Source organism: Bradyrhizobium sp. RD5-C2, from assembly GCF_019972155.1.
GTDB lineage: Bacteria > Pseudomonadota > Alphaproteobacteria > Rhizobiales > Xanthobacteraceae > Bradyrhizobium.
In genome coordinates, this window is the sequence record NZ_BOVL01000021.1 from 168,470 (window position 1) to 225,898 (window position 57,429).

Below are 57,429 nucleotides of genomic sequence, written 5' to 3' on the forward strand. Positions count from 1 at the left end.
GGATCATTGCCTCGAAAATAACAACACCGGCCGGAGCTTAGCCACCCGGCCGGTGTCTTGTCGCTTACTTTCCGAGCTTGCCGAGTGCTTCGGTCAGCTCCGGAACCGCCTGGTAGAGGTCGGCGACCAGGCCGTAGTCGGCGACCTGGAAGATCGGTGCGTCCTCATCCTTGTTGATGGCGACGATCACCTTGGAGTCCTTCATGCCGGCCAGATGCTGGATCGCGCCGGAGATGCCGACCGCGACATAAAGTTCCGGGGCCACCACCTTGCCGGTCTGGCCGACCTGCCAGTCGTTCGGCGCATAGCCGGCATCGACCGCGGCGCGCGAGGCGCCGACGCCGGCGCCGAGCTTGTCGGCGAGCGGCTCGATGAACTTGGCGAAGTTCTCGCGGCTCTGCATGGCGCGGCCACCCGAGACGATGATCTTGGCCGAGGTCAGTTCCGGACGGTCGCTCTTGGCGACTTCCTCGCCGACGAACGTGGACAGGCCCGGATCGGCGGCGGACGCGGCGTTCTCGATCGCGGCGCTGCCGCCTTCGCCGGCTGCGGCGAAGGTCGAGGTGCGGACCGTGATCACCTTCTTGGCGTCCTTCGACTTCACGGTCTGGATCGCGTTGCCGGCATAGATCGGCCGCTCATAGGTGTCGGGCGCGACGACCTTGATGATCTCGGAGACCTGCATGACGTCGAGCAGCGCGGCGACACGCGGCATCACGTTCTTGAAGCGCGAGGTCGCGGGCGCGACGAAGGCGTCATAGTTCGGCGCCAGCGCGACGATCAGCGCGGCCAGCGGCTCGGCGAGGTCGTGCTCATAGGCAGGGCCTTCGGCCACCAGCACCTTCGCAACGCCGGCAAGCTTGGCGGCCGCTTCCGCCGCCGCCTTGGTGCCCTGGCCGCCACCGGCAACCAGCACATGAACGTCGCCGCCGAGCTGGCTCGCCGCGGTCAACGCCTTGTTGGTCGAGTCCTTCAGGGTCTCGTGGTCGTGTTCGGCAATCAACAGCGTCGTCATCAGAGAACCCCGGCTTCGGTCTTGAGCTTGTTCACGAGTTCGGCGACGTCCTTGACCTTGACGCCCGCCTTGCGGCCCGCTGGTTCCGCGGTCTTCAGCACTTCCAGACGCGGCGTCACGTCGACGCCGTAGTCAGCGACGCTCTTGTCGTCGATCGGCTTCTTCTTCGCCTTCATGATGTTGGGCAGCGACGCATAGCGCGGCTCGTTGAGGCGGAGGTCGGTAGTGACGATCGCCGGGCCCTTGAGCTTGATGGTCTGCAGGCCGCCGTCGACTTCGCGCGTGACCTTGAAGTCAGAACCATCGACTTCGAGCTTCGAGGCAAAGGTCGCCTGCGACCAACCGAGCAGCGCGGCCAGCATCTGGCCGGTCTGGTTCGAGTCGTCGTCGATCGCCTGCTTGCCGAGAATGACGAGGCCGGGCTGCTCAGCGTCGACCACCGCCTTCAGGATCTTGGCAACCGCGAGCGGTTCGACATTGCCTTCGGCCTTGACCAGGATGCCGCGGTCGGCGCCCATCGCAAGCCCGGTGCGAATGGTCTCGGAAGCCTGCGCCGGTCCGATCGACACCACCACCACTTCGGTCGCCTTGCCGGCTTCCTTCAGCCGCAGCGCTTCCTCGACGGCGATTTCGTCGAACGGGTTCATCGACATCTTGACGTTGGCGAGCTCTACGCCCGTCCCGTCGCTCTTGACGCGGACCTTGACGTTGTAGTCGACGACCCGCTTTACCGGCACAAGAACCTTCATCGATCCTCTTTCGCTTTGATTTTATGGGTTTCGGTTGGCTGGCGCGGAACCTAAAGGTCCCGTACCCCCCGGTCAACGCGGCAAAGCCAAAAAACCGTCCCCCGGTTTTGAACCAGTTTAGCGGTTCTGGCCCGGCACCCACAACACGTCACCGGCCCCTTTATTGTTCTGGAAGCGGCTGGCAACGAACAGGAAATCGGACAGCCGGTTCATATACTGGATGCCAGCGGCATTGACCGTCTCGTCCGGCCGCGCGGCGAGTTCCACCATCATCCGTTCCGCGCGGCGACATATCGTCCGGGCGAGATGCAGATATGCAGAAGCCGGCGTCCCGCCGGGCAGCACGAACGAGGTCAGCGGCGCAAGCTGGTCGTTCAGGCTGTCGATGTCGCGCTCGAGCCGCTCGACCTGGCTCGCCAGCATGCGCAGACGCTCAGCCTTGCCCTCGCGCTCGGGCACCGCAAGGTCGGCGCCGAGATCGAACAAATCGTTCTGGATCCGGCCGAGCATCGCATCGACCTCGGGACCTTCGGCCAGATGCAGCCGCACCACGCCGATCGCGGCATTGGTTTCGTCGACGGTGCCGTAGGCGGCAACCCGCAGATCGTATTTCGGCCGCCGTTCGCCGGAGCCGAGCGCGGTGGTGCCGTCATCGCCAGTGCGCGTGTAGATCCGATTGAGAACGACCATGGCCGTGATCTCCTAAGGTTTGCGCATCGCGCACGTCGCTCGAAACCGCCCTACCGCCCCATCGCCCAGACCGCGAGCATCGCGATGACGATGGCGACGAACTGCAGCAGCACGCGCAGCCGCATCAGCTTCTGCGATGTGTTCGGCGAGCCGCCCTTCATCATGTTGACGAGGCCGAGCAGGAGCACCAGCGCGACGGCGCCGACGGCGATGGGAAGAATGATCGTGCTGAGGACAGATGTCATCTGCGGTACATAACACCGCAGGACGCGGACTTCCACACAGGCGGCGCATGCAACCAACTGGCTTTTCACCGCGTAATATCAGATGCTGGGCCCGTCCTCGGACCGAGCGGTTATCGACAATGCCGGGTGGAATGTGAAGCAGCTTCGTTACGTCTACGACGTCGTGATGGATGCCTTTTACACGTTCCTTGCTGATGACGGCTGGGCGATCGCGAGCCACATCGCGCTGTCGACCCTGATGGCGCTGTTTCCGTTCCTGATCGTGCTGACGTCGGTGGCCGGCTTCTTCGGCTCCAAGGAACTTGCCGACCAGGCCGTCGGACTGTTGCTGCAGGTCTGGCCGCAGCAGGTCGCCGAGGCGCTGTCCGGCCAGATCCACGACGTGCTGACCAACACCCGCGGCGACATCCTGACCATCGGCGCGGTGCTCGCGGTGTACTTCGCCTCCAACGGCGTCGAGGCGCTGCGGGTGGCGCTGAACCGCGCCTATGCCGTGATCGAGCCGCGGCGCTGGTACTGGCTGCGGCTGGAATCGATCGGCTACACGCTGGTCGCGGCGTTCACCTCGCTTGCGATGGCGTTCCTGATCGTGCTCGGCCCGCTGATCATCGAGGCGGCGCGGCGCTATATCCCGTTCTTCGTCGAATCGAATGAGAGCCTGCTCAACACCGCCCGTTACGGCATCACGGTGCTGGCCCTGGTCGTCGCGCTCTTCATCCTGCATGCGTGGCTGCCCGCGGGCCGCCGCGGCTTCACGCAGATCCTGCCCGGCATCATCTTCACCATAGTGGCCTCGCTGATCTCGGGCATCGGCTTCGGCATGTATCTGGCGCGCTTCGCCAACAACTACGTCACGATGTATGCGGGGCTCGCCTCGGTGGTGATCGCGCTGGTGTTCCTGTATTTCATCGCCGCGATCTTCGTGTTCGGCGGCGAGCTGAACGCGGCGATCATCAAGTCCCGGCTGCCGCGCGGCGTGCCGCTTCAAGCAGCGCAGTCGCGAGTGCGCGCGGAGAAACAGGTTTGACCAGGAAGGCATCGGCGCCGGCGGCGCGCGCCGCGGCCTCGTCCTCGGCGCGACCGGAGATCCCGACGATCACGATGCGGCCGTGCGGCGGCGGCAGCGCGCGGATGCGCTTGATCGCCTCGACACCGCCGATGCCGGGCAGCACCATGTCCATCAGCACGGCGTCGAAGGCCCCCTGTCCGAGCCGGTCGGGCGCGCCCTCGCCCTGGCCGATGAATTCGGTATGGTGACCGAGCTCGGTCAGGATCGTGTTGAGCACGACGCGACCGAACGGATTGTCCTCGACGCTGAGCAGCCGCAGCCCCTGCGATGACGGCGTCGCTGCGCCTTCGCTCGAGGACGCGCCGACCGGTCCTGCGGCTGAAGCCAGCATAACGTTGAGCGTGAAGACGGTGCCGCCGCCCTTGCGCTGGGCCACGACGACGTCGCCGCCCATGGCGCGCGCGAGCTGCTCGACCGAAGACAGGCCGAGCCCGGCGCCGCCGAACCGCGCGGCGATCGAGACATTAACCTGCGAGAATGGCCGAAACAGGCGCTTGACCTCCGATAGCGTCAGGCCGATGCCGCTGTCGGAGATCGCAAAGGCAACGCCGATCCTGCCGTCCGCCTTTCCCTTGACCGATCCCTTGCCCGACCCCTTGGCCGCGCGCGCCGGCGCGACGTGCAGCTCGATGCTGCCCTGCTCGGTGAACTTGACGGCGTTGTCGATCAGGTTCTCCAGCGCCGCCCGCAGCCGGACGGGATCGCCGACCGCAAATGCCGGCAACTTGGCGGAGATCTCGACCGAGGCCCGCAATCCCTTGGCTGCGGCGCGGCCGGCCAGCGAATCCCCGGCGTGGCGCGCCAGCGTGCGGAGGTCGAAGAAGTCCTGCCGGATCTCGAGCCCCGGCCCCTCGCTCCGGGCAGCATCGACGAACAGGGTCGCAAGGTTAGCCAGATGCTCGGCGCCGGCCTTGATGGTGTCGACCCAGCGCCGCTCGCGCTCGTCGAGACCCGACGTCGCGAGCAGGTTGCTGATTGCGAGGATTCCGGTCAGCGGGGTCCGGACCTCATGGGCAAAGGCGGCAAGCGCAGTCTCGACCATGCCGGGACCGGCCTTCGGCGCAGTTCGCTTACGGCCCGGCTTCGCGACCGTCTTGGTGACCGTCTTGGCGATGCGGGTCTTCGACGGCTCGCCCTTGGCTCGCCGCTTGCTGCGCCCTCCGCGCGATACTTTCGCCATGATCTCCGTGACCCCGCCCCGCGGGCAGCATGGCATGCCAGGAGCGGCAGAGTCACGGCGCCCTTTGGGTGAAGCCAAGGCAAGTCACGATGATGGTAACCAGTCCATCCACCCGCGGTACCTCACCCGCTTGCGGGCAGGGCTGTCGCACATGGCACTTGGCTGACAGACTTACGCGATAGCCTGCCGTCGCAGGGACGCGCCGCCAAAATATCGAAAACAACCCCATGCAAAGTAGCCGGCGTACCGGCGTTCGACACCGCAACTTGACACGTCGGGCAAATCAGCGGCAAAATTCCATTATTCCGAAATCATGTGCAGCACGCTAGAGTAAGCCGACCAGTCGGCGGATATCGGCCGGGCTGGCGCCCTCTGCCCGCAGCTCGCGCAGCCCGGTCGCCCGGGTCGATTTCGACAGTTTTTGGCCGGCAGCGTCCCGGATCAGCGTGTGGTGCCGGTAGGCCGGCACGGGCAGTCCAAGCAGCTCCTGCAACAGCCGATGCACGCTAGTCGACCAGAACAGGTCAACGCCCCTGACCACATCGGTGACGCCTTGCAGGGTGTCGTCGATCACGACCGAGAGATGGTAACTGGTTGGGGTCTCCTTGCGCGCCAGGATCACGTCGCCCCAGGCCTCCGGCCGGGCCGCCACGTTCCCGGTCTTGGCGGCCGGACCCTCGCCGTCCTCCTGCCAGCGCAGGCCGCCGGTGCGCGCGCATGCTGCCGCCATGTCGAGCCGCAGCGCGAACGGCCCGCCCTGCCCGATCAGCCGGTCGCGCTGCTCGGCCGAGAGCGATTTCGCGGTTCCCGGATAGAGCGGCGCGCCATCCGGATCGCGCGGCCACGCGCTGGCGGACTCGCGGTCCGCGACCAGCCGCGCGATCTCGGCGCGGCTTTCGAAGCTCGGATAGACCAGCCGCTCGGCCGACAAGCGCTCGATCGCCGCGCGATAGGCGGCAAAATGCTCCGACTGCCGCCGCACCGGGGTCTCCCAGGCGATGCCGAGCCAGGCCAGATCTTCATAGATTGCCTGCTCGAACTCGACCCGGCAGCGCGTCGCGTCGATGTCCTCGATCCGCAGCAGGAAGCGTCCGCCCGAATCGCGCGCCAGGTCGTAGTTGAGCAGCGCCGAATAGGCATGGCCGAGATGCAGGTAGCCGTTCGGACTCGGGGCAAAACGGAAAACGGGTGGCATGGTGTTCGATCGCGCGTCATTGCCGGGCCGGACCCGGCGATCCTTGGTGGGCATGATCTTCGCGCAAACGCCTGGCGTTTGTCGCGAAGCAAAACCGGTTTCCACTTTTCCGGACCATGCGGCTGGACAAGACTCTGTTACGATAGGAGATGGATGCGCGGGTCAAGCCCGCGCATGACAAGCCGAATGCAGATCCCGCAATGCTGATCCATCTCGAAACCCAGGCCGACCTCGATGAGGCCATCCAGAAGCTGGTCGACCAGGATCGACGGCTGCGCCCGATCCTCGAACTGACCGGCATGCCGGCCATCCGGCAGCGCGAGCCGGGGTTTGCGGGACTTGCCGCGATCGTCTGCGGCCAGCAGTTGTCGACCGCGAGTGCTGCTGCGATCTGGGGCCGTGTCAGCCAGGCGTTCGACCCGTTCCACCATGATACGATTCGCAAGGCGCGCGCCGACCGGCTCGGCCGGCTCGGGCTCTCGGCGGCCAAGATCAAGACGCTGAAGCACATCGCGCGCGAGCTCGCCGAGGAGCGGCTGAACCTCGACGTGCTCGCCAACGAAGAGGCCGATGCCGCGCACAACACGCTGACCGCGCTGCCCGGGATCGGCCCGTGGACCGCCGACGTCTATCTCTTGTTCTGCCTCGGCCATGGCGATGCCTGGCCGGCGGGAGACCTCGCCGTGCAGGAAGCGGTCAAGGTCGGACTCGGGCTGAAGGAGCGGCCGACGCCGAAGCAGATGGCACCGCTCGCCGAGCCGTGGCGTCCGTTGCGCGGCGCCGCCGCGCATCTGTGGTGGGCCTATTATCGCGTGCTCAGGAATCGCGAAGGCGTGATCGCCGGCGCGAAGTAGGTCGTGGAGAAAACATTCCAACTGCGTGAACGCGTGATATAGCATCCGTAGACGAATACTTATTCACTTTGCCGGCCTCGCCCATTTTGCCCAGCACATCCTTCCAGCAAGGAGGACAGACCTGGTATCGCTTCGCATCCCACTGACGCTTCTCCTGATAACCCTCGGGGCTATCGCCGCGGCGTGGTGGTGGCTGGGCATCCCGGTCAGCCTGGTGCGCGCTCCGATCGATCCGAGCGATAAAGTCCAGTGCATCTCCTACGCTCCGTTCCGCAACAATCAGACATCACTTGCTCCCGCGACGCAGGTCACGCCGGAACAGATCGCAGAAGACCTCGCGCAACTCGCGAAGATATCCGACTGCATCCGCACCTATGCGACCGATCTCGGTCTCGACCAGATCCCCGGGCTCGCAGCCAAGGCCGGGCTGAAGGTCATTCAGGGCATTTTCCTCGATCGAGACCGAAAGAAGAATGCAACGCAGGTCGAAACGGCGATCCGCCTCGCCAAGCAATATCCCGACACGATCATCGCGCTCGTGGTCGGCAACGAAGTTCTGCTGCGCAAGGAAATGGCGGCGTCCGACCTCGCCGCCATGATCCGCTCGATCAAGGCACAGGTCAGCGTTCCCGTCACCTATGCCGACGTCTGGGAGTTCTGGCTGAGCAACCGCGAACTTGCTGACGTCGTCGACTTCATCACGATTCACATCCTGCCATATTGGGAGAATATCCCAATCCCCGCGGAACGTGCCGCCGCTCACGCTGACGAGATGCGCCGGCAGATCGCGGCGGTTTTTCCGGGCAAGGAAATCTTTATCGGAGAAGTAGGTTGGCCGAGCGAGGGGCGCATGCGCGAGTCCGCGCTGCCGTCGCGCGTCAATCAGGCACGCGTGGTCTCGGAGGTGCTCGACCTTGCCCGGCGCGAGCATTTCCGCGTCAATTTGTTCGAAGCGTACGATGAGGGATGGAAGCGCGAGATCGAAGGTACGGTCGGTGGCTCCTGGGGCCTGTTCGATTCCGAAGAACGCACGCTGAAATATCCGGCTGGAGTGCCGATCAGTAATTTTCCGTTATGGAAACTGCAAATGTGCAGCGGAATGGCGCTGGCGATCCTGGTGTTCGGCGCGGCATGGCTGACCTTGCGCCGCAAGCCGAGGGAGCCAAAGGAAGCAAGGCTCGTGTCATGGCTTGCGGTCACTCTCTCTGCGACCACAGCCGGAATCCTGTTCGGGGTCGCCGCGCAACGACTGGTCTATGAAAGCTACGGCACCGGAGGCTGGCTTGTGTGGGGGTCGCTTCTTGTGGCGGCAACGGCTTCGCCGGTGTTCGGCGCCAACGCCCTGATGTCGGGTCGCGCGCCGCCCAGCTTTGCCGAATTGCTGGGTCCGAAGGGCTACCACACTGAATCGGTACTGGTGACGATGCACGGATTGGCCTTGATGGTCACCGCCGTGATCGGCACAGCGACCGCACTCGGCCTTATCTTCGACCCGCGCTTCATCGATTTTCCGTTCGCGCCCCTCACGATGGCGGCGGTGCCTTTTGCAGCCTTGACGCTGCTCAATCCTCCCGGGAAGGGAAACCGCCCTCTCGCGGAATCGATGTTTGCCGGCATTTTCGTTGCAGCGGCAATCTACACTGGGCTCAACGAAGGGCCAGAGAACTGGCAGGCGCTGTGGACTTGCGCTGCCTTCATGTTGCTCGCGGCAACGTTATGGCGGGCCCGCGCCTGAAAATACGTACCAGGCCGTGTACCCATAAACCCAGCGACGTGATGCGACGAACGCTGTCGGATCAGGGAGCCTTCGTGCGTCCTATGCCCGGCCGCGTTCTCACCATTGATAGCGCACGACGCCCTTGCCGGCATAGCTGCGTGTGACGTTGGAGAATTCACCCTCGAACGTCCCCGCCACCGACCAGCCGTTGACCCACTTCATCTCGGCGGATGCGGTGGTCAGCGCGGAGTCGGAGGCCTGCGCTGCGCCGTTGACCACGAAGCTTGCGCCCGGCAGCGCCTGGAACGTGGGGCTGATCGTCCGGTTCGGGTCGTAGTCATGCGCCCAGGCGAGCCGGCCCCGCAACGTGAGGATGCCATCGAGCATGGCGAACGACTTGTCGCTGCGCAGGCCGAGTTCGCTGCGCGTATCGGTCACGCTTCGGGCCGCATTGGCCAGTGCAAAAGTCGCCGAGCCGGATACCACCTGCTCGGCATAGGCCGGGAGCTGGAAGGTCGTGAACTGCGCCGCCGCATACGGTGTCAGGCCGATGCCGCCGATCCAGGGCGCGACGAAGCGATAGCCGCCTTCGGCGCGGCCCGAATACGCGTTGGCATTGAACTCGGCGCGCAGGCGGTCGATGCCGGCGATCGTGACCGTGCGGTTGGTCGTGATGTCCTGCCAGCCATAGGCCAGCGCGCCGGTTATATAGGCCGGCCCCTGGGTGTGGCGGGCATAGACGCCTGCCTGGAACAGGTCGGAGCGTCCGCTTCCGAGCCCGTTGCCGATCGTAAACGCCGTGCCGCCGCCGGCCAGCGAAAAGCCTGCCAGCGTGTCCGGCGTGAATAGATAGTCGGCACCCGCGGCGGCTCCGGCAATGCTGCTCGTCGTGAAATTGGTGCCCGTGGCCGCGTTACCGTCCGTCGACTGCGTGCCGCCGAAGGCCGCGCCCCAAACGCTCCAGCGCCTTTGGGGGATGAGCGGCGGCGCCTTCGTGACCATCGCGAAGGCGTCGGTCTTCTCCTTCTTCTTCGCGGCGTAGGCGCTCGCCTCGTCGTCCTCTTCCGTAAAGCCGGTCGCGCTCGGCGATAGTCCCTGCCCGCCGTTCTGCTGCATGAACCGATCGGTGAGCAGGCTCATATACATGCTCATGGCCTGGAACGTCGTCTGTTGCGAGCCCGTGCCGACTTCGCCGGAGGCTTGCGTCAGTCCCGCGGGCGACAGCGTTCCATAGACCAGCGGGATGCTGCCATTGGCGTTGAAGAAGCTGCTCAGCGCATTGCCGACCGCCTGTTGATTGGTGTTGAGGCCGCCCGGGACCGCGAAATTCAGGTTCAGATTGAGGAAGACGTCGCTGGCGTCGTAGCTCAGGGCCGTGTTGAAGCCCGACGGCAGATTGGTGTTGACCACCGAGCCGAACGTGCCGGTGACGCCGCCCGTCGCGGTCAGAATGGTGTATTTCTTGGCGACGTAGATGCCATTGGCGAACATCGCAGCGACGGTCGCACCGCCAAGCGTTGCCGCGCCAGTAACGGTCGTGAAGGATGCGGTCGTCGGATTGAGGGACACGACGTACATCGCGCCCGATTGGAACGCGAGGTTGCCATTGATCGCCATCGATATACCCGGTGCGCCCGATCCCGGCGCGAATATGCCGCCCGAATTGACCTGGGTGTTGCCGACCGTCCCCGTGCCAAGCAGCATGCCGCCGCTGTTCACCGTCGTCAGGCTCGACGTGGCAATCGATCCGTCGATCTCGAGCTTGGCGCCATTGTTGATGGTGGTCGCGCCGGTGTATGTGTTGGTCCCGGTGAAAATCGCCGAGCCGCCCGAGCCAGAGTTGGCGATGGTGATGTTGCCGCCGGTGGTCGCGTCGGAGAACACGCCCGAGAATGTCACCGTATTGCCCGCGAGATTGATCGTGTTCGTCGTGGCGTTGCTGAGCGAGAATCCCTGGCTGTAGGTCGCGCCGGCCTGATCCATCAGCAACGTGCCACCATTGAAGATCGGGGCGAGGGTGACCCCCAGCGCGCTCGCGTTGTAGCTTGGGACCGCGGTGTCGATGGTGTGGAAGACGTCCATCGTCACGGTCACGTTGCCGGAGTTCAGCGCATGCAGTCCGTCGGTATTCACGCCGGTGGCCTGATAGGTGAAGGTATCTATTCCGGCGAAACCCGCGGTTGGCGTGTAGAGAAGCGAATTGCCGCTGGTGGTCAACGTACCATGCGACGGGTTGACGTTACCAAATCCCTTGATGATTTGATTGATGCAACCGGATACGGCCGACGCGGGTGGTCCCTGACCTGCATTCCCCTGCGCGCCGCAACCGGTGATACTTCCTGCGGGAACCGCGAGCAGGATGGCGTTATTCGGGGTGTCCAATACCGTGACGGCTCCGGGAATGACGTTCAGCGAGACATTGAGCGTGGCAGGACCGCTGGTGCCAAAAGTGGTCCCGCCGGCCGAACCCGGGCCGCCGGCGCCGTTGAACACGGTCGTCACACCGATCGAGAAATGATCCAGGCCGACGAATGTAGAAGTTGAGGGAGTGTAGATGTAATTGATGCCGCTGGCCGTCCGCGTGCCGACGAGGGTTCCGTTCGTGGTCGTTATGTTCAAATGAGTATCGTTGTTGACGTTGCCGCCGTAGCAATCCGGATCAGCGGTGAACACGCCGCTGCCACCATTGACGATCAGGAACGTGGTGCCCTCATTGGGCTGGCAGAACAGCGGATCGCCTGGGTTGTTGGTAACGGCGAGTGCTGCGCTGGTGCAAATTCCCAGGACGGCGACGGTCACAATTAAACGAGCAAGCCATCCCGCACCCTGGCCCCAGACCAAAAATTTCCGCATCCCGACGACGTAAAATGCCATGGGGTGCCCCCTCGAAAAACTGACCCAAAACATAAAGGCTTGTCGGTCCACATCAGAACCGGAGTCGACTCGATTAGCCCTTAGGTATTTTACCTAAGACGCCGTAGTATCCTACCGACATGACACCCAGCAATATCAGGCACCGTCCAGACACAACTTATCTACGGTTGTGGCGGATCAGCCACTGTTCGCTTGTTCTCTTATCCTGAGGGTTCAAGCGCGGTTCTTTATCCGCTTCAGTTGTTGCGACTGCGCCGCTTGCTCCTCAAATCGTGGGCTTTGAAGCCGGCTTCTCCGCACAATCAAAAGGACCAGAGCCCTTTTCCGTTCCGATGGAATCTGAACGGGGCTCTAGATTTTCGTCTTGACGCGTTTTCTTGACGCGAACCGGTATCCACTTCGCTCGAAAACGCGCTACCCACGCAGCCTGACGCGGTCCTCGCGCGCGCAATCGGTGACGAAGCCGATGACGGCGCGCACCGAGGGAAGCTCGACCAGGTCGGGATGGGCGAGCAGCCAGAGATCGGAGAGGCTCGACAGCTTCTGCGGCGCGACCCGAACCAGATCGGGATAGTCGGCCCCGACCAGGCAGGACAGCGCGCAAATCCCGAGCCCGGCCCGCGCCGCCGCAAGCATGTCGCCCTGCGAGGAGCAGCGCATCACCAGCGTGCCCTGCCGCGTGATGACGTCGCTCCACCGCGCCAGCCGCGCATTCGAGGCCTGGTCGGCGAACCCGATCACGCTGTGCCCCCGCCACTCGTCCGGCCGCTCCGGCAGCTTGCGCCCGGCGGCATAACCGCGTGACGCATAAAAGCCGGCGCCGAGCCGTCCGATCTTGCGTCCGATCAGGTTCTCGTCCCCGGCATCGACCGGCCGCAGCACCACGTCGGCCTCGCGCCGCCGCACGCTCGCCGGAAACGGATGGGTGATGATCTCGAGCTGGATGTTGGCGTGATCGCGCAGAAACGGCCCGAGGCGCGGCATCAGCCAATGCGCCGCCAACGTCGCGCCGATCGACAGCTTCACGACGCCGCGGGCCTGCTCGCCGGTGGCGGACGCGGCCGCCTCCGCGCGCAGCGCCGCAGCCGCCATCACCTCAGTGTGCTCGCGGAACTTGCGGCCATGCGATGTCAGCGACAGGCCATCATTGGAGCGGGCGAACAGGCGAGTCCCGAGCTGCTTCTCGAGTGCCGCGACGTTGCGCCCGATGGTGGGGTGGCTGATGCGCAACCGCCGCGCCGCGCCGGCGAAGCTGCGCGTCTCGGCGACCGCGACGAACGTCTTGCAAAGCTCCCAGTCCATGTTGCCGCCCGCGCCGTTGTTCATTTCTGGCCAATCAGCTGTTCAATATTGAACGTCATGACGCGGCCGTCCAGCCTTATATTGCCGCGCCAAGGGAGCCGCCGCTCCGGCCATCACAACAAATCGCGATCCGCCCCGGCACCGGCCGGGCGGCGCATGGAGGATCCGAACAATGTCGCTGCCCGCCTCGCTCGCCAACAGGCTCGAACTGCCGGTCGTCGGCTCCCCGCTGTTCATCGTCTCGGGGCCCGAGCTCGTGATCGCGCAGTGCAAGGCCGGCATCGTCGGCTCATTCCCGGCGCTCAACGCCCGCCCGGTCGAGAAGCTCGACGAATGGCTGACGCGGATCGAGAACGAGCTCGGCGAGTATCAGGCGCTGCATCCGGAGAAGAAGGTCGCTCCCTACGCGGTCAACCAGATCTGCCACGCCTCCAACGACCGGCTGATGCACGACATGGAAACCTGCGTGAAGCACAAGGTGCCCATCATCATCACCTCGCTGCGGCCGCCGTCCGAGATCGTCGAAGCCGCGCATTCCTATGGCGGCGTGGTGTTCCACGACGTCATCAACGTGAAGCACGCCCGCAAGGCCGCCGAGCAGGGCGTCGACGGATTGATCCTGGTCTGTGCCGGCGCCGGCGGCCATGCCGGCACGCTGTCACCGTTCGCGCTGGTGCGCGAGGTCAAGCAGTGGTTCAAGGGCACCATCCTGCTGTCGGGCGCGATCTCCGACGGCTGGAGCATCGCGTCCGCACTCGCGCTCGGCGCCGACCTTGCTTATGTGGGCACCCGCTTCATCGCGACCGAGGAAGCCAACGCCGACCTCAGGTACAAGCAGGCGCTGACCGAATATGCCGCACACGACATCGTCTATTCGAACCTGTTCACCGGCGTGCACGGCAACTACCTCGGACCGTCGATCGCAGCCGCAGGCCTCGATCCCACCAACCTGCCGGTCGCCGACAAGACCAAGATGAATTTCGGCTCCGGCGGCAACACCAAGGCCAAGGCCTGGCGCGACATCTGGGGTTCGGGCCAGGGCATCGGCCAGATCACCGACGCCCCGCCGGTTGCCGAATTGGTGGCGCGGATGAAGGCGGAGCTTGCGCAGGCACGCGACAGCTTCACGACGCGGCTCAGCGCCTGATCGGCAATCCCTGATATCTCGCAGGAGCGCAGGATGAAGCGTCCGCTGTTATTGATCCTTCTCGCCCTGCTCACGACGATGTCCGGCATGGCACGGGCCGGCGACGGCCCGTGGGGCGCGTTCGAGAAGAACACGCTCAATCCGGGCGAGATGTCGCAGGCAACGCCGGCGGACCTCGGTCTGGCCTTCGAGCGCGTCGCAATACCGAGCCGTGATCGCCGGCTCGACGGCTTCCTGGTGCATGCGGCCGCATCATGCCCGGCCGCGCCGGCGCTGCTGATCTTCCACGGCCGTGGCGAAACCGTCGCCGATTGGATCGCGGTGCAGAAATTCCTGCACGACAAATGTGTGTCCTCGCTCGTGTTCGACTATTCCGGGCATGGCCGGAGCAGCCCGCCCGGGACGATCGACAACATCAACGATGACAGCGTCGCGGCGCTCGACGCCTTCTTGAAGCTGTTTCCCGCCGACGGACGGCGCTGCCTGCTCAGCCACTCCCTCGGCGGCGGTCCATTGCTTTACGCGGCAACGCATGGTGACGCCAAACCGGACTGCATCGTCGTTGCAAGCCCGTTCTCGTCGCTGCGCGACATTGCTATTCGGGGTGGCGCGCCCGAGCAGGCCATGCTCAAGCTGCCGGACGTCTGGAACAACGTCGACGCGGCGAGCCATTTGTCGATCCCCCTGCTTTGGGTTCACAGCCGATCGGACAAAACGATCCCTGTCGATCTCGGCCAACGGGTCTATGATGCGAAGCCGGGAACGAAGACCTCCGACGTGATCGACGGATTTGATCACAACGCAATCTACAAGGAGATGCCCGACGCGATCTGGTCACCGATCATCGCGTTTGCGAAGACCAAATCAGCGGCGCGGGCCGGAAGCTGGTAAGCCGGAACACCGGCCGGACGATCGCGAGGAAACGGAACGGAATATGATCATCAGCGGCGACAGACAGATCAGCTATAGCGACATTCACGCCCGCATCGCGCGGGCGGCGACCGGCTTCCGCGCGCTCGGCGTTCAGGGCGGCAAGCCGGTCGGCATGATGCTGCGCAACGATTTCGCGCTGTTCGAGGTGGTCGCAGCGTCAGCCGCACTCGGCAGTCCGGTGGTGCCGATCAATTGGCATCTGAAGGCGGACGAGGTCGCCTACATCCTGTCCGACAGCGGCGCCGACACGCTGGTTTGCCACGCCGACCTGCTGCCGCAGATCCGCGACGGGCTGCCGCCGGAGATCAAGCTATTGGTCGTGACGACGCCGCCGGAGATCGCCGCAGCCTATGGCGTGGCGCCGGAACTCACGCACGCGCCCGATGGCGTCGCCGACTGGGACCAATGGCGCGACACCCATGCGCCGCTGACCGACGCTCCGCTCGGCGCCGCGCCGATGTTCTATACCTCGGGCACGACCGGACTGCCGAAGGGCGTGCGGCGCAAGCCGATGCATCCCGAGCAGTTGCCGGCGGCGGCCCGCATCGGTGCGCTCACCTACGGCGTCAAGCCCGACGAAGATCAGGTGATCCTGATGAACGGGCCGATGTACCATTCGGCCCCGCATTCCTACGGCATGCTCGCGTTCCGCAACGGCTGCAGCATCGTGCTCGAACCGCGCTTCGATCCCGAGGATCTGCTGCAACTGACCGAGCGTCACCGCGTCACCCACATGCATATGGTGCCGACCATGTTCGTGCGGCTGCTGCGGCTGCCGGAGGAGACGCGGCGGCGCTACGACCTGTCGTCGCTGCGCTTCATCATCCACGGCGCGGCGCCCTGCCCGGTCGACGTCAAGCGCGCGATGATCGAGTGGTGGGGCCCCGTGATCAACGAATATCTCGGCTCGACCGAGACCGGCATCCCGGTCTGGCATTCGTCGGCCGAGGCGCTGGCCAAGCCCGGCACTGTCGGCCGCGCCATCGAGGGCGGCATCGTCAAGATCTTCCGGCCCGACGGCACGCAATGCGACGTCGGTGAGCCCGGCGAGATCTTCATGCGCCAAACCTTGATCTCGGATTTCGACTATCACCGTAATGCCAAGGCACGCGCCGAGGCCGATCACGACGGCCTGATCAGCGTCGGCGACGTCGGCTATCTCGACGCGGACGGCTATCTGTTCCTGTGCGACCGCAAGCGCGACATGGTGATCTCGGGCGGCGTCAACATCTATCCCGCCGAGATCGAGAATACCCTGATCGGCATGGCAGGCGTCCGCGATTGCGCGGTATTCGGCGTGCCCGACGACGAGTATGGCGAGCGGCTGTTCGCCTGCGTCGAGCCGGAAGCGGACAGCACGCTATCGATCGCGGCGATCCAGGAATTTCTGCGCGGCAAGCTCGCCAATTTCAAGGTGCCGAGGGACATCCGCTTCATGGACGCGCTGCCGCGCGAGGCCACCGGCAAGATCTTCAAGCGCAAGCTGCGCGACCTCTACCGCGACGGACAGCTTCGCTGAACGAGATGGCGGTGAGGCGAACGGCGTTTGAAACTTAGTTGCTGTTGCAAAACGCCGGCGATCGACGCAACGATGCCGGCGCATCCGAAGCCGGGATCATCGCCATGAACGCCACTGACTTCATCGTCATCCGCAACGACCTGCAGCAATGCAAGGTGATCGAGACGCGATTGCCCGATGCCGCGGCGCTGCCGGTCGATGCGCTGCTGGTGAAAGTGACCCGCTTCGCCTTCACCGCCAACAACATCACCTACGCCGTGATCGGCGAGCAGCTGAAATACTGGCAGCTGTTCCCGGCGCCCGAGGGGTACGGCATCATCCCGGTGTGGGGCTTTGGCGAGGTGCTGGCGTCGAAACATCCCATGATCGCAGCCGGCGAAACGCTGTTCGGCTATTTCCCGATGGCGACCCATCTGGTGATCGAGGCGGCCGATGTCAGCAAGCGCGGCCTGCGCGACGGCGCCGCGCACCGGCAGGAGGTCTCGCCGGTCTACAATGCCTATGCCCGCGTCTCCGGCGATCCGACCTATGCCGGCCAGCAGGGCGATTTCCGCGCGCTGCTGCTGCCGTTGTTCATGCTGTCGTTCCTGGTCGACGACGCCCTCGCCGAGAACGCGTTCTACGGCGCACGCCGCGTCATCCTGTCGTCGGCCTCGAGCAAGACCGCGTTCGGGCTCGCCCATCTGCTGCACAAACGCGGCATCCGGGTGATCGGGCTGACCTCGAAGGGCAATGTCGATTTCGTCACCTCGCTCGGCTGCTATGACGACGTCGTCACCTATGACCAGGTCGCCGCGATCCCGGCGGCTGAGCCCACGGCCTATGTCGACATGGCCGGCAACAGTGCGCTGCGCGAGACCCTGCACCGGCACTTCGGTGCGCAGATGGTCTATTCCGGCCGGGTCGGGCTCACCCATCGCGCGAGCGAGCCGGATGAGCCGACGCTGCCCGGTGCCAAGCCGGTGTGGTTCTTCGCGCCCGACCAGATCCGCAAGCGCGCCAAGGAATGGGGTCCCGGCGGCATCGACCAGCGGTTCGGCGCCGCATGGACGGAGCTCGTGCCGCACCTGCCCAACTGGCTCGATGTCGTCGAGCGGCGCGGCCCGGCCGCGGTGCGCGAGGCCTATCTCGATACCCTGCAGGGCCGCGTTCCGCCGGATCAAGGCCTGATCCTGTCGCTGGCCGAATAGGCGATATCCCGTCGCGCCCTTTCTGCGGCCTCGCCAATGGGTATAGGCTTGCCGGCAAGGGAACGCCGCCAAGAAGAACGTCACCAAGGCGGCCGATGACGAGAAACGCTCAATGCTCGACAAGACGGACGATATTTCGGTCGCCGCCGACAATTGGCTTGTGCAGTTCGAGGATGCGCTGGCGGGCCCCGACGATGTGCTGCTGAAGCCGCTGTTCCATCCCGAGAGCTATTGGCGCGACGTGCTGGCGCTGAGCTGGAACATCCAGACCGTCAACCGCGCCTTTGCCATCATCGAGGAATTGCCCGCGCATGCCCGCCGCAGTGCGCCGCATGACTTCCGCATCGATGCCGAGCGCGCGCCGCCCCGCCGGGTGATGCGCGCCGGCACGAACGCGATCGAGGCGATCTTCAAGTTCGAAACCGCTGTCGGCCGCGGCCACGGCATTGTGCGGCTGATCCCTGACGCCGCCGACGGCGATCGGCTGAAGGCCTGGACGTTGCTGACCGCACTAGAGGAGTTGAAGGGGTTCGAGGAGCAGCAGGGACGCACAAGGCCGCGTGGACAAGCCTATTCCCGCGATTTCCGCGGACCCAACTGGCTCGACCTGCGCAGGGCGTCCGCCAAATATGCCGGCCGCGACCCCGATGTGCTGGTGGTCGGCGGCGGACAGGCCGGGCTTGCGATCGCCGCCCGGCTGCAACAGCTCAAGATCGATACGCTGATCGTCGACCGCGAGGCGCGCGTCGGCGACAATTGGCGCAAGCGCTATCACGCGTTGACTCTGCACAACCAGGTGCAGGTCAATCATTTGCCCTACATGCCGTTCCCGCCGAACTGGCCGACCTATATCCCGAAGGACAAGCTCGCCAACTGGTTCGAATCCTATGTCGATGCCATGGAGCTGAACTTCTGGACCGGTACGGAATTCGTCGGCGGCAGCTATGACGAGGCAAGGGGACGCTGGACCATCGAGCTGCGCCGCGCCGACGGCACGACGCGGAAACTGCAGCCGCGCCATGTCGTGATGGCGACCGGCGTCAGCGGCATCCCGAGCGTGCCCGATATCCTCGGCTTGAAGACTTTCTCCGGCAAGGTGCTGCACTCCAGCGGTTACGAGGACGGCGAGCATTGGGCGGGCAAGCGCGCGCTTGTCATCGGCACCGGCAACAGCGGCCACGACATCGCGCAGGATCTGCATTCCTCCGGCGCCGAGGTCACCTTGGTGCAGCGCTCCTCGACGCTCATCACCAATATCGAACCGTCGGCGCAGCTGGCCTATGCCGCCTACAATGAAGGCTCGCTCGAGGACAACGACCTGATCGCGACCTCGATGCCGCTGGCGCTCGCCAAGCGCAGCCATGTGCTGATCACCGAGCAGTCGAAGGAGCTCGACAGGCCGCTGCTCGACGGCCTCGCGCGCAAGGGCTTCAAGCTCGATTTCGGCGACGGCGGCACCGGCTGGCAGTTCAAATACCTGACCCGCGGCGGCGGCTACTACTTCAACGTCGGCTGCTCCGATCTCGTCGCGAGCGGCGCGATCGCGCTGAAGCAGTTCGCCGACATCGAGACCTTCGTGAGCGAAGGCGCGCGGCTGAAGACCGGCGAGACGGTGACCGCCGACCTGATCGTGCTCGCGACCGGCTACCGGCCGCAGGAAGAGCTGGTGAAGAGACTGTTCGGCGAGGCGATGGCCGCGCGCGTCGGCCCGATCTGGGGGTTCGGCGACGGCCAGGAGCTGCGCAACATGTACACCCGCACGCCGCAGCCCGGCCTGTGGTTCATCGCCGGCAGCCTCGCGCAATGCCGCATCAACTCGCGCTATCTCGCGCTGCAGATCAAGGCGATCGAGGAAGGACTGTTGCCGCGCGACGTCGGGCCTGTGGCGAGGTTGACATAACCGTCATCGTCATTCCGGGATGCGCGGAGCGCAGGCCCGGAATCCATAACCACGATCGGGAGTATGGATTCCGGGCTCGCGCTACGCGCGCCCCGGAATGACGAAAAGAGAGAGGGGACGAACAATGCCAACCATCCTCGGCACCGGCGAGCATCGCTACCGCGTGGTGGAGAACTTCGCAAAACTCCCCGACGGCTGGAGCCTGACGGATGTCGCCTCCGTCGCGGTCGACAGCAAGGACCGCGTCTATGTCTTCAACCGTGGCGAACACCCGATGGTGGTGCTCGACCGCGAGGGGAATTTCATCCGGAGCTGGGGCGAAGACGTGTTCGCGCGCGCCCACGGCCTGCATATCGACGCCGACGACAATCTCTATTGCACTGACGACGGCGACCACACCGTGCGCAAATGCTCCACCGACGGCAAGGTGCTGCTGACGATCGGCATCCCGAACAAGCCGGCGCCATTCATGAGCGGCGAGCCGTTCCATCGCTGCACCCATACCGCGCTGTCGCCGAGCGGCGAGATCTATGTCTCCGACGGCTACGGCAATGCCTGCGTCCACAAATACACGCCGGACGGCAGGCTGATCAAAACCTGGGGCGAGCCCGGCACCGATCCCGGCCAGTTCAACATCGTGCACAACATCGCGACCGACGCCGATGGCTGGGTCTATGTCGCCGACCGCGAGAACCACCGCGTCCAGGTGTTCGACGGCAACGGTAAATACGAGACGCAGTGGAACAATCTGCACCGGCCCTGCGCGCTGTGCTGCTGCGGTGGCGGCAAGCAGCCGAATTTCGTGATCGGCGAGCTCGGCCCCGGCATGGCCGTCAACCGCAAGGTGCCCAATCTCGGCCCACGGCTGTCGATCGTGGATCATACCGGCAAACGCATCGCCCGGCTCGGCGGCGAGCACGGCCCCGGCGTCGAGACCGGCAAATTCCTGGCGCCGCACGGCATCGCGCTGGATTCGCGCGGCGACATCTATATCGGCGAAGTCGGCGTCACCGACTGGAAGACCAGCTTTCCGGACACCGAGATGCCGGCCGCGGTGCGCGTGACGCGATGCTTGCAGAAGCTGGAGCGGGTGACGGCGTAGTTTTGTAAAGGCCGCCCTTTGTCTTACCCCGTCACCCTGAGGAGCGCGCATTGCGCGCGTCTCGAAGGGTCGACGGCCCGGCTGGTGGCCGTGCATCCTTCGAGGCTCGCAAGAGCTCGCACCTCAGGATGACGGGTCGAAGAGCGCGCCCGCGAAAATCAAATCTCGCCGATCACCTCGCGGCGGCGCTGCTCGGATTCTTCCGCGTAGCGGCGCATCGCGTGCGCTTCGGTGAGGAGGCCGATCGGCCGCCGGTCGCCGTCGTCCTCGACCACGGCGAGCGATTCCGCTTCGGCGGCGTCGAACACCGCGATCGCCTCCTGCACGTTCATGGCGGGATGCAGCACCACATCGGAATAGCGCAGGATGCCGGCAAGCCCCTTGTCGGCCTCGAGATCGGGCGCGTGCGCTTCCGCGACCAGCGCGAGCCCGGCATAACGTCCCTCGCCGTCGACCGCGACGACCTGGGTCTTCGATCCGGGAGGGAATTCCTCGCGAAACGCCTCGATCGGCATCGCGGCGTTCACCGTCGTCATGTCCTGCCGCATCATCTTGCCGACCGTGAGATCGCGGATCCAGCCGATATCGGCGGCGCTGCGGATGGTCTCGCCGCGCAGATGCAGCCGCCAGGTCGCGAATGAATAGCCGAACAGCTCGCGCGTGATCGTGGTCGAGATGATGACCGCGACCAGCACCGCGGTGGTGAGCCAGAGATTGCCGGTGGATTCCAGCGCGATGAACGACATCGTCAATGGACCGCCGATCACCGAGGCCGACAGCGCGCTCATGCCGATCACAGCATAGGCGTTGGGATCGAGATTGAGCCCCGGCCACACGATGTCGACGCCGGCCGCGAACAGCCGGCCGTCGAGCGCACCCATGAACAGCGTGGCGAAGAACAATCCGCCGCGGAAACCCGAGCCGAGCGACACGATCGAGGCAACCGCCTTCAGCGCGAACACGCCGGCGATGAAGGTGAGCGGCATCGCCACGATGCCGGCGAAGCGCAGCGCGCCATGGCCCGACGACATCACCTGCGGCGTCAGCAGCGCCATGGCGCCGACCGCTAGCCCGCCGAGCGCCGGCCGCAGCGGCGGCCAGAGCCGGGTCTTGGCGAGCAGCGTCTCGCACAGCGCCACCCCGCGCATGATCGCAATGCCGGTCAGGGCCGCGACCACGCCGAGCAGCGCGGCGATCGCAAGATCCCGCCCGAGCACGTCGCCGACGGTTCCGACGCCGACGCCGAGCGGCAGCGGCTCGAAGGCATGGGCGACGAAATAGCCGGTCACCGCCGCCACGCCGACCGGGGTCAGACTCGCCGGCGTATAACCGCCGATCACAAGTTCGAAAGCATAGAACGCGCCGGCCAGCGGCGCGCTGAAGGCCCCGGCGATCGCCGCCGCCGCGCCGCAGCCGACCATGATCCGCTGGTCGTTGCGGCGGAGATGAAAGCCGCGGCCGAGCGAGGCGGCCAGACCGCTGGACAACTGGGTATAGCCGGCCTCGAGCCCGACCGAGCCGCCGACGCCACTCGACCAAATCGTCTGCAGCGCCACGATCACGCTGCCGCGGAACGACATCCGGCCGCCATACAGCGCGTTGGCCTCGATCGGGTCGATTTCCCGGGCCGGCCGGACCCGGAGCAGCAGCAGGAATGCTACGCCAAGCACCAGTCCGCCAACCGTGGGAACCACGAGCGCCCGCGCGGGATCGATGCTGAGCTGGCTCGACAGCCGTTCGCCCAGCGGCAGATTGAACAGCACCGAATGCAATACCGTGACCAGGCTGCTCATGACCGCGACCACGAGGCCGCCGATGGCGCCGATCAGCACCGCCAGCACCACGAGGCTCGTCTCGTGCGCACGCACGAATGCGCGCAATCGGCGCGGCGCCTCGAGATAGCTTGTGGTCGTGGTCATCGGCAGGGTCCGTCACTGGCCGACAGGGCCTTGCGGCTCCCTTTACGGGCCTCGCGGGCGGGAGGCAATCGGGGCAGGAACAGGGCAGGGCATGGCGGATAAGCCGCTCATTGCTCTTCACAATCCCGTCACGCTGCCTGTAGTATGTGAGTGCATGCTGCTTCGCAGCTAATGGGAGATCAGGAGCGTTATTTGAACGCACATGTCTCGCAAGGCGGTTGGCCGGTGCTGGTCTTGAATGCGGACTTCCGGCCGCTGAGTTATTACCCGCTGTCGCTCTGGTCCTGGCAGGACGCGATCAAGGCGGTGTTCCTCGATCGTGTCAACATTGTCGAATATTACGACCGCGCGGTACGAAGTCCTTCCTTCGAAATCCAACTGCCGAGCGTCGTATCCCTCAAGTCATTCGTCAAGCCGACCACCCACCCCGCCTTCACCCGGTTCAACGTTTTCCTTCGCGACCGATTCAGCTGCCAATACTGCCTGTCGGGCGACGACCTCACCTTCGATCACATCATTCCGCGCAGCAAGGGTGGCCAGACCACCTGGGAGAACGTCGTCGCCGCCTGCTCGCCCTGCAATCTGCGCAAGGGCAATCTGACGCCGCAGCAGGCCAAGATGTTTCCGAAGCAGACGCCCTACGCGCCGACGGTGCATCAACTCCACCGCAACGGCCGGCTGTTCCCGCCGAACTATCTGCACGAGAGCTGGCTCGATTATCTCTACTGGGATACTGAGCTCGATCCGTAGGGCGCGCTGGCGGCGCGGAGGATATGTGCCGGGACTCGTCGGAGCGGCACTCGCTCAGGGATGAACGACGATCAGACCAAACGTTGGTTGCGACTGCAGCACCGCCTCGTGTTCCGGCACCGCGCCTTCGCCATGGCGTTGACGCGCGTTGCCGAAGTGAACGACGCCGTTATGCGCGGTGATATCTATGTCGGCGGCCTCGCCGGCGAGGACTGGAGCCGGTTGATGCACGACTTCGGTTGAGAGCGGGCAGCGCGCTGCGTCGAGCAGTTATCGCGCGGTCACCCGTCTTTGGTCATCGCGGGACCTTATTCGACCGTTGGAGCGCGTCATCAACGCGGCATCTGCCCGTTGCCTTCCCGCCTGCTCAGCTCCGGCACCGGCTGTCCCCGCGGGAGGAGTTGCGCGGCCAGGACCACGCCGAGCATTGCGATCGCCGCCATCACCAACGTCCAGCTGACGTAGAGCTGGTGACCGATCAACACGCCGCTCAGCAGCGGAGCGCAGATGTTGGCGCCCGACATCAGCGACTGGTTGAGGCCCATGATCATGCCCTGCCGGTTGATCGCAGTGCTGCGCGACAGTTCGGCGGTCAGCGTGCTGCGGGCAAACATCATGCCGACGATGATCAGCGTCAGGAATACGGCAAGCAGGCTGATCCGGTCGGCGAACGCAAGTCCGACCAATCCGGCTGCCATGCAGGCGAACGCCGCCAGGACAATGATGCGGTCGGAAGCGAAGATGTTCGCACGCGTGATCAGGGCACACTGCACGACCATGTTGATGAAACCGGCATAGGCGAACACCGCGCTGAGCTCGCGTGCGCCGAAGGCATGCCCGTTCCAGCTGAAGCGCGCCGACAGGAACAGGCCGATCTGCGACAGGAACATCGAATTGACGAAGAAGAACACGACGAGCAGACCGAGCACGCTCCACGCATAGCGCAACCCGAGGATCGCGTGCGCGGGCGTCGGCTCGGGCACCCGCTGCTGGTAGAGCGGCTCTACGGCCGGATGATCCGGTGACAGCAGAGCGATCGTGGCAACGATGCTGATCAGCGACAACGCTGCGGCAGCCCATACCGGCGCGGTGTCGCCGTAGTGGACGAGGAGCCCCGACAGCGCGGGGCCGACCAATAGACCGGTCCCGATCGCGCCGCTGGTCATGCCGAGCGCCTGCTTGCGGGCCTGCGGCGGGCTGTGCTCGGCCGCATAGGCGTGCGCCACCGAGATGTTGCCCGACGTCAGCCCGTCGATGATGCGGGCCAGGAACACAAGTGTCAGATTGCCCGCGATGGCCAGCAGAACGAAGCCGACGCAGGTGCCCACCTGGCTCACGACCAGCACCTTGCGGCGGCCGTAGCGATCGGAGAGCACGCCGACGATCGGGCCGGCGATCAGCTGACACAGAGCATAGACCGAGATCAGCGCACCGATCACGAATGGTGTCGCCCCAAGCCGCTGCGAGTAGAACGGCAGCAGCGGCAGGATGATCCCCAATCCCGTCGCATCCACGGCCACGACGATGAAGGTCGGGACCAGCGCCAGGGTGCTGTCGCCCCGGAATTCTTCGCCAACTCCCACCGTGGAGCTCGTGCCCATTGCCGCTCCCCCGATCTCATTTGCGTGATCACCAGGAATGTTCCGGACTATATAGTTGCAGCCTAATAGTTTGTATCCTATCTAATTTGCATGCCTCCTTCGCAATCCCATATCCACGCCGAGATCGGCCGCCTGATCACCAGGCTCGCGCGGATCTGGCGTCGCGAGTCGGATCAGGCGCTGTCCGATCACGGCCTGTCCTACGCGACGGCTATACCGCTGCTGGTGCTGTCGCGGCAGGGGGAGAATGTCCGTCAGGGTGTGCTCGCCGATGAACTTGGGATCGAGGGGCCTTCGCTGGTGCGGCTGATCGATCTGCTGCAGACCGAAGGCCTGGTCGAGCGTCGCGAGGACCCGACCGACCGGCGCGCCAAGACGCTGCATCTCACCGCGGCCGGCGACGCCAAGGTCGAGGAGACCAACCGGGTGCTGCGCCGCGTGCGGGCCAGCGTGCTGAAGGATATCGGCAGCGAGGAACTTGCGGTAACCTTCGAGACGCTGCAGCGCATCGACGAGCGAGCGAGCCGCCTGCACGATGCCAAGAGCGCTGCAGCCAAGACCGCTTCAGATAAGACCGCTCCAGGGGCGAAATAGTCATGCGCGCGGAAGAGCCGTTCCTGGTCCGCCACGCGGATCTCATCTTCGCGTTGAAGACGTTCGCCGCGTCGATGCTGGCGCTTGTCATCGCATTGGCGATCGATCTGCCGCGGCCCTATTGGGCGATGGCGACGGTCTACATCACGTCACAGCCGCTGGCCGGCGCGACCAGCTCGAAAGCGTTCTTCCGCGTGATCGGCACTCTGGTCGGCGCGAGCATGACGGTCGCCCTGGTGCCGAACCTGGTCAACGCGCCGGAGCTGCTGTGCCTCGCGATCGCGCTCTGGGTCGGACTGTGCCTTTATCTGTCGCTGCTCGACGGCACGCCGCGCAGCTATGTCTTCATGCTGGGCGGATACACCGTCGCACTGATCGGCTTTCCGTCGGTCGCTGACCCGGGCAGCATCTTCGATGTCGCGCTGGCGCGGGTCGAAGAGATCTCGCTCGGCATCATCTGTGCCAGCCTCGTCTCGACTGTGGTGTTTCCGCGCAGCGTCGCGCCGGCGGTCGGCGGCCGTGTCAGGAGCTGGCTGTCGGATGCGCGCCGCCTCTCCCGCGACGTGCTGCTTGATCACGGGACCAGCGAGACGCGCCGGGCCCAACGCCTTCGCCTCGCGACCGACATCGTCGAGACCGATACGCTAATGACCCATGTCGCCTATGACCGGCTGGCCGACGTCGGCACCGTGCGCGGCCTCGGCGAGGTCCGGCTGCGCATGCTGATGCTGCTGCCGATCATCACGTCGATCGAAGACCGGCTTGCCGGGCTCGGCGAAGCGGCGGTGCAAAGGCAGCCGGAGCTGCGGCACCTGATCGACGATCTCGCCGCATGGATCGTGGACGACGATCGCCAGCGGCAATCCGGCGACGCGATCCGCGCTGCGATCGCCGAGCGGCAATCTGCCCTCGACGGCCTGGTGCCGCGCGAACGCATCATCACGATCAGCCTGCTGCTCCGGCTCCGCGAGCTTGTCGACATCTCGGCCGACTGCCGCGCAATCGGCGATGCGATTGCCGCGGGGAAGGATATTTCCGCCGTCCCGCTGGCGTTCCACCCGGAGTCGGGGGCCGCACCGGTCCGTCACCGCGACCACGGCATGGCGCTGTGGTCGGCCGCAGGGGCGGCGGTCGCCATCCTGATCTGCTGCGGGTTGTGGATTGCGACCGGATGGCCGGATGGCGCCTCGGCGCCGATGATGGCGGCGGTCGCTTGCTCCTTCTTCGCCGCGCAGGACGAGCCGGCGCGCAGCATCCGGGCCTTCGGCCTGTTCTCGCTGGTCGCGATCGTCGTCGTCGCGATCTATCAGTTCGCGCTGGTGCCGGGCATCTCCCATGTCGAGGTTCTGATCGCCGCGCTGGCGCCGACCTTCCTGCTGTACGGATTCCTGATCGCGCGGCCCAAGACCGCGCCGATCGGCATGGCGCTCGCCGCCAACACCGCGACGCTGCTGGCCCTGCAATCGACCTACAGCGCGGATTTTGCCAGTTTTGCCAACACGTCGGTCGCCTTTTTCCTCGGCGTCGTCATCGCCGAGATCGTGACGCGGGTCGCGCGCGGCGTGGGCGCCGAATGGATCGCCAAGCGGCTGATGACGTCGGGCTGGCAGACGCTGGCGGTCGCGGCCGAGCGGCGCGGCCACGGCGATCGCGCGCAGTTTGCCGGCCTGATGCTGCATCGGCTCGGCCTCCTGGTGCAGCGCATCGCCTTCATCTCCGAGAGCGACCGCCGCGATGCCAACAGCCTGGTCCAGCTGCGCATCGGGCTCAACATCATCGACCTCAGGCGGGCCCGTTACGGCCTCGCCGCATCGACCGTGCGTGCCATCGACGACATGCTGGACGACCTCGCGGCGTCGTTTCGCGCCCATGCCGACGAGGCAATGCCGGCCGAGCTGCTGTCATGCGTCGATGCGGCGCTCGCCGCGGTCGTCAAGGATCCCAATGAGCGCGCGCGGGACGATGCATTGCTCGGCCTCGTCGGCATCCGCCGCGGCCTGTTTCCGGATGCACCTGCGTATCGATCGCAGCCCGAGGAGAGTTTTGCTGCATGAGATATGAGCTCGACATCTACGGTGTCCTGGTTCCGGCGCTGCTGCTGTGGCTGATCGTGGCCTATGCGCTGAGCGCGGTGGCGACCCGGATCATGCGGCGCTTCGGGCTCTACCGGCTGGTCTGGCATCGCGCGCTGTTCAATTTCGCCCTGTACGTATGCCTGCTGGGTGTCGTCGTCTATCTTTCGGAGTTTCTGCCATGAAAGGGAATTTCGCCTGGCTCGGCCGGGTTGCGCTGACCGCGATCGCGCTCGTCGCTGCGCTCGCCGTCGGCCGCGCGCTCTGGGTCTACTACATGGAGTCGCCATGGACTCGCGACGGCAGGGTCCGCGCCGACGTGGTGCAGGTAGCTCCCGACGTCTCCGGATTCGTCACCGACGTGCTGGTCAAGGACAATCAGCAAGTGCATCGCGGCGATATCCTGTTCCGGATCGATCGCGCCCGCTTTGCCCTGGCATTGCAGCAGGCCGACGCTGCGGTCGCCGGCCATCGCGCGACACTGGATCAAGCCGACGCCGACCTCAAGCGCTACAGTGCGCTGACCACCGATGCGGTTTCGCAGCAGAAGCAGGAGCAGGTCCTGGCTACGCAGCTCCAGGCCAAGGCCGCCTACGACCAGTCGGTCGCCGATCGCGCGGTGGCGCAGCTCAACCTCGATCGCAGCGAGGTGCATGCATCTGTCAACGGCACCATCACCAATATGGACCTGCGGCCCGGCGCCTACGTCACCGCGGGCAAGGGCGTGATGGCGCTGGTCGACACCGATACGCTGCACGTGGAAGGCTATTTCGAGGAGACCAAGCTCGCGCGCATTCGCGTCGGCGACAAGGCGCAGGTCCGGCTGATGGGTGAGCCGGTCCGGCTCACCGGACATGTCGAGAGCATTGCCGCCGGCATCGCGGACCGCGACCGTACGGACGGCGCGAACCTGCTCGCTAACGTCAATCCAACCTTCAGCTGGGTCCGGCTCGCACAACGCGTCCCGGTGCGCATCGCGCTCGATCACCTGCCGGATCGCATCGCACTGGTCGCCGGCCGTTCGGCTACGGTCGAGATCATGGACTAGAGCAATTTCGGTCCTGATTGAATCAGGACCGAAGCTCTAGACTCTTGTTTTGACGCGTTTTCTTCACGCGAACCGGCGTCCACTTCGCTCGAAAACGCTCTAGCCGGCCATGCTCGCTATTGCACGCCGTAGCGCGTGAAGTCGTCGCCGATGCTGCCCTGGATCGCCTTGGCCGCGGAGATGTCGACATTGCCGCCGGCCTTGTCGCCCTGCTTCAGCTTCGCCAGCCCGCGTCCGTAGAGCGCGCTTGCCAGCTTCGGATCGATGCGGAGCGCGGCGCTATAGTCGTCGATGGCCGCGCGGAGCTCGCCGGTCTTCAGATAGATCAGGCCGCGCGAGTCGTAGGTGGCTGCATTGGCCGATCCCGATTGCAGCGCCTTGTTGCAGTCTTGCAGCGCCTCCTGCAACGCGCCGAGGATGGCCCGGCTCCAGCAGCGTCCGTTCCACACGCCGTCGAGGTTCGGCTCGAGGCGAATGGCCTGATCGTAATCCTGCACGGCGTGGGCATAATCATGTTTCTTCAGATAGGCACCGGCGCGATTGGCAAAGGCTTCGCCGTAATTCGGGTTGAGCTTGATGGCCTGATCGAACGCGTCGGTCGCGCGATCGTATTCGCGCTTCCTGAAGTAGGCCACGCCGCGGTTGTTGAACGGCTTGGTGTAGGTTGGATTGAGCTCGGTGGAATGATCAAAATCCCCGATAGCGCGGTCATAGTCTTCCTTGGCGGCGTAGGCGTTGCCGCGGTTGTTGTAGGCGATCGCAAGGCCGGCCGGCGTCATATCCTGCCCCGCATCGATCAGCGCCGTGCAGGCGCCGATGCGCGCGTCGGCCAGCGCGTGATCGACGCCGCTGCACAGCTCGATGTTGCGCAGATAGTTGCTCTTTTGCTTCGGGTTCTGCGCGCCCGCCGGCGATGCAAGCAACAGCAGGATGAACAGCGCCGTCAGGCCGCCACTCCCGCAGGAACCTGCACGAGGCTTCATGTCGGGCTCCGGTTTTGACGACGCCGCGTCACTGGTTTCCATGAATGGCCGCTCAAACCCGACGCCCTGCTCGCCTAGCACCCTCGACAAATATTCGGATTGAACCTGTGGTAGGTGTTCTGCTCGGGCTGCGGCGCCGCGCGTGTCGCGGGCTTCCTGAGAAGCTTGCTCTTGCCCTCTTCCACGAGCGTCGCGAACCTGACCGTTCCATCGTCGGATATTTCGATGCGCGGCGTGGTGCCTCGAATTCCCATCGTCGCGGCGGGTGTGTCGATCTTCATGTCACCGGTCTTCGCAATATTGCCGGCAACGAAGGTGAACGTTCCATTGGCCAGCTTGAACAAGGTCGAATTCGACTTGCCGTTCGGATCGTAGACGAACTCGGTCAGGGTCATCTTGGCGTTGCTCGACAGATTGAACGAGGTGCCATCGGTGAAGTTGATCCCGACGCGTCCATCGACTCCGGTCTTCACCACGTCGCCCATATAGACGGGATCGCCAACCTTCGCTGGGGGCAATTGATCAGACAGCGCGGCCTGAACGACGACCGCACTGGGATGTTCGATCGTGACTGAACCCGTGACCGTCACGACCTTCCCGATGAACTTCGCTGAGGAATCCTGAACGGCGGGCTGGGCCGGTTCGGTTTGCGCCAGCACCGGAACGGACGTCAGCGCGGCGACGAGCGTGAAAACGGTGCCGGCGAGCAATTGAACAACAATATGAATGCGCACGATCCCCTCCCTCGAGAAGATCTTGTCGTGTCGCGGCTCGATGGTGATGTGGACCGCCGGGCCGAGACCGCAGGACCTTGAGTGCCAAGTTGCAGCAGACAGGCCTAAACGCCTGTACCAGTTCGACTAAAAATTAATAGGTGGACAATAAACTTGGTGAATATACACTAAATCTAGTGGGGCTCCACTCGCGATAAAGGACAGCAGTTCTGTCATTTTTGCGATAGCTCCCCGCCGTACTGGAATTCCATTTCGACGACCGAATTTAATTTCAATCAGGACGTTTCTGCGGGCAAGCCTATGGCTGCCGGTGCGGGGTCATTTCACCTCGTCGCGGGCGCAAGCCAGACCAAGAAACATACGGCGCCGCGTTCCGCCTGAGCTGTTTAGCAGGCGAAAAGCCAATGTTAGTCGCGTCCGGCGTAGCGTTCGGGGACGCGTGTCTGGCCATGTTCGGCCAGTTGCCCCGAATGGTTGGCGTTGTTCAAACGGCCGCCGGCTGCGGCACGATCACGCGTGCACGCGGCGTTGCCATTCAAATCGTGCCCGGCGATCCCGTTTGCCAGGGCGACGTCATCGAGATCGCAGCCGGCGGCCGGGTCGCAATCCGCATGGTCGATGGGACGGTGCTCGACCTGCCGGCTGACACTCGACTGGAATTGGGCGACTTGGAAGACCGAGGTCGCACCCTCCGCCCGGGGAGGTTCGCCAAGGCCAGAAGCATCTTGCGCATGATCAGCAGCCGGCTGGCAGGTTCAAGTGTCCTGGCGGCGGACACGCCTGTTGGCACCATTCGGGCCAGCGGCCTTGGCATGCTGTCGTTCGCGGCGCTGACACTCTCACTCCTGGAGGACGCGCGGGCTGCGGAGCCGAACGTCACGATCCTCGACGACGACAAGATCAACTACAAGGACCTCCACCACGGTGTGTTCGAGCTGGTGACCAAGGAGGCGATCCCCAGACACATCGTCGTCGACGATCCCGGAGTGACGATCATCTTGAGCCCCAAAGGGTCGTCGGTCGGGGTGAACCAGGTCACGAATAGCCCGACCCACATGGAGGAATTGCGCGACGCCCAGCAGGAGGCGCTTGCCAATTTCCAGAAGGGAACGGGATCAAAAGGGTCCGGCATGCCGGCTCCCGAAGGGTCGCCGCTGCTGCAACCCATCAATTTTATTCAGCCTGCCTCGCCGTCGCCGACGCAAGATCCGCTCGGGCCGCTGCCGGTCGTTACCTTGGCGCATATCGAGTTCTTCAAGCCGCCGCCGGCGCCGCCCGTGCCGCCGAGCCTGAACCTTGGCGCAGGACCGACGGAAGTCGATACGTCGGCATTCGACGACTTCAAGACCACGAGTGGGACCTTTTCCGCGAGCAGCCAGGGCGGCGCGCTGACCTTCGGTATCAGCGGTGGAACTGTGGGCAGCGTGGTAGTGGGTCAGTCGACATACAACGTATCGAGCGTTGGTCAGTTCGGCACGCTTTACGTCAACAGCATCTCCGGAAACTATACCTTCGTTCCGAACAATGACGCGATCAACGCGTTGAAGGTCAACGCGATCCAAAACTTCGTCATCACCGTGGGGGACGGCACGCTCTCGACGAGTGAGAGCTTCAACATTACCATCGTTGGTGTCGACGACGCCTCCATCATCTCCGGCGCCAAGGCTGGCGCGGTTGTGGGGGCAGTCGGCGTCAGCGGAGCCTCGCCCGGCCTGCTCATCGCGACCGGCACGCTCACCGACACCGATGTCGACGACCCCGCCAACACCTTCACCGCGGTGAACGCGCCGACGACAAGCGCGGGCGGCCATGGCACATTCACGCTAACGACGGGCGGCGTGTGGACCTATACGCTCAACAACGCCGACAGCTCCGTGCAAGCCCTCCACGTCGGCGACACGCTGACCGACAGCTTCACGGTGACCACGATTGGCGGAACCCCGCAGGTGGTGACGATCACCATCCACGGCCCGCTGATCGAGGCCAGACCGGCGCCGTCGCTGACGCTGAGCGAGACCCATCTGACGGCGACGGCGCTGGACGACAACATCGCCGGCTCGGCACCGAACGCCGCGTTGACGACCACCTCTGGCGAGTTCTCGGCGGCATTCGTTACCGAAGCGGGTCTGGCGGTCAGCTACGCGCTGACGATCACCGGCGGCAACGGTGCAGCGTCGGGGCTGATCGACTCGCACACCGGCCTCTCCGACGTGCTGGTTCTGAACGGTAACACCATCGAAGGCCATGTCGGCACAGCAAGCGGCACGCTCGCATTCACCATCACGGTCGACCCGGCGACCGGACGCGTAACCTTCGTCGAACACCGAGCGGTGGAACAACCGCTTGGCACCAGCCCGGACAGCGGCGAAGCGATCGCGCTGGGGACAGGCATTGTAAACCTGATCGCGACAGTGACGAACGGCGACGGCCAGTACCAGGATGTAAGCATCGATCTCGGCAAGCAGCTGACGATCACGGACGATGGCCCGAGCATCAAGGCGAACGCAACCGCCCCGTCGCTGACGCTGAGCGAAACGCATCTGACGGCGACGGCGCTGGACGACCACATCGCGGGCTCGGCGCCGTGCGCGGCGCTGACGACGATTTCGGCCGATTTCTCGACGGCATTCACTTCGGTTCAAGGCGCCGATGGCGCGACGACGCACTATGCGTTGGCGATCAACGGCGGTAACGGCACAGCGTCGGGCCTGATCGACTCGCACACGGGCTGCGCCGACGTGCTGGTCCAGCACGGCAACACCATTGAAGGCCATGTCGGCACGGCAAGCGGGGAACTGGCATTCACCATCGCGCTCGATCCGGCCACGGGAAGCGTGACTTTCACCGAGTATCGCGCGGTGACGCATCCGCCTTGCACCAGCGCCGATGAAGCCGTGTCGCTGACCGCCGGCATCGTGAACCTGGTTGCCACCATCACGGACAAGGATGGCGACACCCAGAGCGCGAGCATCGACCTCGGCAAGCAATTGACGATCACGGACGATCACCCGACCATTTGCGGCTTCCCGGAGACCTTCGTCGCCGCTCAGGACAATCAGACCGCAAATGGCACTTACCATGTCGATTTCGGCGCGGATGGCGACGCTGCGATGCGCGTTGGCGTCCACAATGGTGCAGTCGGCTGCACGGGATACGATCTGGCCACGTCATCCCTGGGTGACGGCATCACCTCGGTGCACGTCACCGGACATGGCGATGACTACAGCTTCTACTATACGACCCATGAGGTGGGCGGCGGTGTCGAACTCGATGCGTATCTCGGGGATTGCGGTGGCACGCTGACCGATCCGTACTTCAAGTTGCTGATCGATCCGGATGGAACCTATTGCTTTGATCTTGAGCACGCCGGACTGTCGAAGAACGTCACCGTTAGCGGCTCCGATTTCGACGCCCCGGCCTGCGGCACGCCGTCATTGACCGCCCCCGACGGACAATTGGTGATTACCGGGTCCGACTGCACCGGCCATCCGCTCGACGTCAAAGCGTCGGAGTGCGGTATCGCGGTCGGTGACAGCGGACTGCAAATGGATCCCACTGAGCAGTTGAATCTCGCGTTCTCCGAGAAGCAGTCGCAGGTCAGCTTCGATCTCACGCAATGGCAGGGTTATGGCACCGCCGGCGTGATCCTCAAGGTTCTTGACGGCAGCGCCGACGTTCACGACTTCCGCATCGATGTTCCCAAACCGCTCTGTGGCAGTGCCAGCTTCGTGGTCCACGAGACATCGGACGCGTCGTTGATCGACACCTACACTTTTGATGCCGCGACGACGACGTACACGCTGTACGTTGACAAGGCTTTCAACCAAGTCCAGGTCGACTACGATCGGCCGGAGGCCGGGCACCCCACATTCGCGGTCAACAACATCAACTATACCGAAAAGACGAGTATCAACGCGGATCTCCTGTTCGATGTAACTGCGGTCGACGGAGATGGCGACTCGGCTACGACCAATCTTCAGGTCGATATTCAGTGCCATACGGCGGGAATGGACGCCTTCACATTCGCGCCCAGCCTGGACAGTGCTGCTGCACCACCGGTCGGCGGCGGGACCAGCGCTCCAGCGCCCGTCGTCAGCGCTGCGTCAACGAGCGGCCACGAAGACGCAGCATGGTCACAGGCCATGGTGCCCTTCGCAGGGAGCGGAACGTCCGGACCCGAGCAGTCCTTTCATTTCGCGGAGCAACTCCCGAGCCTTGAACAGCAGGGAGCTTCGGCCCCTCCACAATTCGATCAAGCCGCCGCGTGGTTCGGTAACAGCCAGGATTTCGCCGGCTTTCACCTGGCACAAGGGGCTGCAGGCGGAACGCCACCAACTGGCCCGGCGACCGCCGAGCACCAGCCGGTTTATTCCTCAATCAACATGGACGCCGTCGTGACCCATACGCCTCACGATCTGATCGTCTAGCTATCCCGCGCGCTCCTGGCCGGCATCTGGCCCTCGTCATATCTTGACGCGGGCCAGAGCCTTTTCACGTGTCAGTGCCAGCCTTCGCCGGCCTTCAGCGCCGCCGAGAGGCTGCGCACCGGGCGCGTCACCAGCGGATCGAGATCGAAGCGCTTCTCGAGCAGCCGAAGGATCGACGTGGTGTCGAAATCCTCATGCGCGACGCCCGACTTGTTGAAGCGCTTGGCAATCAGCAGCGCCGGAATGCGGGTGCCCGGGCCCCACTGGTCCGCAGCACGGGCCTCGGCACCGCGGCGGTTGTGCGGCGGGGGCGGAACGTGGTCCCACTGTCCACCGAACTCGTCATAGGTGATGACGATCAGCGTGTCCCTGCCGTCCGGCCCTTCGACGATCGCCTTGACGAGATCGACGAGATGTTGGCTGCCTTCGGATTCGCTGGTGTAGCCCGGATGCTCGTTCTCTTCGCCGATCGGCTTGATGAAGCTGACCTGCTTCAGCCGGCCGTTCTTGGCGGCCTGGATGAACTCCGCCTCGTCCTTCAGGTGATCCCTGCGGGCCTGCGTTCCCGGCGCGTAGCTGGCGAAGTAGTTGAGCGCCTGATGGTGGAACTGGAAGTCCACATCGGGGCAGTTCGGGAACACCGCCGTGGCGAGATGGTTCGGATCGGTGCAGGTCGTGCCGTTGCCGTTGGTCCAGCCGGACGCGCCGACGTCGCCATTGGCGTTCGACCAGCCGCCCGAATACCAGGCCCAGTCGACATGCTTGCCCGACAGCCGATCGCCGATGTTCGGCGTGTGCAGCGGCGGCAGACGCTTGATGTCCGGGGTGCCAGGCGAGAAGGGCTGATAGGTCGGCTGCGTGGTGTTGACCGCGTAGTCGCCGCAGGCGAGGCCAGCCGGCAGGCCGGGCTGGTTGCATTTCGCCGTCAGCTGCGCGTCCTTCACGGTCGAGACCGGCGTGTAGAGCGGCGTGCTGGTCGGCATGCCGTTCGCATCGACGATCGCGTGGAAGTCATTGGCGCTGCCGTCGTTCAAGGCACCGACGAATTGCGGCGCCGCAGCCGCAACCAGGAACTGGTGGTTGAGGAACGAACCGCCGAACGCACCCTGGAAGAAGCTGTCGGCGATCACGTAGTTCGGCGCACCGTGGCCGTGGAGATAGGTGTAGATGGGCAGCTTCTTGGTGTCGTAATAGCCCATGACAAGACCCGCAGCGTCGCTGCCGGTCATGTAGCGGTTCTGCCGGCCGCCGTTGAGCTGGTACTGCTCGCTGTAGAAGCGATGCACGATATCCTCGGTGCAGCCGCCGGGCGAGCCGGTGCCGTTGAGGAAGCCGTGCGCCGCGAAAGCACCCAGCGGCTTCGGACAGGTGGTCGCCGAGGTCGGGATGAAGTCGTTGATCTCGAACGGCTTGTTCTTGAAGGCGCTGAGGATCGCGACTGAGCCCGTATTGTCGGTGCAGGTCGTCGGCTGCGGCGACGGAGAGGTCAGGTTGACGTCATTCTGCAACAGGCAGCCATAGACGGTCTGGCTGTCCTGGCGGACCTGCAGCGTGTGCGCCTGGTCGGCGTCGGAGGTACCGTTGATCCGGTCACGGCCGACATCGCCCCAGTGTCCATAGAGGTTATCGAAGCTGTGGTTCTCCTGGTAGATGACGACGATGTGCTTGTACTGATGCACACCCTCATGACCGCGGTCGCGCAGGTCACGCAGCTCGTCCCTGACTTCGTGCTTGAACTCGTCAATGATCTTTTCGACCAAATTCTCGGCCTTTGCCATCGGTGAGATGGCAACGGCGCCAGCAACAACTGCGAGCGCCGGAATGGCTCCCCAAAGCCGCATAGTGCTCTCCTGATTTCAGAAAGAAATAGAAATGGAGTTACACGCTATGCAAAACACATTTCGCCGGGATGACCGTTTTTCGACGCGCGCACAAACGCGTGAAAAGATGCGCAGGTGCCGATCAATCCTCGACCCGCCAAATGTAAATCGGCTTGCGCTTCATTGATCGATCGTCATCAAACCGCAATCAACGATCGTCTATCCAAACAGATGGTCATTGATCCTGCCGACAGGAAACTGTCACCTCTCTGACATCTTCCGACCTACGGCAGCGCAAATGCATTGTGACAGGGGCGTTTTCTCGCAATGGCTTTGAATATTCTGGCGTCCGGCTCCGGAAAATGTCGTGCGGCACCGGCCGATCGTGGCATCAGAACGGCACGGGTCACGTTGCTGGCGCTCGTCGCTACGCTCCTCCCGTTGCGGACGATGGCATTCCCGCTCGGCGGCGACCAGACCGTGCTGCCGGCCGGCACTGAATTTTCCGAGGAAGCGCTGGCCCGGCCGCGCGAAATCTTTCATTCCGAAGCGATGGGCGGGCGAAAGTCCTATCTGGTCAATCTCGGCGATCTCGCGTTCAATTCGCCTTCCATCCTGGGCGGTAAGGCCCGTCAGGCCGAGATGAGCTGCGGCACCTGTCACGTCAACGGCGCGTCGAACCCGAAATTGTTCGTTCCGGGCGCATCCTCCCGCCCCGGCACCTTCGACACCACCAGCCTTGTCTTCAACGCCAAGACGTTCAACAGCATCCTCGATCCGGTCAGAATCCCGAGCCTGCGGGGCGCCCGCTTCCTCGCCCCCTACGGACATGACGGGCGCATGACCTCGCTGCGCGACTTCATATATAATGTCATCGTCAATGAGTTTTCCGGCCCGCGGCCGAGCGATGCGGTTCTCGACGGCCTCGTCGCCTATATCAACGATATTGATTTCCTGCCCAATCCGAAGATTGCGCCGGGCGGCCGGCTTGCCGCGCAGGCCAGTGTTGAGGAACGGCGCGGCGAGGCGCTGTTCTTCAAGCCATTCCCGAAGCAGGCCGAGCTGAGTTGTGCCGGCTGTCATCTTCCGGCCGGGACCTTCAACGACCAGCTGCGTCACGACGTCGGATCGGGCGGATTGGTCAAGACGCCCACGTTGCTCAACGCCAATTTCAACGCGCCGTATTTCCACGACGGCCGCTATGACAGTTACGAACAGGTGGTCGGTCATTTCGATCGCGTGTTCGACCTCGAATTGTCGACCCAGGACACGCAGGACCTCGCGGCCTATCTGAATGCGGTCGGCGACGGCGAACGCCCCTTCGACAAAGATGGCGTCGTGCTCCGGATGAAGGAAATGCTGGAGCTTTCGAGCGTGCTCGAGGTCGCGATCCCGGCCGCCGACACCGCGGTGGTGTCGCTGGCCGTCACCGGGGTGGGCGCCGAACTGCGCGAATTGACCGAGCACATTCCCGACATCAGGAACACCTCGGTCGGCGGCAAGGACGAGCGGCTCGCCGCGCGCGCAATCCTGAAGGATCTCGTTCTGACCTTGCGGCGTATCGACCTCGAGGTCGGGGCCGGCCGGATCGATGAAGCAATGACGGAATACCGCAAATTTGCCCAACTGGTGAATTTCGACGTTCCGGTCGCCCTGAAGAAGGCCGAGCCGTGGTCCCTCTTCAACAGCAACGTGCATCAGTCGCACTACACGGCGCTCGGCCGGATACTGCCGGTGACGAGCCGGCAGCCGCAGTAGTGCCTGCACTCACTGCGAAGCCGGCGGCGCGACCCATACATCGCTCTGCTGGATCCGGCGGATAAGCGCTTGCGGGTCGAACTTGCGCAGACCCGCGGGGATTTCGAAGGTTTGCGCCGGCTGCGGTTCGTCGCGGATGTGATCGGCGACGATCACCGTCCCATCCGCGGTCTTGATCTGCACCGGAAAGCCGCGCGCGCGGTCAACCCAGCCGGTAAAGCCCAAACCGGACGGCGCCGCTACGCGATAGACGTCGGTGTTGCGCCCCGCGATTGCTTCCTCTCCATCGCGCTGGCAGTGCCATGTCGCGACATCGACCGGCGCGGAGAGCTGCGCCATTGCCAGCCATTGCCGGCAGGGATCGCTTGGGTCGACCGGGACGAACAGCTGGGTGAGCGGGCTCGATTGCATCGCCTTCATATAGACGTGTGCGGCCGGGCGGACGAAATAGGCGGCGGGCTTGGCGGTATCGAGCAGAAAGAAGCCATCGGGCAGCGCGGTTGGATCGATCCGCGCTTTTCCGCCCGAGACCCGCAACGTTCCCATGGCGGTTGCTATATCGTCCTTCCGCGCGACGAGGTCGGCGGAAAACTGCTGCGCCGCGGCCGGCATCGGTGCGTTGGTCAGGATGGCCATTGCGAACAGGCAGGCGGTAGCGCTCCCGCTGCCTTTCCACATCTTCTTCCATGTCTTCTTGCACGTCGTCTCGTCGCGCTTCATCGCATAATCCCCGGTCGGTCAGCGGAACATGACAGCGCCGACCGAACCAATGGTTCGATCGGCGCCGATCTCAGTTCAAATCAAGACCTCGTCCTGGACGAGAGTTCGATCACTCGGTGTAGGACAACGCGACCGGCTTGCTGAAGTCGAACGCGTCGAACATGTCAGACAGCGCCGGGCTGTTGGTCGGGACGTACTCGTTGTTCCTCGAGTAGGTCGGGTTCGGCAGGTTGTCGCGGCTGCGGTGCGTGAGCGGCTCGAGAGCCCAGTTGCGCTCAATGAACTTCAGCAGCGAAACGTGGTCGGCGTAGTTGTGGTTGACCTTACCGCCCGTCGAATAGGGCGAGAGGATCAGGGTCGGAATACGCGGTCCGTCGCCGAAGAAGTCGATCGACTGCGTATAACCGGAGTCCCAGTAGCCGCCGGCCTCGTCCCAGGTGATGAAGACCGCGGTGTCAGCCTTCAGCTCCGGGTTGTTGTCCAGCGCGTTGAGCACGTTCAGGACATAGGCCTCGAACAGATCAACCTTCGAGCTCTGCGGATGACCGTCGAGCAGACCGTCCGGCTTGCCGAACGACACCGCGGGCAGCGTGTTGTGCTGGATCGCCGTGATCAGATCCGCCGTGTCCTTCATGTGAGCCTGACGCACGGCCGCGTTAGCCATGATCGAGGTCGCATACTGGAACGGGTTGCAGATCTGGCAGTAGGCAACACCGAGCGCGTGCGCCGGATCGGCGACCGCGGCGGCGCCGAGGTTGGGGTTCGAGGGGTTGGCGGCAACCGCGGCATTGGAAAGCGCCACGGCGTCGTTGAACGCACCACCATAGAACGCCCAGGTGATGTTCTTCTCGATCAGAGCGTCACCGATCGTACGAACCGACGACGGCGGGACGTTGTTGCCGCCCGACAGCGCGCCGTTCGGCAGATAGCCCGGATTGACGTTGTTGAGCATGTAGTAGTGGTTCGGCTTGCAGTTCGGCTCCGCCGCGTACGGCAGATTGTTGAGGTAGGTGACGATCGGCTTCACGCCGGGCTGGAACACGTCGGAGCAGTTGCTCCAATTGCCGTCGACGCTATAGCGGTTAACCGAGCCGGCAACCGGATTCGGGTTGGCGATCAGCGTGGCCGGCGGCGTCACCGGATTGCCCTTGCCGTCGCTCCAGAAGGCCGCGTCGCCGGTGCCGAGCATGAAGTGGTTCGCGCCGGTGCCACCGTGGAACGACTGGTGGAAGTTGTCGCTCAGCGTGAAGCGGTCGGCGAGCATCTTCAGGACCGGAGCCTGACCCTGCTGGGCATTGTAGAAGCCCATCGAGTTGGCCATGCTCTTGTTGGATGCCGAATAGGTCGCCATCACGAACGGGAACAGGTCGTTCTGGCAGCCCGAATTGTTCTTCTTGGTGGCGTTGGCGGCGCTGCAATCTTCCTGCTGCCAATCCTGATAGAAGCGATGGGTCGAGTCGCCGGTGTAGTCGTCGTCGCTGATCTGCTCGCCCTGCAGCTGGAACGGTCCGTTCAGACCGCCGGCGCCGGGAATGCGGGTATCCAGCACACCGGTCGGCAGACCGCTGAAGCCGGTGGTCAGGATGTCGAGATCGGCCGGGTCCATGTCCTTCTCGACGCTGGCCTCAGTGATCGTCTTGAACGGGGCGCCGGTGTCGCTCTGCGCGGTCGGCGTACCGTTGGTGTTCGGCTGCGGCATCAAATTGGTCGCGTTGTAGGGCGACTTCGCGATCGCCGGCGCGCCGATGTAGAAGGACGGCTGGCCCGCAACCGAGTACTGCTGCGCTTGCGCGAAGTTCGGTCCCGGCGTTCCATCCTCGTTGACGATGCCCTTCGACAACAGGTTGGAGATGGTCTGACCCTTGCCCTTCGGCTCGTAGATACCGAACGTGTGATCGAGGCCGCGGTTCTCACCGATCAGGATGATGACGTGCTTGATCGGCGAAGCGGTCTTGCCCTTGCCGCCGTGATCCTTGTCGTCATGATCGTGATCATGCTTGACGCGATCAGCTTCCTGATGCGCCTGGTGATTGTGATGCGGACGCTTGTCCCAATCACTGTGTCCGCCCGGATAGTGAGCGGCATATGCGGCTGTTGCGACGAGCACCGTTGACGCGATGCAGAGCGCGGTGCTGGTTCGCCAGTGCTTTTTGTAGTTCAAACTCATTGTCGACCTCAGGGTGTTTGCGGTTAGCAACACACACTGCTTAGTGCGACAGTATGACGCATGGTTTTCGCTTACGTGAAAGCGCGCGAGAAATTTCGAAACGTTCAAATATTTTCTGTGGAGACATCTGCTGCTTCAGCTGCATCTCCACGATTCTATTCTTCAACTGAAGATCGAAAGGAGATGCAGCGCTCCACGCAACGACGCAGATCGCAAATGCACTATGATTCAGCTCAATCAATGCGAGATGTGCCGGGAGCGCATCACCTCGCGCAGCGCAGCGTAATGCTGATCATGCACATCCTGATTGAACAACGACCACGGCTCGGCGCTCGCCAGTAATGCAGGCACCGCAGCAGCCATCAGATTGCGATAATTCCTGAACTCGGTTGCAGCATCGGCGTTACGCCCCGCGGCAACGGCCATCTCGATTCGCCGCAGCGTGAGCACGAGCTCCTTCAGCCCGTTGCGCGCGAGCACGCGCTGCTGCTCGCCGCCCGACACGCTGGTGTTTTTGCGATCGGGATATTGCTCGGTCAACTCGCGCAGCTCGCGGCCGATCGTATCGACTGCAAGTGCGACGATGTCCTTGTCGCCGGCGGGAATCGCGGTCGCGAGCACTGTCGAGAAATCGTTGATCTCCTTCAGCGTTGCTCCGGCACCGTCGCGTTCATAGGGCTGCACGCCGTCGCCGACGGCCGTGAGATAGGCGACGAGGTCGCCCTTGTCCTGCGCCGAGAGATCGAGCTGAAAGGTCCGGTCGAAATAATCAACGACCTGGTTGAAATTGTCGAAGCGGCCATCGTGGAAGTACGGCGCATTGAAGTCGGCGTTGCGCAGGGTCGGCGTCTTGAACAGGCCGCCCGAACCGACATCATGCTGCTGGTGATCGACGAAGCCGGACGACGGCACATGGCATCCCGCGCAGCTCAGCGCCGGATCGTGCGGGAACGGCTTCGCGAACAACGCTTCGCCGCGGCGCTCCGCGTCGGTGATCTTGCCGGCCAGCCGCCCGGCAGGACCAAGGCTCGGATTGGGCAGGAAGTCGATGTCGTGAAGATAGGCCACGATCGCATCGAGCGTCGCCGGCGACGGCTCGGGACCTGCGAACTCGCTGGTGATGACGTTGTGGACGAAATCGCGCAGCGAGGCGAACCGGCCATCGGCGCCGTAAGGCGCAAGATAGCGGGCGCCGCGCAGGCTCGGAATCCTCACCGGATCGAACGAAAGGTTATTGGCCTTCGGGTTGAACAGCGCCCCGGTGGTGTCGAACGTGCCGGGCCGGCTCGACATCTTCGGCATGAAGAACTTGGCGTTGTTCGCACCATTGATGTGGCAGGTGCCGCAGCTCACGCCGGCCTGCCGTGCCACCTCGCCGAGCAGCCCCGGCGAATTGAAGGCGAGATCGCCGAGATTCACCAGATACGACTTGGCTCCGGTCCGCTCCGACTGGAACACCTCGCGCGGCTTGTCGAGCGCATCCTCGTTCAGCTCGGTCGCAACCGGCAGCACGGTCTTGTCGCCGTCGACCGGAAACGCCGCCGCACGCCCGAGCAGCGCGAGGGCGATGACCGCTGAGAGCAACGCAGCCGGACGCAGATGAAGCGATCTCATCGTGCTTGCGCCTCCAAGGTCGGGCGCTGCAACCCGAGCTTTGCCGAGGCGCTCTGCAACGCGACGACCAGCTCCTCGCTGGTCTGGCGCAGATCGGCGATATTGACATGCGGCAGGTCCGGCGTCGCGACGATCGCCTCGAGCTGCTCGATCCGGTTCGTCACCATCTCGTCGAGCTTGCCGTCGACCGTATTGAGCGCGGCAGAGAAGATCGTGTGGTAGGCAAAGTCGATGCCGGCGATATTGTTGCGCATGTCGTCCAGCGAGGTGCCGCTGATGCGCGACTCGCCGCCATCGGCTTTGCTTTCACCGACTTCGTAAGCGAGCCGCACGGTGCCATCCAGGAGACCCTGCGGCGTCAGCTTGATATCCTTGAGCTTGCCGTGAAGATCGTTCAGGTGATCGACCAGGCCCGTGGCATCGGTGGCGACCTCGGTACTACCAGCTCCGAACAGTTTCGCTTCGATGGCGTGAAACCCGCTGTCGGCATTCGGCCAGGCGTCGATCTGCGCATCGAGCTCGGGCACGAAGCCTGCAGTGAACACTTCCGAGCGTTCCCAGCCGGCGCGCGCCGACAGCCAGGCCTTCTTGGCGCCGGGCAAATCCGACGCAGCGGCGCGCTCGCGCAATGCACGCGCGCCCGCCAGCGCACTGGCAACGCCCTCGATCAGATACGGCCGATAGCGCTCGGCGCCGTCCTCGAGCGCGCCCGCATTCGCGGCGCGCACGCCTGCCGACGCTGCCAGCAGAGCAAGGCACGCCGCCACTCGCATCTTGTGCATAGTCAACCCACTCGTCTGCCGCGAAGGGCTCGCGGCACGTAATCGGGGCGAACTATTGTCGGTATCCTATGCGGATTTGTGACAGCGCAGACTTTTTGTCGCATCTTTTCTGCTTCGCGATCGTTGTTGACGATCACAATCCCGCAAACGCATTACTCGATTGAAAATACGCTGTTCAACGCGCGTGAGTTGTTGCAACACAGTGTGTTCACGCGTCACACTTGTCCCGCCACCATGCCAATCGATCGTGAAGCTATTTATTTCATTGCATCCTACGGCACGCTTTGCGTGCTGTGCTGCACCGTCGCGCTGATCGATCTGCGCCACGGCATCATTCCCGATTGGCTGAATCTTGCGATCGCGGCACTCGGGCTTGCACATGTCGTCATCACTGAAAGTATCACAGCCGCGTTCAGTGCGATGGCGATCGCCGCCCTCGTCGGCGCACTGTTCTTTCTATTGCAGAGACTCTACTTCGTCGTGCGGCATGTGGACGGCTTGGGACTCGGCGACGTCAAGTTTCTTGCCGCCGCGACGATCTGGGTCGGCGCTTTTGGGATTTCGACCCTGCTGCTGATCGCGGCACTCGCGGCACTTGCTGTCGCCGGCAGCCTGCAACTCGCGGGGCACGAGATGAAGCGCCAGACGTCGATCCCGTTCGGTCCTTTTCTTGCGCTAGGACTTCTCCTGACGCCGGCCCTGCAGGGCTGGCTGGGATTGAACTAGCGCGGGAGCGAGTGCGCAATCACCTCTGGATCCGCGCCGCCAGCGGCCTCCTGTCCGCACTGACGGGAACAAGGCGGACATCGCCGCTCTCCTCGGTGCCCGGCTGAGGCAATGTGAGCACGGCGTCGTGCTCGTCTTTCTGCATCGTGACTTCGCGTCCGCTGATCGTTCGCAGCTTCCAGCCCTGGAAATCGTCGCCGAGCTTCAGCCGCAATGCGGTCTTGTTCGCTTGGTCCAGAAAGATCCCGAAGCTTTCATCGTCTCCCGCGATCGTGCCGACCAGCGACAGCGGCGGCGGCTCGAGCGCGACCTTGCGCGGCGGCGTCGGCAACGGCTTGCTGACTTCCGGTTCCGCGACGACGGCAGGCGGCGGCCGCCGCGACGGCGAGAACACCGGGCGGTCGCGGGTGTTGGACAGCGTCTTGAGCGGAATGCCCCACAGCGGATTTGCGCTGAGCGGCCGGGGCGTCGGGGCCGGCGGAGGCGTCACCCGGACCGAGGTCACCGGTTCGGACGGCGGCGGTGAACTCAACACCGGCCCGCCCAGGCGGGTATCATCGAGCGTCCCGGCGTCCAGTGCATCGCCGGATGGGTCAGGCACCGCAGCCGGCGCCGAATAGGCCGACACCGCCAACAGCACGATGGTTGCAGCGAAGCGTCGCATCACTTGGCTCCTCGCCATTGTCCGGATACGCCGAGCAGCACGCGCAGTCTGCCGGGATCAGCGCCCTTGGCCGCTTCGTCGGCGACGGGTTGCACGACCAGTTGGTCGATGAACAGGAACGGCATGCCGGCTTCGAGATCGTAGAGCACCTGCTGCAGTTGCGCCTGCTCGATCTCGCTGCTTGCGACCATGCTGATGAAGCCGGCCTTGGCCGGCGCGTTGGGAACGTCGAGCTGCGTCGACAGCACGTTGCCGCCGGCCTTGATCACCGCGCCCGATACGCGTTGCAGCAGCGTGGCGCCGGCAACGGTGACGGTCGCCCCCTCGAGATAGGCGGAGCCGGTCGGCATCGGGGACTGGCCGGGCGCGGTATTCGCCTTGGATCGTCCCTCGAGTTGCTCCAGCATTCCGGCCGACGCCGCAACATCGCTGCGCAGGCCAATGATGTCCGAGAGCGACGAGATGACGGCGAACAGCAGCAGCACGAAGAGGCCGAGATAGCTCGCGGTCGCGACCAGTGGCGAGGTGCTGACGGCCGTCAGCGATCGGGATGCTGCGCTCATGAGCCGGACCCAAAAGAAGCGGATATGTTGGCCTCGACGTGGAACCGCTCCGCCGATTCATTCGCGGCGCGGGTCGTCGGCGCGAAGAACGTCGCGCGGGTGAATTGCGGCGACTGCTCCAGCAAGCGGATCAGGGATGGCGCATCCTGGGTCAATCCGACCACCTGCACCTTGTTGCCCTCGATGCGGAGCTCCGTCACATAAGTCGTGTCGGGCAGAACGCGCGAGACCGCCTCCAGAACCATGACGCTCGACGGCGTCGTCTGCTTGCGCTTGGCGAGCAGGCCGATGCCGGACGAGTCGCCATTGGCATCGAGACGCAGCGCGGCGCGGCGCTGCGAGATGCGGTGCTGCAGGTCCTCCTGCTCGGATTGCAGCCATCCGCCGAGATAGATGTTGAGCAGCAGGGAGACCGCCGCCGCGGCCGCCGTCGAAACCAGGCCGATGCGCAACAGGCGCGGAACCGCAGGTCCGGCAAGGCCGCGCAGCGATCTGTCGAGCAGCGTCACCTGCTGCGGGGCGCCGTCGCCGCCAACCGCCGGCGCCGAGACCGCAACGGAGCCGGCGCCGAGCATCCTGGCCATCCGGACCAGCGGATCGACCTTGGTCGCCGCGGTCGCACTGAACGCGACTTCAATGCGGTCATTGGCGATCGGCTGTGGCGAACCCCAGCCAAACACCGCATCGGCGGCGGTCCATGGCGTCAGCCGGTCGACCTGCGCGCGGATCATGCCATCGAGGAAGTCGCCGGCCTGGCTCGGGAAATCGAGCACGCGGCTGACGATCTGATCAGACCGCAATCGCACTTCGATGCGGCTGCCGTCGAACGCGGTCTTCCACTCTGCCGACAACGGAGGCTGCGGCGCGTCGTGATCGAGCCGGAACGAAACCGGAGCCGACGGCGAGCCGTCCCTCGCCACGGCGGCGCGGGCCGTGTATGTGCCGTCGGCATTCTCGTCGAGCTCGATGCTGCGCCGGAGCATGAACCTGCCGGCAACGCCGTCGACGGCCGTCGCGACCGCGCCGATCCATTGCTCGAACCATTGCCGTGCCTCGGCGAGCATAGCCATCAACCTCTCCTCTGCGGCAGAACCGTACTGCGCGGCTCGACATCGTTCTGCCAGGACAACACACGATAGGGCTCGACCTTGTCGCCGAGCGCGATCACCGCTTCAGACGTGGTGCGGTGACCGTTGCGGAACCGGATCGAGATTGCGATCCGGTAGCAGGGGCTCTGCGCCGTCGATGCCGCAGTTTGCGGGTTCGGCGCCTGCGATCCAGCGGTGGGGCCGCCGTTCGGCGGGGGAGCCGGCGAGCCGAAACCGTCCTGCTGCTTCCCCGATGCCTTGTCCACGGCAAGAGCGACTTCCGGCGCAGCGATCGCCGGATCGACATCCGGACTGCCGTTGAACACCGTCACGAACGGCAACACGCGATCGACGAAGGCTTCGGGGATGCCGGCAACCAGCGCCAGCTCATTGACATGGGTGAACAGCCCCTGCCGCGGCGAATAGCCGAGCGCGTTGTAGCGCGCGGCCTCCACATTCTCGCTGCCCGGCACCGGCCGGGTTCGCCAGCCGACGATCCGGTCGGCGTACTCGCTGGCCGCGTCCTTGCGGGCGCCGAGCACCACGAAGAGGCCGATCAGCATCTCCTTCGATGCATAGTTCAGGTCAACGCGGCCGGCCTCCGACGCGAAGGTGACAGCAACGCTGGCGTCGTCCAGCCCGAAATGAAACGCCCCGTGCTGCGGCCTCGTCTTCTCATCCGTCAACGTCAGCTGATAGGCGGTGAGTTCGAGCCCGGCCGACACCAGCGCCTCGGTCTGCAACGACAGGTCACTGGCCGCCAAGGCGCGCGCCGACGCGGCAAGATAGGCCGAGAAGATGATCGCCAGCGACGACAGCGCAAGCAGGATCCAGAGCACCGCAACGATGACGAAGCCGCGATTGGCCGGCGATCGGCCGATATTGCCGGAGGCGCCCATCAGGTCTTCCCCTGATCGGCAGCACCGTCGGCACTTTGCTTGTCGCCGCAATTGCCGTCCGGCTTGGTGCAGTCGCTCGGAAGCTGGACGTGGACCGGCGCGATGGTCGACACCGACAGGACGCGCTGGCTCGCCGCGTCACGCACGGTCAGCCGGATCATCGCCGGCAGCTTGTTGGCATCCTTCCACACACTCTTCCAGGCCCGGTCGGGACCGGCATAGGCGAACGACAGGCGATAGGGTGCGCGCAGCAGCACGACTGGGCTGCCGAGATGCACCTGTTCCGACAGCGAGACCCCGTCGGTCAGCGGCGTGAAGCGCGTCTGCGAACGAACCGTGACGAACTCGCCGCGATCCCGGGTTTCGCCAAGGCGCACCAGGTCGAGCCCCGGCCCCGCATTCGGCCCCACCGACGTGCGCACGAACATCACGGACAGTTCCGATCCGTCGAACAGCGGCTTGTGGGTATCGCGGTTGGCGGCAACGAATTCCGCCGCAGCAAGATCGGCGCCGATCCGCTCCAGCGCGATGCCGATCAATTCGCTGCGCTGGATCCGGTCGAGCCCCCGGTTCCAGCTCGGCAGCCATTGCGCCGTGATGCTGGCGAGCGCCGACAGCAACAGCCCCATCAGTGCCAGTGCAACGATGGTCTCGATCAGCGTGAAGCCGCGTTCATGCGTTCGCTGTGCTGTGCCTGCCGGGGTCATTCCGATGACCTCGGCATCAGGCGCACGGTGCGAATGTCGGACAACGCGCCGCCCGGAGATTTGACGCGAATTCGCACCAGCTCCGGCGCCCAGGGCACGTTGCCCTCGGGCACCGTCCAGTCGCCACCGAGCGGACTGACCTCGATGGTCCAGCGGTAGCCCTCAGCCTGTCCCGTCGACGTGCCTGACTGCAATTCGGCGCGCGGCGGAATGCCGACCGTCATCAAGGTGCGCACCGCCTGCATCAGCGCAACGTGCTGCTCCATGGCCCGGACGCCGCGCGTCTTGACGCCCATCACCGCGCCGATCGCAACGATCGAGACAGCCACCAGCGCCAGCGCCACCAGCACCTCGATGATGGTGAACCCTGCATCAGGGCGGTTAGTTGACGGCAACGTCGCGAGCAACGATTTCAACCCTTCCGGTGAGCCAGTTGACGCGGACCTCATATCCCGCATCGAGCCGCGTCAGCGCGATCGAGCCGCCGCAGGAACCGCCATTGGCGAAGAAGCGGATGGTCGACAGTGCGGCGCGGCGCTGACAGCTTTGCGGCAGCACCGCATCGAACCGCACGTCATCGGGGATTCGCACCGTCATGCGCGACGCGCCGGAGTGAATCACCCGGCTCGCCGCGTCGACCAGGGTCGCAACGCTGGTGCTGCGCTCGATGGCGGCATTGCGATCGGCCTTCAGCAGCGTTGCGGTCTGCAACGCATAGGCCTGCAAGCGCGATCGCGAGGTCTGGTGCGGAATGAACGGAAGCAGCACGGCCGCCAGCAGCGCGATGATGGCAAGCACGCACACCATCTCGAGCAGGGTGAAACCGCGCTGCAACGCCTCATTCATGCTCGTCAAGCATCCCTATTGTTGGTCGTTGTTGGCGGCTGTCGTCTTTTCAAGCGAGATGTCAGCCGAGGTGCCGCTACCGCCCTCCTGACCATCGGACCCATAGGAGACGATGTCGTAGGGCCCGTGTTCGCCGGGCGAGCGATAGAGATAGGCATGGTTCCACGGATCGTTCGGAACGTTGCCGCCCTTCAGATACGGACCATTCCAGGCGGCGACCCCCGGCGTGCGCCGGACCAACGCGGCAAGTCCCTCCGCCGTGGACGGGAAGCGCCCGGCGTCGAGGTAGAACAGGTCGAGCGCGCTGGAGAAGCTCTGCAACTGAATGCGCGCGGTCTTGACCTTGGATTCGCTGAGATAGTTGAGCACGCGCGGCCCAATCAGCCCCATGATGAGGCCGATGATCGCGATCACCACCAGCATCTCGACGAGGGTAAAGCCCGCCTGCCCTGAACGTCGAGGCGGTTGTGCGCGCGTCGGATCGCGTCCCGCTCGCATGGAAAATGTTTCGATGATCGTGTTGCGCGATATCATGACCGATGACCCCTGCTCTAACCGACTAGCTGCGTGACCGAGAGCAGCGCTGTCATGACCGACACGATCAGTCCGCCGACGACGGTGCTGATCGTGATGATCGCCAGTGGACCGACGATGCCGACGACGCGGTCCAGGCTGCGCTGCAATTTTGCTTCGTAGAATTCCGCGACCCGCCCGGCCAGCACCGGCAGCTGCCCGGTCTCTTCACCGAGCCGCAGCATGCGAACCGCCATCGGCGGCAGGCTGTCCGCCACGGCGAGCGCGTCCGACAATTTTCCGCCATGGCGGACGCGATCGGCGGCGGCGGTCCAGTTCGCCTCGCTGCCGGTCACCGCCATGATGTCGACGAGGATACGCAATGCCGCCGTGAGGTTGACGCCGCTGCCGAGCAGGACGCCGAGATTGCGGCAGAACAGGCTCGCGCGATAGAACTGGAAGGCGCTGCTGATGCCCGGCACCCGCGAGATCCCGCTGACCAGCGCGGCGCGCACGCGCGCCTGCCGCAACAGCCACCATGCGAGGGCAATCGTCGCCGCACTGATCAGGCTTGCCGCCGTGGCATTGGCGCGCAGGAAATCCGACACCGCGATGAAGCTGGCGAGCGCCGTATCCGACTTGCCGCCGAAATCGCCGAGCACGGTCGAGAATTGCGGCAGCACGAACAGCAGGAAGAACAGCATCACGCCGGATGCCGCGACCAGCACGAAGGCCGGATACTGCATCGCATCGGTCAGCTTGCGCCGCATCTGCTCGGAACGCGCGCGCTCGGTCCCCAGCATCTCGAGCACCGAATCGAGCGTGCCGGAGATCTCTCCCACCCGGACCAGCGCGATATACATCGGCTGAAACAGGGTCGGATGATCCGCAACCGAATCGGCGAAGCTCTCGCCGGTGAGCAGGGCTGCGCGGATCTTTGCCACCACCGGACGCATCCGGCCAACATCGGCATCGCCGGACAAAAGCTCCAGGGCATCGTCGAGACGTGCGCCGGCCTTGAGCAGCAGCGCGAGATCGCGCGTGAATGTCGTGACCTCGACAGCACTCGGCCCGCCGAACAGGCTGCGGCCACCGGTGGCGCCGGATGCGCGCTTGTCCTCGGTGGTTTCGATCGGCAGCAGCTTGAGATATTCGATCCGCCGCGCCACCTCGGACGCGGTCGGCGCCGAGATCGTGCCGTTCACGATCTCGCCCGTCTGGGTCAAAGCGCGATAGCGATAATTGGGCACGGCGTCACCGCACCGTCGCAACGCGGAGGATCTCGGCGGGCGAGGTCAATCCGGCGCGGCATTTGGCAACCCCGTCATCGAGCATCGTGGTCATGCCCGCCTTGATCGCCATGGAATCGATCTTCATTCCGTCGGTTCGCTCCCCGATCAGTTCGCGCAGTTCATTGGATAGTTCGAGCAGCTCGAACACGCCGAGACGGCCGCGATAACCGGTCCCGCCGCAACGTTCGCAGCCGCATGGATCGTGAATGATCTCGCCTTCCCGGAACCCGAGCGCGGCGAGCCGGGGATCCTCGGTGAAATCGGCTGTTGCCAGCGGTCGTGCCGACTTGCAGCGCTCGCACAATTGCCGGACCAGCCGTTGCGCGATCACGCCGCGCAGCACCGAACGCAGCAGATAGCCCTCGACCCCGAGGTCGAGCAGGCGCGGCACCGCGGCAGCCGCCGTCTCGGTGTGCAGCGTCGTCAACACCAGATGCCCGGTCAGTGCCGCATGCACCGCGACATGCGCGGTCTCGGAATCGCGGATTTCACCGACCATGATGACATCAGGGTCCTGGCGTACGAAGGAGCGCAGCGCGGTGGCGAAGGTCAGCCCGATCGCCGGCTTGACCTGGGACTGGTTGACGCCGGGGATCTCGTATTCGACCGGGTCCTCGATCGTCAGAATCTTGCGGCTGGGCTCATTGAGGATCGAGAGGATCGTCGCCAGCGTCGTGGTCTTGCCGCTGCCGGTCGGTCCCGTGATCACGACCATGCCGTACGGCAGCTTCAGCAGCCGCCGCAACTTGGCTTCGTCGGGCTCCGAGAATCCCAGCTTCTCGACGACCAGCAGGCCGCGATCCTTGGGCAGGATGCGGATGACGGCGGATTCGCCGTGTTGCATCGGCATGATCGCGACGCGGATATCGATGTCGGTGCGCCCGGCCCGCAGCCGCGCCGCACCGTCCTGCGGCAGGCGACGCTCGGCGATGTTCAGATTGGCGATGATCTTGATGCGGGAGACCACCGCCTGCGGCAGCACCCCCGAGAGGGCCGCGACCGGCCGCAGCAGGCCGTCAATGCGCAAGCGCACCATGAGGCCGGAGGAAAACGGCTCGATATGGATATCGCTGGCGCGCAGTTCGACGGCCTTCTCGATCAGATCATTGACCGCGCGCACCACCGGCGCGCCGCTGGCGAGATCGCGCAGGCTCTCGATGTCGTCTTCCCGGGGCAGCGCTGCCGCCATATCCGCGGTCTCGGCCTCCTCGGCGCTCGAAGAGTTGTTCAGCGCGATGGCGACGTCTTCCGACGAAGCCACCTTCACAGTGATGCCGGCGCCGAGCACGATCTGCGCCGCCCGCAGCGTCGCCTGGTCGGTCGGGTCGACGACCGCAAGGACAGTGCTCCCATCGGTCGTCCGGCACGGATAGACCATGGTCTCCCGCAGGAAGCGCGGTGAGAACGCCGCGACCAGCGGTTCGGCCGATGTCATGTCCTGGAGTCTCAGGCGGCCGAGCGCGAAGAAGCGCGCGGCCTCATCGGCGAATTCGGTCGGTGAGAGGCTGGTGACCTCCCGCAGCTTCAATTGCCTGACGTCGGCGCCCTGCCCGGTCCGCTCGGGCGATCCGTCGTTCGGCGCCAAATGATTGTTCTGACGCAGATAATCCACGAACCGAACGGACAGGTCGTTGGCCATTCTCGATATCCCGCCACACTATCCCGGATCAGTCCGTGCCATCCGCCGCAGCGTTCGGCTCTCGGCAATTGTGCGGTTATCGATCCGAAGTGTGACAGCTGTGCGAAGTCACATCGTTCGCCTCGCTCAAGAAACCTTGACGTGGCATCGCGGACACGGCTGCGCCCAGCTGCACGTTTGGGGCGCGACACGATGGGCAGGTCGCGAACGACAATCATGTAACCAATTTATTTCTGTCATGTTCGATCGATAAGAGTCCCTCCGGGGTAGGACCGATCGTCGCACGCCGTCGAAATTTCAGTTAGTCAGAGCGAAGGGCCTTCATGCAACGCGTAGGCACAGTGGGCCGCTGCCCGACGATCCGTGGCGGCCTGGCAGCCATTTTTGCCTTGACGTCACTGGGGTTGCTGGCGTCCTGCAATTCCGCGACGGTTGGCGAGAGCGTGGACGCGTCTCAGGTCGACGTCACCGACAAGGTGCGATCGCTCGATCTCTTGCCGCGCCAGCCGCAACCCGTGAGCGGGCTGGCGGCAGCGGGCGGCAGCCAGAGCGGCAGCGTCCGCGCCGCGATGTATGAGGGAAGCGACGTGACTGGGGTCGCCGACGCGCGGCCACAGCCGGCGTCGAGCGGCAATGGCTTCGATCTGAATTTCGAGAGCACGCCGGTTGCAACCGTCGCCAAGGTCGTGCTCGGCGACATCCTGCATGTCGGATACACCATCGACCCGCGGGTGCAGGGCACGGTGAGCCTGGTGTCGGTCCGCCCGGTGCCGAAATCCGACATGGTCTTCGTGCTTGAAAACGCGCTTCGCCTGAGCGGCGTGGTGCTGTTGAAGGATACCGCGGGCTATCGCCTGACCCCGCTCGGCGACGCCGTCGGCGGCGGCCGCGTCGATTCAGCGGCGGCCAATCCCGAACCCGGATTCGGAATCTCGGTGGTCCCCCTGCAATATGTGTCGGCCCAGACCCTGCTGAAGCTGACCGACAGCTTCGCCACCCGGGCGGGCTCGATCCGCGCCGACACGACGCGCAATCTGCTTCTGATCCAGGGCACCGGCGCCGAGCGCCGCACCGCGGTCGACACCGTGCTCAGCTTCGACGTCGACTGGATGCGCGGCCAATCGGTCGGCATCTTCCCGATCTCGAGCGGCTCGCCCGCACCCGTCATTGCGGAGCTCGAGAAGATCGTCGATTCCGGCGAGAACGGCCTCAGCCAGAACGTCATCAAGTTCATGCCGATCGCACGCCTCAACGCGGTGCTGGTGGTGACCAAGAAGCCGGACATGCTGCACACGGCAGCGACCTGGATCAAGCGCCTCGACCGCAACGACACCGCGCGCACCTCGGTCCATGTCTACCGCGTCAAATACGGCGACGCGCGCCAGATCGCGCGGGTTCTGACCGACATGTTCCTCGGCGGATCGTCCGGCAATCTGCTCGACAGCGCCGACAGCCAGCTCGCGCCCGGCTCCGGCACCTCGTCGACGTCAAGCGTCGCCGACCGTCTGTCGGCGAACGGCAACTCGGGCTCGAACTCGGGCAGCTTTGCCTCGCGCGGCACGTCAGGGACAGGCGCAGCCGGCCAGGGCCTCGGCCAGGGATTTGGCGCCGGCGGGCAAGCGAACAATCAAAATCAGGGCCAGGGCAACAATGCCGCGCTGGATGCCGGACGCGGCGCTGGCTCGGGCTCGGGCAACGGCCAGCCCGTCATGCAGGACGTACGGATCACGCCCGATGTCGTGAACAACAATCTGCTGATCTATGCCGACCAGGCCAACTACCGCATCATCGAGTCGACGCTGCAGCAGATCGACGAGCCGCAGCTCCAGGTCGCGATCGATGCGACGATCGCCGAGGTCACGCTCAACAACACTTTGTCCTATGGTGTGCAAACCTATCTCACCAGCAGGAACCTCGGCCTGAAGCCGAACATGGGCTCGTTCACTGGCACCCAGGCCACCACGGCCCCCGCGACCACCACGGACGCGACCACCGGGGTCGCCTCCGTCGCAGGCTCGGTCACCAATGCCTTCATCAACCGCGCCTTCCCGGGCTTCAACTTCCTGATCGGATCGGAGACGCAGCCGAGCCTGATCCTGGATGCGCTGCATGCCGTCACCAGCGTCAAGGTGCTCTCCAATCCGTCGCTGGTCGTGATCAACAACCAGGTCGCGACCTTGCAGGTCGGTGACGTCGTCCCGGTGTCGACCGGCAGCGCGACGGTGCTGACCGGAAGCAACACGGTGGTCAACACCATCGACTATCGCAACACCGGCATCATCCTGCGGGTCTCGCCGCGCGTCAGCGTGAACGGCACCGTGCGGCTCGATGTCGAGCAGGAGATCAGCAACGTTCCGCAGACCAGCGCGAACAGCCTGACCCCGACGGTATCGGAGCGGAGGGTCAAGAGCCAGATCGCGGTCGCCAACGGCCAGACCGTGCTGCTGGCGGGCCTGATCAGCGAACAGCAGAGCGGCAACCGCAATGCCCTTCCGGTGCTTGACCAGATTCCCGGCCTCGGCGACGCCTTCGGGCATCAGAGCAACGCGACCCAACGCACCGAGCTGATCATCTTCATTCGCCCGCAGATCATCCGCAACGGTTCCGACGCCCAGATTGTGGCCGAGGAGCTTCGTTCGAAACTGCGCGGCAGCATCGCCACGACGACGACCAATGCGCCGATCACCACCAGCTTCCATTGAGCAGGGCGACACGATGCTCCTCACGCGCGCGCTTCGGACAAACCTTTTCGCTTCGCTTGCGGTCGTGGCCTGGGCGATGACCGCATCGGTCGCGAGCGCCGACAGTCTTGCGCGCGGAACGGCCGCATTCCATCGCGGCGACTATGTCAGGGCATTTCACGAGCTCTCGCCGGCCGCCGATCGCGGCAACGCAAGAGCCCTCGGCATGCTCGGCTTCATGTATGAGCACGGCTTCGGCGTACCGCAGGCCTACGCGGCCGCCGCCGATCTCTACTATCGCGGCGCCATGCAGGGCGACCCGTTCGCACAAGCCATGCTGGGCTTGAGCTACGACAAGGGCCACGGCGTTCCGACCGATTTCTTGCTGGCCTACAAATGGCTCAATCTGGCGGCGGCCCGCACCGGCGGGCGACAGCGCGATGCCTATCTCCGCTTCCGCGATGCGGTCGCATCCAAGCTCTCGACCTATGAGATCATCGCCGGCCAGCGGTTTGCATTGGAATGGGTCCCCGACCGGCAGGCAACGGACGTGCATCTGACGGTCAAGTAGCTTCCCGCGCCGGCTTCAAGCTGGGAGGCGCGTGTCCCCTCTGCACCTTCCGCCGCCGGAGCCGGCGCCAGCCGATCACGATACCGCTGATCGAGACGATCGTGCCGACCGCCGACAGCAGCCAGACCACGACGTCGCGCGCCGGCGAGATGCGCAGCAGCAGCGGGAAGTCCAGACTGTGCAGCGCGTTGAACAGCCAGCGGTAGGACCGGCGGCTGTCATCGCTGCGGTCGAGGATCTCGGCGCTGACCGGAGAGATGTGCAGCCAGGTGTGGGCGGGATCGTCGAAGGCGATCCGCAGCACCGGAAGCTCACGCGCATGGTGCAGCGTGTACCAGTAGGCGTCCGGCTCGTCGAGTTGTCGCACCGATATCAGCGCTGCTCCGGGCATCGCGCGCCGGGCGGCCGCGACGATCTCGTCCTGCGAGAGTGTCACGGGCGCGCCGGTCACGGGATCGGCAAGACTTCGACGGCCATTGCTGTCGTCGAGCATCACCAGGGGGCGGCCGCCGATCCAGACGTAGCGCGCTTCCACGGCCTGCGCGGATGGCGCTGCCCGGAAGCCGGCAACGATATCGGGTGTGTCGTGACCGCTGTATCCGGCTGCGATCTCGCGCATAACGCCACGGCCGGAGAACGCGCCGCCGGGATTGAGCGACAGCCAGCCGCTGAACATCCAGGTGAAGATGAAGATGCCGCCGATCAGGCCAGCGATGTGATGCCAGGCCATCCAGCCGCGATAGGGCGAGACGGCGCCATCAGCATAGCGGCGCGTCAGGTGCAGGCGGAGAATGCCGATCCAGAAGCCGGTGACCGCGACGACCAGACACACACCCGAGATCCACAGCACCACGTCCCGCCAAAGCGGGCCGTCCTTGCGCAACACGGTCGGATAGATCCAGTGCGGGATCGAGCCGAGCCAGTTCCAGACCCGTTCCTGCCGCGTGGTGTCGAGCGCGATCTCGCCGCTGCGCGAGGAGACATAGAGCTCGGTGCCATCAGCGTCGCCTAGACCGATCAAATAGAGCGGCCGCAACGGATCGAAGCGTGCGGTGACCGACCATTGGTCGCGCGTCACCGTATCGAGCAATTGCGGCTGCACGGCGCGCGGGTGATGCCGGGCAATGGCAAGCGCCTGGTCGGGCGCGATCCGGTCGATCACGCTGCCGTCGATCGCCGAGATGGTGACGGCGCCGCCCTTCCAGCCGGTCACGCGATAGACCGGAACGTCGTCCATCATCGAGAGCCGTAGATCGCGCGGATAATGCTCCGCGCCCGCGATCGCCATGGCGCGATCGGGAGCGACCTGCACCTTGTTCCAGAGAGTGACGGGGAGCGCGGACAGGCGCTCGCTGTCAGTGAGGCGCGGAAAGGCCACGTACATCATGACGAGACCGGAGGTGAACCACATCGCGAAGAACAGACACGTCGCAATGCCGATCCAGCGATGGACGACATAGAGCCATCGCCGCGCTCGCCGGATCAGAGCTTTGCGCATGGTCAGAACTTCACGTTGACGGACAGTTCGGCGGTGCGCGGCATGCCCAGCAGCCACTGTCCCGTGCCGTTC

General features: G+C 64.7%; 49 protein-coding genes (1 of these 49 running past the window's edge). 20 read left to right on the top strand and 29 right to left on the bottom strand.

The genetic code is table 11. The features are described from left to right. Positions 1 to 64: 64 nt before the first annotated feature. The 4 genes from BraRD5C2_RS28085 to BraRD5C2_RS28100 all read right to left on the bottom strand — a co-directional run bounded on the left by BraRD5C2_RS28085 (position 65) and on the right by BraRD5C2_RS28100 (position 2,699). Positions 65 to 1,015 (bottom strand): electron transfer flavoprotein subunit alpha/FixB family protein, encoded by a 951-nt coding sequence (locus BraRD5C2_RS28085; protein WP_223974233.1) that lies wholly within the window; start codon positions 1,013 to 1,015, stop codon positions 65 to 67. Continuing rightward, positions 1,015 to 1,764 carry an electron transfer flavoprotein subunit beta/FixA family protein gene (locus BraRD5C2_RS28090; RefSeq protein ID WP_223974234.1) on the bottom strand — a complete coding sequence of 250 codons (750 nt, stop codon included), beginning with the start codon at positions 1,762 to 1,764 and terminating at the stop codon, positions 1,015 to 1,017. Before BraRD5C2_RS28090 ends, BraRD5C2_RS28085 begins: the two co-directional genes overlap by 1 nt. Before the next feature lie 117 nt (positions 1,765 to 1,881). Continuing rightward, positions 1,882 to 2,454, bottom strand: a complete 573-nt coding sequence (locus tag BraRD5C2_RS28095) for a cob(I)yrinic acid a,c-diamide adenosyltransferase (RefSeq protein WP_223974236.1) — start codon at positions 2,452 to 2,454, stop codon at positions 1,882 to 1,884. Positions 2,455 to 2,504: 50 nt separating this feature from the next. Continuing rightward, entirely contained in the window at positions 2,505 to 2,699 is a 195-nt protein-coding gene (locus BraRD5C2_RS28100; RefSeq protein ID WP_097673957.1) for a twin transmembrane helix small protein, read from the bottom strand. Between the two features lie 166 nt (positions 2,700 to 2,865). Here BraRD5C2_RS28100 and BraRD5C2_RS28105 point away from each other — a divergent pair, with 166 nt between their 5' ends. Then, the gene (locus tag BraRD5C2_RS28105) at positions 2,866 to 3,726 is read left to right on the top strand and encodes a YihY/virulence factor BrkB family protein (protein WP_374708055.1); all 861 of its coding nucleotides are present in this window, start codon (positions 2,866 to 2,868) and stop codon (positions 3,724 to 3,726) included. Here the strand turns inward: BraRD5C2_RS28105 and BraRD5C2_RS28110 are convergent. Next, a complete protein-coding gene (locus tag BraRD5C2_RS28110; RefSeq protein WP_223974239.1) occupies positions 3,653 to 4,948 on the bottom strand; it encodes an ATP-binding protein in 1,296 nt (431 codons plus the stop codon). The genes BraRD5C2_RS28105 and BraRD5C2_RS28110 overlap by 74 nt on opposite strands. A gap of 325 nt (positions 4,949 to 5,273) precedes the next feature. Further along, positions 5,274 to 6,143: a tRNA glutamyl-Q(34) synthetase GluQRS gene (gene gluQRS, locus BraRD5C2_RS28115; protein ID WP_223974431.1), complete on the bottom strand. Its 870-nt coding sequence runs from the start codon at positions 6,141 to 6,143 to the stop codon at positions 5,274 to 5,276. Positions 6,144 to 6,343: 200 nt separating this feature from the next. Here gluQRS and BraRD5C2_RS28120 point away from each other — a divergent pair, with 200 nt between their 5' ends. Both BraRD5C2_RS28120 and BraRD5C2_RS28125 read left to right on the top strand, forming a co-directional pair. Then, positions 6,344 to 6,997: a DNA-3-methyladenine glycosylase family protein gene (locus BraRD5C2_RS28120; RefSeq protein WP_223974432.1), complete on the top strand. Its 654-nt coding sequence runs from the start codon at positions 6,344 to 6,346 to the stop codon at positions 6,995 to 6,997. A gap of 142 nt (positions 6,998 to 7,139) precedes the next feature. Next, complete coding sequence (locus BraRD5C2_RS28125; protein ID WP_223974433.1) at positions 7,140 to 8,732, top strand: glycoside hydrolase family 17 protein; 1,593 nt, start codon at positions 7,140 to 7,142, stop codon at positions 8,730 to 8,732. Positions 8,733 to 8,831: 99 nt separating this feature from the next. Here the strand turns inward: BraRD5C2_RS28125 and BraRD5C2_RS28130 are convergent, their stop codons facing one another. Next, a complete protein-coding gene (locus BraRD5C2_RS28130) occupies positions 8,832 to 11,588 on the bottom strand; it encodes an autotransporter domain-containing protein (RefSeq protein WP_223974241.1) in 2,757 nt (918 codons plus the stop codon). Between the two features lie 414 nt (positions 11,589 to 12,002). Further along, the gene (locus tag BraRD5C2_RS28135; RefSeq protein ID WP_223974434.1) at positions 12,003 to 12,890 is read right to left on the bottom strand and encodes a LysR family transcriptional regulator; all 888 of its coding nucleotides are present in this window, start codon (positions 12,888 to 12,890) and stop codon (positions 12,003 to 12,005) included. A 172-nt stretch (positions 12,891 to 13,062) separates the two neighbouring features. On the opposite strand from BraRD5C2_RS28135, the gene BraRD5C2_RS28140 reads away from it, so the two are divergent. From BraRD5C2_RS28140 to BraRD5C2_RS28165, 6 genes are all read left to right on the top strand, one after another. Then, the gene (locus BraRD5C2_RS28140; protein ID WP_223974243.1) at positions 13,063 to 14,037 is read left to right on the top strand and encodes an NAD(P)H-dependent flavin oxidoreductase; all 975 of its coding nucleotides are present in this window, start codon (positions 13,063 to 13,065) and stop codon (positions 14,035 to 14,037) included. Positions 14,038 to 14,070: 33 nt separating this feature from the next. Further along, positions 14,071 to 14,928, top strand: coding sequence for an alpha/beta hydrolase (locus BraRD5C2_RS28145; protein ID WP_223974245.1), 858 nt, complete (start codon positions 14,071 to 14,073; stop codon positions 14,926 to 14,928). Positions 14,929 to 14,971: 43 nt separating this feature from the next. Next, complete coding sequence (locus BraRD5C2_RS28150; protein ID WP_223974246.1) at positions 14,972 to 16,489, top strand: acyl-CoA synthetase; 1,518 nt, start codon at positions 14,972 to 14,974, stop codon at positions 16,487 to 16,489. 104 nt (positions 16,490 to 16,593) lie between these two features. Continuing rightward, the gene (locus BraRD5C2_RS28155) at positions 16,594 to 17,679 is read left to right on the top strand and encodes a DUF2855 family protein (protein ID WP_223974247.1); all 1,086 of its coding nucleotides are present in this window, start codon (positions 16,594 to 16,596) and stop codon (positions 17,677 to 17,679) included. Between the two features lie 112 nt (positions 17,680 to 17,791). Beyond that, positions 17,792 to 19,579 carry a flavin-containing monooxygenase gene (locus BraRD5C2_RS28160; RefSeq protein WP_223974248.1) on the top strand — a complete coding sequence of 596 codons (1,788 nt, stop codon included), beginning with the start codon at positions 17,792 to 17,794 and terminating at the stop codon, positions 19,577 to 19,579. A gap of 124 nt (positions 19,580 to 19,703) precedes the next feature. Then, entirely contained in the window at positions 19,704 to 20,681 is a 978-nt protein-coding gene (locus tag BraRD5C2_RS28165) for a peptidyl-alpha-hydroxyglycine alpha-amidating lyase family protein (RefSeq protein WP_223974249.1), read from the top strand. 158 nt (positions 20,682 to 20,839) lie between these two features. Here the strand turns inward: BraRD5C2_RS28165 and BraRD5C2_RS28170 are convergent, their stop codons facing one another. Next, a complete protein-coding gene (locus BraRD5C2_RS28170) occupies positions 20,840 to 22,600 on the bottom strand; it encodes a chloride channel protein (RefSeq protein ID WP_223974250.1) in 1,761 nt (586 codons plus the stop codon). A gap of 192 nt (positions 22,601 to 22,792) precedes the next feature. Here BraRD5C2_RS28170 and BraRD5C2_RS28175 point away from each other — a divergent pair, with 192 nt between their 5' ends. Next, on the top strand, positions 22,793 to 23,350 hold the full coding sequence (locus BraRD5C2_RS28175) for an HNH endonuclease (RefSeq protein WP_016845270.1): 558 nt from the start codon (positions 22,793 to 22,795) through the stop codon (positions 23,348 to 23,350). A 60-nt stretch (positions 23,351 to 23,410) separates the two neighbouring features. Further along, positions 23,411 to 23,593 carry a hypothetical protein gene (locus BraRD5C2_RS28180; RefSeq protein WP_223974252.1) on the top strand — a complete coding sequence of 61 codons (183 nt, stop codon included), beginning with the start codon at positions 23,411 to 23,413 and terminating at the stop codon, positions 23,591 to 23,593. Positions 23,594 to 23,682: 89 nt separating this feature from the next. Here the strand turns inward: BraRD5C2_RS28180 and BraRD5C2_RS28185 are convergent, their stop codons facing one another. Next, entirely contained in the window at positions 23,683 to 24,951 is a 1,269-nt protein-coding gene (locus BraRD5C2_RS28185; protein ID WP_223974254.1) for an MFS transporter, read from the bottom strand. A 90-nt stretch (positions 24,952 to 25,041) separates the two neighbouring features. Here BraRD5C2_RS28185 and BraRD5C2_RS28190 point away from each other — a divergent pair, with 90 nt between their 5' ends. From BraRD5C2_RS28190 to BraRD5C2_RS28205, 4 genes are read left to right on the top strand one after another with little or no spacing between them, the layout of a single operon-like run. After that, the gene (locus BraRD5C2_RS28190; RefSeq protein ID WP_223974256.1) at positions 25,042 to 25,545 is read left to right on the top strand and encodes a MarR family winged helix-turn-helix transcriptional regulator; all 504 of its coding nucleotides are present in this window, start codon (positions 25,042 to 25,044) and stop codon (positions 25,543 to 25,545) included. A gap of 2 nt (positions 25,546 to 25,547) precedes the next feature. Then, on the top strand, positions 25,548 to 27,599 hold the full coding sequence (locus tag BraRD5C2_RS28195; protein ID WP_223974258.1) for an FUSC family protein: 2,052 nt from the start codon (positions 25,548 to 25,550) through the stop codon (positions 27,597 to 27,599). Continuing rightward, positions 27,596 to 27,802, top strand: coding sequence for a DUF1656 domain-containing protein (locus tag BraRD5C2_RS28200; RefSeq protein WP_223974259.1), 207 nt, complete (start codon positions 27,596 to 27,598; stop codon positions 27,800 to 27,802). The genes BraRD5C2_RS28195 and BraRD5C2_RS28200 overlap by 4 nt, the downstream gene beginning before the upstream one ends. Beyond that, positions 27,799 to 28,665, top strand: a complete 867-nt coding sequence (locus BraRD5C2_RS28205; protein WP_223974261.1) for an efflux RND transporter periplasmic adaptor subunit — start codon at positions 27,799 to 27,801, stop codon at positions 28,663 to 28,665. Before BraRD5C2_RS28200 ends, BraRD5C2_RS28205 begins: the two co-directional genes overlap by 4 nt. Before the next feature lie 116 nt (positions 28,666 to 28,781). Here BraRD5C2_RS28205 and BraRD5C2_RS28210 read toward each other — a convergent pair whose 3' ends face one another. After that, on the bottom strand, positions 28,782 to 29,648 hold the full coding sequence (locus tag BraRD5C2_RS28210; protein WP_223974263.1) for a tetratricopeptide repeat protein: 867 nt from the start codon (positions 29,646 to 29,648) through the stop codon (positions 28,782 to 28,784). 74 nt (positions 29,649 to 29,722) lie between these two features. Next, entirely contained in the window at positions 29,723 to 30,358 is a 636-nt protein-coding gene (locus BraRD5C2_RS28215; RefSeq protein WP_223974265.1) for a FecR family protein, read from the bottom strand. Positions 30,359 to 30,831: 473 nt separating this feature from the next. Here BraRD5C2_RS28215 and BraRD5C2_RS28220 point away from each other — a divergent pair, with 473 nt between their 5' ends. Next, the gene (locus tag BraRD5C2_RS28220; protein ID WP_223974267.1) at positions 30,832 to 34,809 is read left to right on the top strand and encodes a DUF5801 repeats-in-toxin domain-containing protein; all 3,978 of its coding nucleotides are present in this window, start codon (positions 30,832 to 30,834) and stop codon (positions 34,807 to 34,809) included. Between the two features lie 71 nt (positions 34,810 to 34,880). On the opposite strand, the gene BraRD5C2_RS28225 is transcribed toward BraRD5C2_RS28220, so the two are convergent. After that, complete coding sequence (locus tag BraRD5C2_RS28225) at positions 34,881 to 36,650, bottom strand: alkaline phosphatase family protein (protein WP_223974269.1); 1,770 nt, start codon at positions 36,648 to 36,650, stop codon at positions 34,881 to 34,883. A 306-nt stretch (positions 36,651 to 36,956) separates the two neighbouring features. Between BraRD5C2_RS28225 and BraRD5C2_RS28230 the strand changes: the two genes are divergently transcribed. Further along, complete coding sequence (locus tag BraRD5C2_RS28230; RefSeq protein ID WP_223974271.1) at positions 36,957 to 38,387, top strand: cytochrome c peroxidase; 1,431 nt, start codon at positions 36,957 to 36,959, stop codon at positions 38,385 to 38,387. Positions 38,388 to 38,396: 9 nt separating this feature from the next. Here BraRD5C2_RS28230 and BraRD5C2_RS28235 read toward each other — a convergent pair whose 3' ends face one another. From BraRD5C2_RS28235 to BraRD5C2_RS28250, 4 genes are all read right to left on the bottom strand, one after another. Further along, positions 38,397 to 39,107: a hypothetical protein gene (locus BraRD5C2_RS28235; RefSeq protein ID WP_223974272.1), complete on the bottom strand. Its 711-nt coding sequence runs from the start codon at positions 39,105 to 39,107 to the stop codon at positions 38,397 to 38,399. 109 nt (positions 39,108 to 39,216) lie between these two features. Next, entirely contained in the window at positions 39,217 to 41,274 is a 2,058-nt protein-coding gene (locus BraRD5C2_RS28240; protein WP_223974273.1) for an alkaline phosphatase family protein, read from the bottom strand. A gap of 237 nt (positions 41,275 to 41,511) precedes the next feature. Then, positions 41,512 to 42,888 (bottom strand): cytochrome-c peroxidase, encoded by a 1,377-nt coding sequence (locus tag BraRD5C2_RS28245; RefSeq protein ID WP_223974274.1) that lies wholly within the window; start codon positions 42,886 to 42,888, stop codon positions 41,512 to 41,514. After that, the gene (locus BraRD5C2_RS28250) at positions 42,885 to 43,670 is read right to left on the bottom strand and encodes an EfeM/EfeO family lipoprotein (protein WP_223974275.1); all 786 of its coding nucleotides are present in this window, start codon (positions 43,668 to 43,670) and stop codon (positions 42,885 to 42,887) included. The genes BraRD5C2_RS28245 and BraRD5C2_RS28250 overlap by 4 nt, the downstream gene beginning before the upstream one ends. A gap of 126 nt (positions 43,671 to 43,796) precedes the next feature. Here BraRD5C2_RS28250 and BraRD5C2_RS28255 point away from each other — a divergent pair, with 126 nt between their 5' ends. Next, the gene (locus BraRD5C2_RS28255) at positions 43,797 to 44,396 is read left to right on the top strand and encodes a prepilin peptidase (RefSeq protein WP_223974276.1); all 600 of its coding nucleotides are present in this window, start codon (positions 43,797 to 43,799) and stop codon (positions 44,394 to 44,396) included. A 19-nt stretch (positions 44,397 to 44,415) separates the two neighbouring features. On the opposite strand, the gene BraRD5C2_RS28260 is transcribed toward BraRD5C2_RS28255, so the two are convergent. From BraRD5C2_RS28260 to BraRD5C2_RS28305, 10 genes are read right to left on the bottom strand one after another with little or no spacing between them, the layout of a single operon-like run. After that, positions 44,416 to 45,060, bottom strand: a complete 645-nt coding sequence (locus BraRD5C2_RS28260) for a hypothetical protein (protein ID WP_223974277.1) — start codon at positions 45,058 to 45,060, stop codon at positions 44,416 to 44,418. After that, positions 45,060 to 45,623, bottom strand: a complete 564-nt coding sequence (gene gspM / locus BraRD5C2_RS28265) for a type II secretion system protein GspM (protein ID WP_223974278.1) — start codon at positions 45,621 to 45,623, stop codon at positions 45,060 to 45,062. The genes BraRD5C2_RS28260 and gspM overlap by 1 nt, the downstream gene beginning before the upstream one ends. Beyond that, complete coding sequence (locus BraRD5C2_RS28270) at positions 45,620 to 46,693, bottom strand: PilN domain-containing protein (protein ID WP_223974279.1); 1,074 nt, start codon at positions 46,691 to 46,693, stop codon at positions 45,620 to 45,622. Before BraRD5C2_RS28270 ends, gspM begins: the two co-directional genes overlap by 4 nt. After that, entirely contained in the window at positions 46,693 to 47,610 is a 918-nt protein-coding gene (locus tag BraRD5C2_RS28275; RefSeq protein WP_223974280.1) for a type II secretion system minor pseudopilin, read from the bottom strand. Before BraRD5C2_RS28275 ends, BraRD5C2_RS28270 begins: the two co-directional genes overlap by 1 nt. Next, positions 47,610 to 48,317 carry a PulJ/GspJ family protein gene (locus BraRD5C2_RS28280; RefSeq protein ID WP_223974281.1) on the bottom strand — a complete coding sequence of 236 codons (708 nt, stop codon included), beginning with the start codon at positions 48,315 to 48,317 and terminating at the stop codon, positions 47,610 to 47,612. Before BraRD5C2_RS28280 ends, BraRD5C2_RS28275 begins: the two co-directional genes overlap by 1 nt. Beyond that, positions 48,314 to 48,724, bottom strand: coding sequence for a prepilin-type N-terminal cleavage/methylation domain-containing protein (locus BraRD5C2_RS28285; protein WP_223974282.1), 411 nt, complete (start codon positions 48,722 to 48,724; stop codon positions 48,314 to 48,316). Before BraRD5C2_RS28285 ends, BraRD5C2_RS28280 begins: the two co-directional genes overlap by 4 nt. Beyond that, entirely contained in the window at positions 48,699 to 49,163 is a 465-nt protein-coding gene (locus BraRD5C2_RS28290) for a type II secretion system protein (protein ID WP_223974283.1), read from the bottom strand. The genes BraRD5C2_RS28285 and BraRD5C2_RS28290 overlap by 26 nt, the downstream gene beginning before the upstream one ends. Positions 49,164 to 49,178: 15 nt before the next feature. Continuing rightward, positions 49,179 to 49,661: a type II secretion system major pseudopilin GspG gene (gspG, locus tag BraRD5C2_RS28295; RefSeq protein WP_223974284.1), complete on the bottom strand. Its 483-nt coding sequence runs from the start codon at positions 49,659 to 49,661 to the stop codon at positions 49,179 to 49,181. A 53-nt stretch (positions 49,662 to 49,714) separates the two neighbouring features. Beyond that, the gene (locus BraRD5C2_RS28300) at positions 49,715 to 50,926 is read right to left on the bottom strand and encodes a type II secretion system F family protein (protein WP_223974285.1); all 1,212 of its coding nucleotides are present in this window, start codon (positions 50,924 to 50,926) and stop codon (positions 49,715 to 49,717) included. 4 nt (positions 50,927 to 50,930) lie between these two features. Beyond that, positions 50,931 to 52,607 carry a GspE/PulE family protein gene (locus tag BraRD5C2_RS28305; RefSeq protein WP_223974286.1) on the bottom strand — a complete coding sequence of 559 codons (1,677 nt, stop codon included), beginning with the start codon at positions 52,605 to 52,607 and terminating at the stop codon, positions 50,931 to 50,933. 323 nt (positions 52,608 to 52,930) lie between these two features. Here BraRD5C2_RS28305 and gspD point away from each other — a divergent pair, with 323 nt between their 5' ends. Together gspD and BraRD5C2_RS28315 are read left to right on the top strand one after the other, a co-directional pair. Beyond that, complete coding sequence (gene gspD / locus BraRD5C2_RS28310) at positions 52,931 to 55,309, top strand: type II secretion system secretin GspD (RefSeq protein ID WP_223974287.1); 2,379 nt, start codon at positions 52,931 to 52,933, stop codon at positions 55,307 to 55,309. Between the two features lie 76 nt (positions 55,310 to 55,385). After that, on the top strand, positions 55,386 to 55,859 hold the full coding sequence (locus BraRD5C2_RS28315) for a tetratricopeptide repeat protein (RefSeq protein ID WP_223974288.1): 474 nt from the start codon (positions 55,386 to 55,388) through the stop codon (positions 55,857 to 55,859). Here BraRD5C2_RS28315 and BraRD5C2_RS28320 read toward each other — a convergent pair. Further along, positions 55,852 to 57,357 (bottom strand): PepSY domain-containing protein, encoded by a 1,506-nt coding sequence (locus BraRD5C2_RS28320; RefSeq protein WP_223974289.1) that lies wholly within the window; start codon positions 57,355 to 57,357, stop codon positions 55,852 to 55,854. The genes BraRD5C2_RS28315 and BraRD5C2_RS28320 overlap by 8 nt on opposite strands. 2 nt (positions 57,358 to 57,359) lie before the next feature. Beyond that, positions 57,360 to 57,429: the end of a TonB-dependent receptor gene (locus tag BraRD5C2_RS28325; protein ID WP_223974290.1), read on the bottom strand. Its footprint extends 2,216 nt past the window's final position; only the last 70 of its 2,286 coding nucleotides appear in the window; its start codon lies off the right edge, out of view; the stop codon is at positions 57,360 to 57,362.

Coding starts and splice junctions, on each gene's coding strand:
- BraRD5C2_RS28100 (WP_097673957.1), bottom strand. CDS start 2,699: ATGACATCTGTCCTCAGCACGATCATTCTTCCCATCGCCGTCGGCGCC.
- BraRD5C2_RS28200 (WP_223974259.1), top strand. CDS start 27,596: ATGAGATATGAGCTCGACATCTACGGTGTCCTGGTTCCGGCGCTGCTG.
- BraRD5C2_RS28140 (WP_223974243.1), top strand. CDS start 13,063: ATGTCGCTGCCCGCCTCGCTCGCCAACAGGCTCGAACTGCCGGTCGTC.
- BraRD5C2_RS28260 (WP_223974277.1), bottom strand. CDS start 45,060: ATGCGACGCTTCGCTGCAACCATCGTGCTGTTGGCGGTGTCGGCCTAT.
- BraRD5C2_RS28085 (WP_223974233.1), bottom strand. CDS start 1,015: ATGACGACGCTGTTGATTGCCGAACACGACCACGAGACCCTGAAGGAC.
- BraRD5C2_RS28120 (WP_223974432.1), top strand. CDS start 6,344: ATGCTGATCCATCTCGAAACCCAGGCCGACCTCGATGAGGCCATCCAG.
- BraRD5C2_RS28135 (WP_223974434.1), bottom strand. CDS start 12,890: ATGGACTGGGAGCTTTGCAAGACGTTCGTCGCGGTCGCCGAGACGCGC.
- gluQRS (WP_223974431.1), bottom strand. CDS start 6,143: ATGCCACCCGTTTTCCGTTTTGCCCCGAGTCCGAACGGCTACCTGCAT.
- BraRD5C2_RS28150 (WP_223974246.1), top strand. CDS start 14,972: ATGATCATCAGCGGCGACAGACAGATCAGCTATAGCGACATTCACGCC.
- BraRD5C2_RS28165 (WP_223974249.1), top strand. CDS start 19,704: ATGCCAACCATCCTCGGCACCGGCGAGCATCGCTACCGCGTGGTGGAG.
- BraRD5C2_RS28235 (WP_223974272.1), bottom strand. CDS start 39,107: ATGAAGCGCGACGAGACGACGTGCAAGAAGACATGGAAGAAGATGTGG.
- BraRD5C2_RS28205 (WP_223974261.1), top strand. CDS start 27,799: ATGAAAGGGAATTTCGCCTGGCTCGGCCGGGTTGCGCTGACCGCGATC.
- BraRD5C2_RS28110 (WP_223974239.1), bottom strand. CDS start 4,948: ATGGCGAAAGTATCGCGCGGAGGGCGCAGCAAGCGGCGAGCCAAGGGC.
- BraRD5C2_RS28105 (WP_374708055.1), top strand. CDS start 2,866: ATGGATGCCTTTTACACGTTCCTTGCTGATGACGGCTGGGCGATCGCG.
- BraRD5C2_RS28290 (WP_223974283.1), bottom strand. CDS start 49,163: ATGAATGAGGCGTTGCAGCGCGGTTTCACCCTGCTCGAGATGGTGTGC.
- BraRD5C2_RS28320 (WP_223974289.1), bottom strand. CDS start 57,357: ATGCGCAAAGCTCTGATCCGGCGAGCGCGGCGATGGCTCTATGTCGTC.
- gspG (WP_223974284.1), bottom strand. CDS start 49,661: ATGCGAGCGGGACGCGATCCGACGCGCGCACAACCGCCTCGACGTTCA.
- BraRD5C2_RS28280 (WP_223974281.1), bottom strand. CDS start 48,317: ATGACCCCGGCAGGCACAGCACAGCGAACGCATGAACGCGGCTTCACG.
- BraRD5C2_RS28305 (WP_223974286.1), bottom strand. CDS start 52,607: ATGGCCAACGACCTGTCCGTTCGGTTCGTGGATTATCTGCGTCAGAAC.
- BraRD5C2_RS28160 (WP_223974248.1), top strand. CDS start 17,792: ATGCTCGACAAGACGGACGATATTTCGGTCGCCGCCGACAATTGGCTT.
- gspM (WP_223974278.1), bottom strand. CDS start 45,623: ATGAGCGCAGCATCCCGATCGCTGACGGCCGTCAGCACCTCGCCACTG.
- BraRD5C2_RS28145 (WP_223974245.1), top strand. CDS start 14,071: ATGAAGCGTCCGCTGTTATTGATCCTTCTCGCCCTGCTCACGACGATG.
- BraRD5C2_RS28240 (WP_223974273.1), bottom strand. CDS start 41,274: ATGAGTTTGAACTACAAAAAGCACTGGCGAACCAGCACCGCGCTCTGC.
- BraRD5C2_RS28270 (WP_223974279.1), bottom strand. CDS start 46,693: ATGGCTATGCTCGCCGAGGCACGGCAATGGTTCGAGCAATGGATCGGC.
- BraRD5C2_RS28275 (WP_223974280.1), bottom strand. CDS start 47,610: ATGGGCGCCTCCGGCAATATCGGCCGATCGCCGGCCAATCGCGGCTTC.
- BraRD5C2_RS28245 (WP_223974274.1), bottom strand. CDS start 42,888: ATGAGATCGCTTCATCTGCGTCCGGCTGCGTTGCTCTCAGCGGTCATC.
- gspD (WP_223974287.1), top strand. CDS start 52,931: ATGCAACGCGTAGGCACAGTGGGCCGCTGCCCGACGATCCGTGGCGGC.
- BraRD5C2_RS28090 (WP_223974234.1), bottom strand. CDS start 1,764: ATGAAGGTTCTTGTGCCGGTAAAGCGGGTCGTCGACTACAACGTCAAG.
- BraRD5C2_RS28225 (WP_223974269.1), bottom strand. CDS start 36,650: ATGCGGCTTTGGGGAGCCATTCCGGCGCTCGCAGTTGTTGCTGGCGCC.
- BraRD5C2_RS28250 (WP_223974275.1), bottom strand. CDS start 43,670: ATGCACAAGATGCGAGTGGCGGCGTGCCTTGCTCTGCTGGCAGCGTCG.
- BraRD5C2_RS28180 (WP_223974252.1), top strand. CDS start 23,411: ATGAACGACGATCAGACCAAACGTTGGTTGCGACTGCAGCACCGCCTC.
- BraRD5C2_RS28155 (WP_223974247.1), top strand. CDS start 16,594: ATGAACGCCACTGACTTCATCGTCATCCGCAACGACCTGCAGCAATGC.
- BraRD5C2_RS28170 (WP_223974250.1), bottom strand. CDS start 22,600: ATGACCACGACCACAAGCTATCTCGAGGCGCCGCGCCGATTGCGCGCA.
- BraRD5C2_RS28230 (WP_223974271.1), top strand. CDS start 36,957: ATGGCTTTGAATATTCTGGCGTCCGGCTCCGGAAAATGTCGTGCGGCA.
- BraRD5C2_RS28190 (WP_223974256.1), top strand. CDS start 25,042: ATGCCTCCTTCGCAATCCCATATCCACGCCGAGATCGGCCGCCTGATC.
- BraRD5C2_RS28315 (WP_223974288.1), top strand. CDS start 55,386: ATGACCGCATCGGTCGCGAGCGCCGACAGTCTTGCGCGCGGAACGGCC.
- BraRD5C2_RS28095 (WP_223974236.1), bottom strand. CDS start 2,454: ATGGTCGTTCTCAATCGGATCTACACGCGCACTGGCGATGACGGCACC.
- BraRD5C2_RS28210 (WP_223974263.1), bottom strand. CDS start 29,648: ATGAAGCCTCGTGCAGGTTCCTGCGGGAGTGGCGGCCTGACGGCGCTG.
- BraRD5C2_RS28195 (WP_223974258.1), top strand. CDS start 25,548: ATGCGCGCGGAAGAGCCGTTCCTGGTCCGCCACGCGGATCTCATCTTC.
- BraRD5C2_RS28220 (WP_223974267.1), top strand. CDS start 30,832: ATGTTCGGCCAGTTGCCCCGAATGGTTGGCGTTGTTCAAACGGCCGCC.
- BraRD5C2_RS28185 (WP_223974254.1), bottom strand. CDS start 24,951: ATGGGCACGAGCTCCACGGTGGGAGTTGGCGAAGAATTCCGGGGCGAC.
- BraRD5C2_RS28130 (WP_223974241.1), bottom strand. CDS start 11,588: ATGGCATTTTACGTCGTCGGGATGCGGAAATTTTTGGTCTGGGGCCAG.